Below are 57,671 nucleotides of genomic sequence, written 5' to 3' on the forward strand. Positions count from 1 at the left end.
GCTGGTGTTGGTGCAGGTCTTGGTAACTTTATGTCATATGGTGACTTTAACTTAGATGATTTACCATTCTATAAAGCTTCAAAACTATTCCCTTCTGGTGTAGTTATGAACAAAGACTTATCAAAAGTATATGAATTAGACCAAACAAAAATTACAGAAGATGTAACTCATGCTTGGTATGAAGGTACAACAAATAAACACCCATATGATGGTGTTACAGATCCTAAGTATACTGGATTTAGAGAGAAAAAAGATGGTATTGCTTATTTAGATACTGACAACAAATACTCTTGGATTAAATCACCATTATATGATGATGAGAGAATGGAAGTAGGACCATTAGCAAGAATGGTTGTAGGTGTTGCAAAAGGTGATGAAAGAATTACTAAGTATGTAACTAAGTTCCTAAAAAATGGAAACCTACCAACAAAAGTTCTTTTCTCAACTGTAGGTAGAACAGCAGCACGTGCTATTGAAACTGAGTTAATGTGTGAAGAAGTTATTAACTGGTGTGATGAGTTAGCTGCAAATGTTGCAAGTGGTGATTTATCTACTTGGACTGAGTTTGATTTTGACAAAGTTGCAAAAGATGCTCAAGGTTTTGGTATGGCAGAAGCTCCAAGAGGTGGTTTAGGTCACTGGGTTAAAATCAAAGATGGAAAAGTTGTAAACTATCAAGCCGTTGTACCATCAACTTGGAATGCAGCACCAAAAGATTATAAAGGAAGATTAGGAGCTTATGAAGCTTCTTTAGTAGGAACTAAAGTTGTTAATCCTGATGAGCCTTTAGAAATTATTAGAACAGTACATAGTTTTGACCCTTGTATCGCTTGTGCAGTTCATATTGTAGATACAAATGGAAAAGAATTGGCAGTTTATAAAGTAGATCCTGTAGGAGGATGCCGTGCCTAAAATGAAGCGGGTTGAAAGAATGACCCCAATCATGCGAATCATTCACTGGATGAATGCTATTTGTATGATTGTTGCGGTTGCAACCGGGCTATATATTGGATACCCATACTATCAAACATTAATTGCTGACCCAGCAGTTGATAAATATGTGATGGCATGGAATAGATGGGGGCACTTCATTGCTGCAATTATCTTTGATGTTACAGCAATCTTAATTGGGTATTTATATCTTTTCTCAAGGTTTGAAAAGCCATATAAGAAGATTTTACCTACTAAGAAAAACTTTATTGAGTTTTGTGAAGTGTTCTTTAACTTAGTTACATTTAATAGAAGAAAAAAGTTTGATTCAACACATAGTGATTCATATAACATTATGTTTTTTACTCTTTTTCATATTCTATTAGTGTTTATGCTTTTAACAGGACTTCAACTGTATGTTCATGGTTTAGCATCAGGACATAGTTCTATTGGTGCTTGGTGGCCTTGGATGTTGCATTTTGCGACAGATTGGACTTTAGATGTATTTGGTGGAAATATGGGAGTTAGAATTGCTCACCACACAGCTATGTATTTAATACTTATGTGGGTTATGTGTCATATTTATTATCAAGTATGGAGAACAATCTTCTGGAGAGAAGGGGACATCAATATTGTATTTGGTGGAACTAAATTTGTTAACAAAAATATTGTTAATGAAAAAAGTGAAGTAGAAAAAAAAGACTAAGATAGTTTTATTTTTACTTCAAGGGGCTATGGCTAAAATGCCATAGCCTTTTTTTATGAAGATTTATTAAAATCAATAGTTTTGATTTTTGTGAGTTTTTAAATTTAATAGGATTTTTTATGAAAAATATTGTAGTTGGGGTTGGAAATGTACTGTTTAAAGACGAGGGAGTAGGTATTTATGCTTCAAAGTTTTTACAGCAAAATTATAAGTTTGATGATAGTTTAGAGATAATTGATGGTGGTACTTTAGGATTTAAATTAATGACATATTTTCAAGAGTATGATAATGTTATTATTTTAGATACTGTTTCAGTAGAAGATGAGCCAGGTTCTATTTATAGACTTCCTTCTGAGGTTTTACTTGGAATGGGGCAGTATAGAAAAACAGCTCATGAAGTAGAGATTGTAGAAATGCTTGAGATTTGTTCTGTTTTAGATAAGCATGCTACAGTTACTATTCTAGGTATTATTCCTGAAGATATTGAAGCTGTTGAAATAGGATTAACGTCTACTTTAGAAGAGAAGTTTGATGGATTTATTTCTCAAGCTATACAAGAGATTGAGAATATTGGTGTAAAAGTAGAAAAAGTTGACAATAAAGATTTGAAAACTATTGCACAAGAGTTAATTGGAAGTTATAATGGTGAACATTTAACAAGAATTCCTAACGAGGAAGATACAACATGGAACTAGTTTATAAAATAGATTTTAATACAACAAACTTTTATTTTAAGCATATTATTGATGATTTAATAGAAGATTCAAAAGTAAAAGCTACATGTAAAATGTACAGAGGTTTTATTCTTTTGGTTTGTGAAGATGAACCTGAAAAAATAGAAGAGTTTTTTAAAGTACTTGAAGAAAACCTACCTTTATCAATATTTATTTCAAATGCACAAGTTGTAGAAAACTTTGATTTTGATGCCTTTACTGAATTAGAAGAACAAGATGTAAAGTTAAATCTTTCATTACTTACAAATGATGAGATTACTAAAACTATAAATGAAAATAATATTGACTTTACAAATGATATTGAAAAGATAAAGTCTGGTGGAGTATCAAGGTTTGAAACTCACAATGGACTAAAAGACCTGTTTTTACCATCTACAAAATTAAGGGAAGAGTTTGAATCAAAAGGTTATGAAGTAAAACTTCTAATCACAAATATAAACAATATCTCAAACCTTGTTGATATTTCACAAAAAGATTTACAACTATTATGTTCTATTGAAAGACCACTTGTAAAATTGAAGTTTAAACTTCTACAAAATGCAAAGGGTGAATTTTCAAATACAAGATTTATCTATGCAAAAATTGCAGATGACAAAGAGACTTTACTATTTTCACAAGCTTTAAAAGAAAAAGGAATAGATTATTTACTTTATGTAAATGATGATGTTTATCAAGATGGTTTAAAAGTTACATATAGTGAAGATCAAAATATTATAATCCATGGTGAAAAGGGATTTTTCCCTAAGTATGATTATGATTTAAAAAGAAGAGTGAATTCAAATGAAGACTACTTTGATGAGTATGGGTCTGTTTTTAAAGCTAGCCTTGCACAGTTTAATAAAAGATTAGTTCCTACAATTGGAGCATATTTTTCATATACAAGTGATGAATCGGCTATTAAAATAAATAGTGCAGAACATGGTGAAAAAGATATTGTATTAGTTCCAAATGTTGTTAATGATATTGAAAAATGTCTTGATGATATTAGAAGTATTGATGAGAATACAAGTAGGCTAATAGATAATTATAAAAAAAGTTTCCCAAAATATTTTGAAAAAGAGTTTGTAGATACAGATGCAGATGGTTTTGAAGCTATTTTAAATATGTTAGCTTACTGTTTAGGAATGAAAGACTATAAGCAGTTTGAAGATACAGCTTTAATGTTTGGTGGGAAAAGTGGACTTCAAATAGATATGAAAGTTATGCAAATTGATGGCAAAAACTACTTAGATTATAGAAGAATTATTCAAAGTACAATGAGTTACAAAGTAGCAGGAGTAGAAGATACTTTACTTGCATACTCTTTTTATGAGTCTTTATGTGATTTTATAGCAGATAATGTGACTGAAATCCAAAGTGATTTTAATGCAAAAGATATTATCCTTTGTGGTGATATGTTTGCAAACTCAATTCTACTTTCTAAACTAAAGAAAAAACTAAATACTATCACTGCTCTTCTTCCAAAAGAGTACCCTCTAGATTACTAAAAAATTTACAATAAATTGGCTCAAAGTTACAAAATGAGCCAATTTTTAATAAAAATGAATAATCATTCAATATTTTTGATTTCGGTCAAGAAACTTTAACCTTTTATAGTATAGAATTTTATTAAATCAATAAAATGAATATTCATTCATTAAGCGAAGGATGGATTTTGCAAGAGCAAAGACTATACGAAAAACTAACTAAAAGATTAAGTGATTTAGAGAAACTTCCTAGACTTAAGGATAATAAATCTATTGAGAGTCACTTAGATGAGAATGGTGTTTCAAGAAGAGACTTTATGAAGTGGGCTACAGCTATTACTGCGATGCTTGCACTTCCTGGTTCTTTTACACCATTAGTTGCAAAAGCTGCTAAATTAAGTGATAGACTTCCTATTATCTGGTTACACATGGCTGAGTGTACAGGATGTAGTGAATCACTTTTAAGAACAGATGCCCCTACAATTGACTCATTGATTTTTGATTATATTTCATTAGAGTATCACGAGACATTAATGGCAGCAGCAGGTTGGCAAGCTGAGCATAATTTAGAACATGCAATTGAGGCTTATAAGGGTCAATATATTTTGATGGTAGAAGGTGGAATTCCTTCTGGAAATAGTGCTCACTATTTAACTATTGGTGGTCATGGACACACTGGTGAATATTCTGCTCAAAAAGCATCTAAAAATGCTGCAGCAATTTTTGCTATTGGTACATGTTCTTCTTATGGTGGAGTTCAAGCTGCAATTCCAAATCCTACAGGAGCAGTTGCTCTTTCTAAAGTTACTGATAAACCAGTTATAAATGTTCCAGGTTGTCCACCAAGTGAGAAAAATATTGTAGGAACGTTATTACACTATATTCTTTACGGAACACTTCCTGCTCTTGATGCATACAATAGACCAAAATGGGCTTATGCAAAAAGAGTACATGACTTATGTGAAAGAAGAGGTCACTTTGATGCAGGTGAATTTGTTGAAGAGTTTGGAGATGAAGGTGCTAAAAAAGGTTACTGTTTATATAAAGTAGGTTGTAAAGGACCTTATACTTTTAATAACTGTTCAAAAAATAAATTTAATTCACATATGTCTTGGCCTATTCAAGCAGGTCATGGTTGTATTGGATGTTCTGAACCTGATTTTTGGGATACTATGGGACCATTTGAAGAACCAGTTGCAAATAGATTATATAACACAGTATTTAAAGGTCTTGGTGCAGATGCAACAGCAGATAAGATTGGTGTTGGATTATTAACAGTTACAGGTATCGGTATTGCAGCACATGCAGCTATTTCTAAATTTAAAAATCCAAAAGATGGTGAGGAGTAAAATATGGCAAATAAAAGAGTAGTAGTAGACCCAATTACAAGGATTGAAGGACACTTAAGAATTGAGGTTGAAGTTGATGAAAACAATGTTATTCAAAATGCTTACTCTACATCAACACTTTGGAGGGGTTTAGAAACTATTGTTAAAAATAGAGATCCAAGAGATGCAGGTTTTTTAATGCAAAGAATCTGTGGTGTTTGTACTTTTTCTCACTATAGAGCAGGTATTGAAGCAGTTGAAGATGCACTTGGTATTGTTCCTCCTTTAAATGCAAAATTAACTAGGTCTTTAATGAATATGGCTCTATTTATGCATGACCATGTTGTTCACTTCTATCATTTACATGGACTTGATTGGGTTGATGTTGTTTCAGCACTTGATGCAGACCCTGCAAAAGCTTCTAAAGAGGCATTTAAATATGCAGAACTACCAATTGCAACAGGTGAAAATGACCTTAAAAAAGTTAAAAAAAGAGTAAAAGAGTTTGTAGATAAAGGACAATTAGGACCTTTTGCAAATGCTTACTGGGGACATAAAACGTATAGATTAACTCCTGAGCAAAACTTAATTTTACTATCTCACTATTTAAAAGCTTTAGAAGTACAAAGGGACTTAGCAAAACTTATGGCTATGTTTGGTGGTAAACAACCACACCCACAAAGTTTAACTGTTGGTGGTGTAACTTGTGTAATGGATTTAATGGACCCAAGTAGAATGGGTGAGTATTTAACTTTATTTAAAGTTGGTGCAGAGTTTATTGAAAATGCATACCAAGCTGATGTTATCATGGCAGGACAAATGTATAAAGATGAGCCTTCAGTAACTGAACAAGCTGGTGTTATGAACTTTATGGCTCACCAAGAGATGCAATTAAATAGAACAGAGTTTTTATTTGATACAGGTATTATTGAAAATGGTGACTTATCAAAAGTATTTGATATCAATGAAGATTTAATTACAGAAGAAGCAACTCACTCTTGGTATGCTGATAACGAAGCTTTACATCCATATGATGGTAAAACAAATCCTAATTATACAGGGTTTAAAGATATGGATACCGTTGGACCTGATGGAAAAATGATTCATTCAAAAGTAATTGATGAAAATGGTAAATACTCTTGGATTAAATCACCAAGATATGATGGCAAACCAATGGAAGTTGGTCCTTTAGCTTGTATTTTAATCTCTTATGCAAAAGGAAATGAAAAAATTGTTCCACTTGTAGATGACTTTTTAGCAAAAACGGGTCTTCCAAAAGCAGCTTTATTTACAACTTTAGGAAGAACAGCAGCTAGAATGATTCAATCACGAGCAATTGCTAAACATGGATTAGAAGCATTTAATACTTTAATTGAAAACTTAAAAGTAGACCAAGATACTTATACTTCATATAAAATTGACAAAGATAAAGAGTATAGAGGAAGATTTATTGGAGATGTTCCAAGGGGTATGCTTTCTCACTGGATTAGAATTAAAAATGGAGTTGTAGAAAACTACCAAGCAGTTGTTCCTTCAACTTGGAATGCAGGACCAATTGACTCATTAGGACAAATTGGACCATATGAAGCAAATTTAGTTGGACTAAAAGTTCAAGACTTATCTCAACCTTTAGAAATCATTAGAGTTATTCACTCTTTTGACCCTTGTATTGCTTGTGCAGTTCATGTAATGGATAAAAAAGGTAATGATTTAGGAACATACAAAGTAGATCCAATTTATGGACTATCTTGTTAAGGAGTAGTCATGATTAAAAAACATTATGAGTTCTCATTTTGGGTTAGAGTTACTCACTGGGTAAGAGCTATAGCTATTGTAGTTCTTACTTTCACTGGGTTTTATATTGCTATTCCTTTTATAGCACCAGCTTTAAATCAAGGAGAACCAAATAACTATTTATATGCTTTAATGAGATCATGGCATATTATTTTTGGATTCCTTTTAATTGCAGTTACAATAGGAAAGTTTTATCTATTTTTATTTGATAAACAAAGTAAAATAGAAAGAGTCTCTTTTTGGGATTTTATAAATCCAAAGGTTTGGGTAAAACAAGTTAAATATTATATGTTAATTGGTAAACATGCAAGATTAAAAGGGGTATATAATCCTTTACAATTTGTTGCTTATTTAGGTGTTTATATTACATTAATTGTAATTTGTGTTACAGGTTTAATTCTACATATTCATGTTTACCATGAAGGTTTAGGTGGGTTTTTATATGACTATTTAAGACCTTTAGAGGTTATGATGGGAGGTCTAGCTTGGGTTAGAGAACTTCATCATATAGCAATGTGGTTTTTTATAATCTTTTTACCAGTACATATCTATCTTGCAATCTTTAACTCTGTATATGGGAAAAGTGGTGCGATGGATTCTATTATTTCTGGATATAAATGGGAAGATGATCACAAATGAATGTTTTAATATTAGGAATAGGAAATATCCTATTCCAAGATGAAGGAATAGGGGCTCATTTTATTCACTATTTAGATGAGAAATATGAGTTTGAGGCAAAAGACTCTACTGTTAGTATTGTTGATGGTGGAACTTTGGCTCAAAGGCTTATTCCTGAAATTGTAAAGTATGATGAGGTTATTGTAGTTGACTGTATTGATGCAGATAACTCAAAACCAGGAGATGTTTATTTCTTTGACTATCACAAGGCTCCATCACATATCAATTGGCAAGGAAGTGCCCATGAAGTAGAGATGCTTCAAACACTAAATATGATTGATATGAATAAAGATTTACCACAAACAAATGTATTAGGAGTTATTCCTAAAAGAGTAGCTGATGATACTACGTTTGAGTTAAGTAAAGAGATTATTAGTGCCGTCAAGCTAATGGAGGATGTGGTAGTCAAACACCTTGATACTTTAGATATTAAAACAAAAATAAAAAATGAAACAACAATAGAGCATATTGCTCAAGTTTCTTTTAAAAGAGATATTATAAATGGTCCTAAAATTTAAGTTCAAATATAAAGCTACAAATAAAACATATGTAAATATTTTACATTTGTTTATTGAAAACTATGAGTGTGAATATAAAATCTTGCAGGATTTGGAGCATGTTTATTTATTAGTTGAAGCAAAAGAGGAAGTTTTAGAAGAGTTATCAAATAATCTATCTAAATATCTACCAATGTCAATCTACTATGAAGGACTTGAAGTTGACGTTGTAAAAACTATGCCAAAGCTCGAAAGTGTAAAAGCTGAAGAGCAAGCATTAAACTCTTTTTGTCCTACTTGTTTAGAACAAGTTGAGGATAAAACAAATGCTAACTATTATAATGCTTTTAAGTTCTGCAAGACCTGTAAGACATTTGAAAATGCAACATTTTTATTAGATGAAAAAGAAGAAAAATCTTCAAAAGAGCTTTTTGAAAAATTAGCCTCTTTAATAAATGATAATAAAAAAATCAAAATAAAAACAATTAGTGGGACATTTGTTTTTCAAAAACTTAATTCTTTAGATGAGAGTAAAACAGTTTTATGTACAAATTTAAAAAATATCTCATCTTTAGTTGTTGAAGAAAAACAATCAATAGTAGCGTTAGCAAGTATTGAAAAACCTCTTATAACTTTTAGGATAAATGAGATTTATAAGATGAAAGAAAAAGCTTCTAAAGAGTATATAGATATAAGAGTTGCAAATGATTTAACTCTTTATTTACTTTCAAAAGAGCTTAAAAAATATGAAATAGATTTTTTAAAAATAGAAGATGAAAACTCTTCTTATGATTCTTTTTTAGATGTAAAAACTGAAGATAATGTAAATATAGATATTCCTAAAATAATGTATTGTGAAAATAGAAAATTTATTCTTTCTTCAAATACTTACTCAAAAAATCTTGATGTTGTTTATAATAGATTTGAAGAGAAGAATAAAGCTCAGTTTATGACTGTATTATCTGAAAATATGCTTTTTGATAAAGCTATTTTAAACTTTTATATCTCAAGAAAAAATGATGATAGATTTACTTTTTATTCTGAAGAGTTAAATGGTTTTGTTGATATTTCAACAAACTTTTCTTTACCTAAAGATATGTGTGAACTATATAAACAAATAGGTGAATCAAAAAGTGGAGATAGACTTTTAGAAAACTATAAAGAGAAGTTCTTGCTTGAGTATGAAAACTCTTTATCTTTTGATTTAGAGTCAATTGAAACAAAATCATTTTTATCATATTTTAAAGTAGCAAAAGAGATTTTAGGTTTTGAAAATGATATTTTAACAAACGCACAAAATTGTCATTTAGAAAAAGGACCGAGAGTTGATTTTAAAATGATAGAGAATGAGAAGCTTTCATTAAGAGAGTTTGATTATGTTTCTATGTTTAAATCAGCAATGAGTTTTAAACTTGCTGGAGTTGATGAAGTTACTTTATCTTTAGGTTTTATAGATAGTTTAGCAAGTTTTATAGCAAGTGAAGTTGATACGGTAAATGACCTTTATGAAGTTGAAGGTGTAAGTTTATGTGGTGATATGTTTACATATGATATATTTACTAAATTAGTTTTTAAAAATATTACAAAGAACTACAAAATCCATTTTAATAGGGAGTTTGTAATAGATAAATAAAGAGGTTAGATGCAAACATATAAGATAAGAGTAAAAGGTATTGTTCAAGGAGTTGGATTTAGACCTTTTGTTTTTAATTTAGCCTCAAAATACTCTATCAATGGTTGGGTAAACAATGATGAAAAAGGAGTAAATATACTTCTTTACTCATCAAAAGAGAGTATTGAAAACTTTATAAAAGAGTTAAAAGGAAACCCTCCACCTCTTTCAAAAATAGACTCTATTGAAATAGAAGAGTTAAACTCAAAAAACATTTATACAAAATTTGAAATCAAAAAAAGTGAAACAAGTAATAACAAATCAACAATCATAAGTCCAGATATTGCAGTTTGCCAAGACTGTATTGATGATATCAATGATGAATCAAATTTTAGAGCAAACTATGCTTTGACAAACTGTACAAATTGTGGACCAAGATACTCTATAATTAAAACAGTTCCTTATGATAGATGTAATACTTCAATGGCAGAGTTTATCCTTTGTGAAGCTTGTAAAAAAGAGTATGAAGACCCAACAAATAGGAGATACCATGCCCAACCAGTTGCTTGTGAAAAATGTGGACCACAAGTTAAACTATATGATAAAAGCAATAAAGAAGTCTCTTTTTCTTTGGAAGCTATAAAAGAAGTAGCAAGTTTAATAAACAACGGAAAAATAGTAGCTATAAAAGGTCTAGGAGGTTTTCATTTAGTTTGTGATGGAGCAAGTGAGGAATCTGTAGACTCTTTAAGGCAAAGAAAAAATAGACCTTCTAAACCTTTTGCAGTGATGTTTAAAAGTATAGAGCAAATAAAAGAGTATACCTCTTTAACAAAAAAAGAGGAAGAGCTTTTAACTTCAAAAGAGAAACCAATAGTTTTAGTTAAAAAACAAACTAAAAGTAGTTTATCAAATAATGTTGCACCAAATATAAATAGGTTAGGGTGTTTTATTGCATATACTCCTTTGCATCATCTACTTTTTAGGTTTTTACATAAGCCAATAGTTGCAACAAGTGCAAATTTGAAAGATGAACCAATCATAAGATTTAAAGATGAAGTTTTACAAAAGCTTGGAAATGTTGTAGATTTTGTACTGGATTTTAATAGAGATATTGTAAATGCCTGTGATGACTCTGTTATTCAAGTTATAAATGATGAGATTTCTAAACTTAGAAATGCAAGGGGCTATGCTCCTACTTCTTTAAAATTAGAGAAAAAAGTTTCTAAAAAAATATTAGCCCTTGGAGCAAATCAAAAATCAACTATAGCTTTAGCCTTTGAAGATAATCTTATTGTATCTCCTCATATTGGAGATTTAAACTCAATTGAGTCAATGGAGTATTTTACAAGAACTATTGAAACTTTTAAAAACTTTTATGATTTTGAACCTGATGTAATAGTTTGTGATAAACATCCAAATTATGAAAGTACTAAGTTTGCAAAGAGTTTAAACAAGGAGCTTATTTTTGTACAACACCATTATGCTCATATCTTATCTACAATGGCAGAGTATAGATTAAAAGAAAAAGTTCTTGGTTTCTCTTTTGATGGAACTGGCTATGGAGATGATGGGAATATATGGGGTGGAGAAGTTTTTATTTGTAATAACAAAAGCTATGAAAGAGCTTATCATCTAAAGTATTTTAAGCTTTTAGGTGGTGAAAAAGCAGTAAAAGAGCCTAAAAGAGTTGCTTTATCTCTACTATTTGAGAAGTTTAGTCTAGAAGAGATTTTATCTTTAGAAACTAGTGTTATAAAACAGTTTAGTGAACAAGAAATAAAAATGCTTCATATGGTTTGGACAAAAGGTTTAAATGCTCCTCTTACAAGCTCTATGGGAAGAGTTTTTGATGCAGTTGCATCTTTAGCTAATCTTGTACATATTCAGAGTTTCGAAGGTGAAACTGGACTTACAATTGAACAAAATTATGATGAAACTATAATTGATAGTTTTGATTTTGAAGTTATTGAAAAAGAGATAGGTTTATCACTTATGATAAAACAGATATTAGATGAAAAAGATATAAAAACTATTTGTTCTAAGTTTATAAATACTCTTGTTGAAATCATTTTATTCATAAGCAAAAAACATAAAGAACTACCAGTAGTTCTTAGTGGTGGGGTTTTTCAAAATAAAACATTACTAGAGTTAGTTTGTAAAAAACTAGCAAAAGAGAAGATTAAATACTTTTATTCTAAAGAAGTACCTTTAAATGATGGTGGTATTTCAATTGGTCAAATTTACAATTTATTGTAAAATTCCAAAAAGTTTCAAAAAATTACATAAAAGTCACAAGTTTATTTAACTTAAGTTTTGATAGAATCTTTGCTTTGATTAAGGAGAGGCTATTGATTAGTTCAAGATTTAGTAAACTAGGATTTATTTTAGCTGCAGTTGGTTCAGCAGTTGGTTTAGGGAATATTTGGAAATTCCCATACGTAACAGGTGAGTACGGTGGTGGTGCATTTGTACTTGTATATTTAATTACAGCACTTTTTATTGGTGTATTTGTTCTTATTTCTGAGTTAGTTATTGGTAAGCTTGGAAGAAGTGATGCTGTAACTATGTTTGAAACTTTAGCAACAAAGCATAAGAAGTTGTGGAAATATGCTGGTTTTATTATTATTGTACCATTAATTATTCTTGCTTATTATTCAGTTGTAATTGGTTGGATTTTCCACTATATCGCAATTTCTGTACAAGGCTTACCTTCAACAGTTGAGCAGTCTACAGAAATTTTCATGTCTTTATTAACAACAGATATTCAAACTCAACTTATGTATCATACTGTTGTATTTGTATTAGTTACTGCTATTATTTTAAGAGGTATTAAAGATGGTATCGAAAAAATCAATAAGATTTTAATGCCATTATTAGGGATTATTTTAGCAATTTTACTTGTGTATTCAATCAATGTAGATAGCTTCTCAAAAGCATTTACTTTTATGTTTAACCCTGATTTTTCTAAGTTATCATCTGAAGCAGTTGTTGTTGCAATTGGACAAGCATTTTATACTCTATCTTTAGGTATGGGTATTATTCTTACTTATGCAGCTTCATTACCAAAAGATAGTAACGTTGTTAAATCATCTATTTTAATCTCTATTATTGATACTATGGTTGCAATTGTTGCAGGTCTTATTATCTTTACTCTGTTATTTGATAAAGGTGCAGAGTCAACAAAAGGTGCTGGATTAGTATTTATTTCATTACCATCTGTATTCTATGAGTTTGGTTCAATTGGTTCATTCTTAGCATTACTGTTCTTTGTTGCAATTGCATTTGCTGGTATTACTTCAGCTATTTCAATGCTTGAGCCAATGGTTGAGTACTTTGAAAATAGATTTAATTATTCAAGAATTAAAGCAGCAGTTATTTGTAGTATCTTCTTCTATGTATTAGGTATTGCAGCGCTGTTATCAAATATTGAAGCTTATTCAGAAGTTCTAAAAATTGGAGAAAAAGGTCTATTTGATTGGTTAGACTTTGTTTGTTCAACTATCTTAGTTCCAATTGGTGGGATTTTAGTTGTTATTTTCATTGGACACTACATGGATAGAAAAGAGATTGAAAATGAACTTGTTCCTTTAATGGGAGAGTTTTTAACTAAGTTCTGGTTCTTCATGGTAAGATTCGTTATTCCATTCGCTTTAATTATTGTTATCTTAAATGAGACAGGAATTTTTAAATTCTAATCTAAAAGAATGTACAATAACAAAAATAAAAAGCAGAGGCTTAGGTCTCTGCTTTTTTTATAAGTAAAACTAGGAAATAAAATGATAAAAACAACAAATGAAATCTCAAAAGAAGATGGATACTCAAGATATAACTTTTTTGAAATTCATCCTGACTTAGAAGCTATTATTCACAAAGATTATCAAAAGTATGGAACTGAAGAGTTTGATAGAGCAGAGTATTGTGAAAACATGTATAAACAAAACTTCTATGATAAATATGATGAGACTGCATATAAAGAAGTATATGACAGATATATAAACAATGAAAAGTTTAAAGAAAAAGCAATGTTTATTTATGCAATCATTGATTTTGACAAGTATAAAGAGTTTGTTGAGTTAAACGAAGAGATTGCGAATCCTTCTGAGTTAATTATTTCATATAGTATTTTAGATAATGCAGGTGTAAAAGTAAATATCTATAATATCTCAATTACAGATATCTCTTTTGTATTTTAATATAAATAGTTAGATTTCTAACTATTTATATCTTTTTTTATTTCATCTTTACCTTCAAACTCTTTTTCATCTGCATTTTTCACTACAGTATTAGCAATAGTTGAAGTATTTAGTGCTATGTCTTTTGTTTTATTAGCAATAGAAGCATTCTTTTGTGTTTGTTCATCTAAAGAATTAATAGCTGAGTTAATTTGTAGTATTCCAATTTGTTGCTCTTTTGAGGCATTTGAAATATCTTCTATAAGTTCAACTGTTTGAGTAATATTCTCTTTTAAATTTACATAACCCTCTTGCATTTGATTTGAAATATCTTTACCTTCATTTGCTTTAAGTGTTGCACTTTCAACTAAATCTTTAATCTCTTTAGCAGCTTCAGCAGATCTATTCGCTAGGTTTCTAACTTCACCTGCAACAACTGCAAAACCTTTTCCAGCTTCACCAGCAGTTGCAGCTTCAACCGCTGCGTTTAGTGAAAGAATATTTGTTTGGAATGCAATTTGGTCAATCACTGAAATCGCTTCATTTATTGACTTTACTTGCTCATCAATCTCACTCATAGCTTGATTTGTTTTAAGTGCTAAACTTTCACCTTGATTTGCAGAAGCAGTAACACTTGTAGTTAAATCATTCATTTGAGAGATTTTATTTGTTGTAAGTGTTATATTACTTGTAATCTCTTCTAAAGATGAAGCAGTCTCTTCTAGTGATGCTGCTGCTTCATTTGAACTTATATTTAAGATTTCTACATTTTCTAAAAGAGTTTTTGAACTATCATCTAAGATAAGTCCATTCTTTTTATTTTCAATTAGCATTTTTGTAATAGATACACCAAGCTCATTTACCCCACCAGAAAGTTTTTCTAAGTGTTCTTTGATTCCATGAGTATCTATTTTTTTAAGATAGTTATAGTTTGAGAACTCTTCTAATACATTTAAAATATTATCAATATTATGTTCTAAAGTATCTCCCATGTTATTTAAAACATCTTTTAGTTTGTTTAATGATGGGTTAGAAACTTCTGTTGTAATTCTTTGGCATAAGTCACCTTGTTCAAACTCTCCTAAGACAGCAACTGTTTCTTGAATGATTCTATTGTCTTCATCAAGGCTTTTTTTAGTTTTGATGATATTTTCATTAACAAGTTGACTCATAGCACCAATCTCTGTTTTTGAGTTACTTTTGAATAGTTCAATATCAGAAATCTCTCTATTTACATATTTAAAGAAGTTTAATAGTCCTTCTTGGAATTGTGATAATTCACTACTAATATTTTTTGGAATAAAAATAGATATTGTAGAAATGAAAATTAAAACTAAAATAGAAACAATAATTAAAACAATTTGAACTAAGCTATTATTTGAAGAAACATCTTTTTCAACTAATGTTTGTTCATTTTTTACTAGTTCCTTTATCTTTTCTACATTATTTGCAATTGAAGGTTCTAAAATATCCATCTTTGCAATAAAACTATTTGTAGTTTTAATTGCTTCTATAATATTTTTTAAATCACTTACATAAAAATTGATAAACTTTATAGCTTCTTCTAGTTTCTCTTTTTGCTTAGTATTTGAAATTTGTGTTCTAAGTAATGCAATCTCTTTTTTTAAAGTTGCAAACTCTTTTCTTGCATTTAAGTTATCTTTTTCACTACTTGAAATTAAAAACTTAGTTGTATGAAGTCTTGCTAATAGTAAAATTCTAATATCTTGCGCTACTTCAAAGGCTACTTTCTCATTCGAAATATTTTTCATATCAGTCATTATTGAAGTTAATAAAGACTCAATATTTTTACCGTAAGCACCTAGGTTTGAAAATAGTTCATCCCTTAGACTCATATAAATAGTTACATCTGCAAAGTGATTTTTGTAGTTTGCTAAGTCTTCTTCTATTTTGTTTATTAAAGCTTTTCTCTCTTTGTTTAGTACAAAGGCTTTTGTTTGTTTTACAAACTTTTCATTTATAGTATAGTAATCCATAAACTCATCAATATTTTTTTGAGAGCCAGTATTTATAAACTCTTTTACATTCATTTTCAAAATAAGCATATTTGATTGAACTTGACTTACAATTTGAGTCTCTTTTGACATAGCTCTATAATCTCTAAAACCATTAATAGATTTGTCAATTCCAAAAATACTATATGAACTAACAAGTATTACAAGAAGTGCAATAATTGAAAAAGAGATAGTAAGTTTTCTTTTGATTGAAAAATTATTCATTTTTACTCCAGTATTTAATTGATAATGAATATCAAATTAGTTAATAAAAAAATGAAATAATAATTAAAAAAAGATAGAAGAAGCTTAAAAATAAGTAGTATTTATATTAAATATTAAAATATATTATAAAGATAACAAATAAATAATAAAACCACTTTTAAAATGGCTTTATTATGTAATAATTATGTAGGTTAATTATTGATTTGAAGGGGTTTTACTTTTCTTTCAATTAGAAGAGCACCAAATGGAATTAATGATAAAACAAACAGTTGAAATACAAATCCAGTATCCCATTCTTGTTTTATTTTAGCTTCAAAAAGTGAAATCATAAAAATGATAAATAATATTCCGTGAGTCATTCCTACAATCTTAACTGGAATTGGATCACCACCAATATATTTAATAGGCATTGCTATAAATACTAAAACTAAAAATGATATACCTTCAATAGCTGAAATTACTCTAAATCGCCCTAAAGCACTACTAAGCATTTATTTTCCTTTTTTATTTTGTGAAATTATATAGTTTTTTAATTATACTTTGTTTATAGTGGAAATTAAGTGTACTAATTAAAATATAGTTTTTTTAGTATCTTAATCTGCTCATTTTGCAAATAATTAAACTTGAACTCACACTCTTTTAAATAGTAAAAAAAGTTTTCTTCATTTACACCTTTGTATTTTCGCAAGTTTTTTTCTAAATATTTCCAAAAGATATTTAGAGGAGTACAGTATGAATCTATAGAGAATATTCTATGCCATCTTAGATAGTTTTCAAAGGTTTTATTATCATGTTCACTATTATAAATAGGAAGCTTAGGCATAAGAAGAGTATAGATTCTATCATTTGAATAAAAACCAATAATATTTATAGCATTGTATAAAGACTTTTGTTTATCTTTTTTTTGTTTATCTGTAAAGTAATAAAACTCTTCATAAGAGCTATTGTCTTTGATAGAAGATTGATAAACATCTTCAAGGTGGGTTGCAATAAGTTGTCTAAAAAGATTGTATCTATTTTTGATTGTTCGATAGTTTACATTTAAAAGTTTGGCACATCTATTTGCACTAACTTGATTACAGAAAAACTCGATTACAGTTATATCTGTTTGAAGTTTTTTTAGGGAAAACTTTCTTTTACACGAAGAGCATTTCTTGTAATTGTCTTGTAAATCATATAAATGTTTGTTATTGCAATATGGGCATCTTTTTATCATGGTAACAATTCTACTATTTTTGTCCTAAAAGTACATAAGTGAACATACTCGTTAGCTAAATTTCAGTTTGCTATAAATAAACTGCTAGAAGAATAATAAATGAACGTTCATTAAAAAGGAATAAAAATGTGTACAGATTGCGGATGTAGCATAACAGACCACCACCATCATGGCCATGATCACTCACACGATCATCAACATCATTCAGACTCAGCTTCTCACCAAGCTGCCCATGATACTTTACATCATAATCCACAGTTAAATGATAGTAAAACAGTAGCAGTTATTAAAAAGATTTTAGACAAAAATGACCATGAAGCAGCTCATAATAGAGCACACTTTGATAAGCAAAATGTTTTAGGTATCAATCTTATGTCAAGTCCAGGAAGTGGAAAAACAACTTTACTTGAGCACTTAGCACCTCTTGCAGATTTTAATTTTGCAGTTGTTGAAGGTGATTTAGAGACAAATAAAGATGCAGAAAGATTACAAGCTAAGGGAATTAAAGCAGTACAAATACAAACTGGAAGTGCCTGTCACTTAGATGCATTTATGGTTCATAAAGGTTTACATGATATGCCTTTAGATGATTTAGATGTATTAGATGTATGTTTTGTAGAAAATGTAGGAAACTTAGTTTGTCCAGCATCTTATGATGTGGGAACACACTTAAATATAGTATTAGTAAGTGTACCTGAGGGTGAAGATAAAATTGCTAAATATCCAGTGATGTTTAGAGCAGCTGATTTAATCCTTTTCACAAAAGTAGATTTACTTCCTTATTTTGAGTATGACTTAGAAAAAGAGAAAGAAGTAGCTAGGAAATTAAAACCAAATGTTGATATCTTAGAAGTTTCTACAAAAGATGAAGATAGCTTAAAAGCTGTAGTTGAGTGGATTAACTTTAAAAGAAAAATGAGGTAGAAATATGTGTTTATCAATACCATCAAAAATTACAAAGATAGATAAAGAGAATAATGTAGCAACTGTAGATACTATGGGTGTTGAAAGACAAGCTTCTTTGGAGTTAGTTGACCAGCCAGTTGAAGTTGGAGATTATGTATTAATTCATATTGGTTTTGCAATGAATAAAATCGATGAAGAAGATGCTTTAGCTTCCTTGGAAGTTTATAAAGAGATAATTGAAAAGATGGAAGAAGAAGAGCGTAGGCAAGCAATTTTAGAAGATGATGCCTGTCCAAATAGAGGCTAAAATGAGTGAATTAAAGCTAAAAGATTTATATGATGGGTTTAGAGACCCTGATACAATAAAAGCTTATAAAAAAATCATTGAAGAAGATGCTAAAAAGTTAGAAAAGCCAATAAATATTATGGAAGTATGTGGTGGACATACTCATACAATAATGAAATATGGAATACCTCAATTGCTTCCAGAAAATATTAACTTTATTCATGGTCCAGGTTGTCCTGTTTGTATTATGCCAAAGGAAAGAATAGACCATGCATATATTTTAAGTATGCAAGACGATGTTATCTTAGTAACTTTAGGTGATATGATAAAAGTTCCAGGAAGTAATGGAAGCTTACAAGATGCAAGAAGTAAAGGTGCAGATGTAAGGTTTGTATATTCACCAATGGAGTGCATAAAAATTGCACAAGAAAATCCTAATAAAAAAGTAATATTTTTTGCAATAGGTTTTGAAACAACTACGCCTATGACTGCTGCTTTAATTGATACCGTTGTAAAACAAAATATTGAGAATATATTCTTTCATATAAATCATGTAACAGTTCCTGAAGTAATGAGAGAGTTAATTGATAGTAGAGATGAGCATGTAGATTCATATAATCATCAAATCGATGCTTTCTTAGGACCATCTCATGTATCTGTTATTAGTGGAAGTAAGATTTATGAAGAGTTCCCAAGAAATTACAACAAGCCAGTAGTAGTTGCAGGTTTTGAACCAGTCGATGTTATGCAGTCTATTTCTATGATTGTTAAACAGTTTATTGAAAAAAGATGTGAGCTTGAAATTGAGTATAAAAGATTGGTTTCTTATGATGGAAACATCAAAGCTCAAGAGCTAATCAATAAATACTTTGAAAAGATAAGTCTTTTTAAATGGAGAGGTTTAGGAAATATAAAAGATTCTGGACTTAAATTAAGAGATGAATACTCTAAATACGATGCAGAAGTTATTTATAAAGATATTTTACCTATAGGGGAAATAGAAGACCATAAACTTTGTATTTGTGGAGATATTTTAAGGGGTATGGCTAGTCCTCCTGAGTGTACTATTTTTGGTACTGCCTGTAAACCAAGCAGTCCAATTGGCTCTTGTATGGTGAGCTCAGAAGGTGCATGTGCGGCATACTACAAATATGGTAATCTCTTGAAATAAGGAAAAAAATGAAAACAATAACTTTAGCCCATGGAAATGGTGGACAGGAAAACAACGAACTTATTTCAAAAGTTTTTTATAAAGCCTTTAAAAATGATATTTTAGACAAAAGTGAAGATGCAGCAGTTATTGAAAATGGTAACTTAGCTTTTTCAACTGACTCTTTTACAGTTAGTCCACTTTTCTTCAATGGAGCAGACATCGGAAAACTTGCTATTTGTGGAACATGCAATGACCTAGCTATGATGGGTGCAAAACCTAAATACTTAACTTGCTCTGTTATTATTGAAGAGGGACTTGATAAAAGAACTCTAGATAAGATAGTAAAAAGTATGAAAGAAGAGCTTGAAGTAAATGGTGCTGTTGTTGTAAGTGGTGATACAAAGGTAGTTCCAAAAGGAAGTGTAGATAAAATCTTTATAAACACAACAGGTATTGGCCAGATACAATATAAAGGTATTAGTTCAAACAATATCACAAGTGAAGATACTATTTTGGTTAGTCGTGATATAGGAGCCCATGGAGCAACTATTTTTGCAAGCAGAGAAGGTATTGATATGAATACAAACCTAAAATCTGATTGTGCTTCACTTTATCCACAAGTAAAAGCTTTAATTGATTCAGGTATTAAAATTACTGCCTTAAGAGATGCGACAAGAGGTGGAGTTAGTGCTGTTTTAAATGAGTGGGCAAAACAATCAAATATCTGTATTGAAGTAGAAGAAGCTTCTATTCCAGTTTCTGATGAGGTAAATGGTATTTGTGAATTACTTGGTTTTGAAGCAATGGCTTTAGCAAATGAAGGAACATTTGTACTTGCTATCAAAAATGAAGATGCACAAAAAGCTTTAGAGGTTTTAAAACAAACAAATGAAACTGCTTCAATCATAGGTTCTGTATCAGCTGAGCATATTGGAAAAGTTGTATTAAACTCTGCTTGGGGAACAAAAAGATTTTTAGAGTTACCAACTGGTGAGTTACTACCAAGAATTTGCTAAGAGAATAAATGAAAATACTACTTCTTATTAGCTCTTTTAATTCTTTGTCTCAAAGAGTATATACTGAATTAAAAGAGTTAAACCATGAGGTAGCTATTTGTCTATCATCACAAAAAAACTTACTAGAAGAGATAAAAGAGTTTAATCCTACACTTATCTTTTCTCCTTTTTTAAAAGAGTACCTTTCAGCTGAAATAACTTCAAACTATCCTACATTTATTTTGCACCCTGGTGTTATTGGAGATAGAGGTCATCAATCTTTAGACCATGCAATAAATGATGAAAAAGAGCAATGGGGAGTAGTGATACTAAAAGCAAATGAAGAGTTAGATGCAGGAGATATTTATGCATCTGCTAACTTTTCTATGAGAAAGGCAAGTAAAGGGTCACTTTATAGAAATGAAGTTTGTGATGCTACTTCAAAAGCTTTAAAAGAGCTTCTTGAAAACTTCTCTAATCAAAACTTTAAAGCAACTCCTCAAATAAAAAATGAAATACATGAAAGACTAACTCAAAGCAATAGAAAAATAGATTGGCAAAAAGATAGTGTAGATGTAATAATCAAAAAAATCAACATGAGTGACTCTTATCCTGGAGTTGAGGAAGAGTTTTTGGGTATTCCTTGCTATATGTATGGAGTTTGTAAAGAAGATACTCTAAGAGGAAAACCTAAAGAGATAATTGCAAAAAGAGATGGAGCTATTTGTATAGGTGTTATTGATGGAGCTGTTTGGGTAAATCATTTAAAGCAAAAGGATAGTTTTAAACTTCCTGCTACTTATGTTTTAAAAGATAAAATCAAAGGTGTAAAAGAGCAAAGAATTCCACTTATTTTAGAAGAAAAAAGAGAGACTTTTCATGAAATCTTTGTAGAAAGAAAAGATGAAGTGGCATATTTACACTTTGATTTTCACAATGGAGCAATGAGTTCTGAACAAGCAATAAAACTTAAATATTCTGTTGACTACTTAAAAGAAGAGTGTAAAGTTTTAGTTTTAATGGGTGGGGAAGAGTTCTTTTCAAATGGAATACATCTAAATATCCTTGAAGATAGTAAAAAACAAGGGGAAGATGGATGGAGTAATATCAATGCTATGAATGATGTAGTTAAGTCAGTTTTATTCGCTGAAGATATTATAACTATTGCTTCATTTTCTAAAAATGCAGGAGCAGGGGGAGTGTTTTTAGGTCTTGCTTGTGATTATGTTCTTGCAAGAGAAGGTGTAGTTTTTAATCCACACTATAAAACAATGGGCTTAAGTGGAAGTGAATACCATACTTATAGTTTTTATAAAAGAGTTGATAAAGAAATAGCTTCTAATATTTTAGAAAAATGTATTCCTGTAGGTAGTAAAAAAGCAAAAAGTATTGGAATGATTGATGAGGTCTTTGAAAGTGAAAACTATGATAAAAGTCTTGAAGAGTTTTGTGAAAACTTGTTAAGTGATGAAGATAGTTTTGAAGAGTTTATTGATAAGAAAAAAGACTTTTTATATGAAAATGAAACATCAATAGAAAAAATAAAAGAAGAAGAACTAAAAAGAATGTATCCAGAGTTTTGGGATGAGAAAAGCTCTTTTCATAACTTACGAAAAGAGTTTATATATAAAAAAGAACATAAAGATAGTTTAAAAAGGTTAAAGGAATTATAAAATGCATGAGTATTCAATTGTTCAATCACTATTAGAGTCTTGTGAAGAGCATGCAAGACAAAATGAGTCTGAAAACGTAACAAAAGTTATAGTAAAGATTGGTGTTTTATCAGGGGTTGAGCCTGATTTATTACAAACTGCTTTTGACACTTTTAAAGAAAAGACTGTTTGTGAAAATGCCGAATTTATTATAAATCATCAAAAAGTCGTGATTGCTTGTTTATCCTGTGATGAAGAATCAACTCTAGAAAAGAACGAATTTGCCTGTCCTAAATGTAACTCAACACAGGTAAAAGTGATAGATGGAGAGGATATGTATTTAATGAGTTTGGAGATGAGTTAAGTAATTTAACAATTTTTATATAATTTATACACTTTTTATACACTTTATCAAAAACTTTTTGGTTTTTTATGCTAAGGTATTAAGTAATTTTTTTAAGGAGAGTGTATGAAAAAAGTAATTAGTTTAGCTCTTGCTTCAGCGTTAACTGCTGGAATTGCAATGGCAAAGGAGATTAAAGTTGGTGCAGTAATGCCTATGTCTGGTCCATTAGCTGCTTATGGACAAGTAACAAATTTAGGTGTTGAATTAGCACACAAATTACAGCCTAAATTAAAAAATGGGGATACTGTTAAATTAGTATTAATTGATAACAAAGGTGATAAAGTAGAGACAGCAAATGCTACTACTAGACTTATCGCTTCTGATAAAGTTGTTGCAATCTTAGGTGCATTAACTTCTACAAATACTGCTCAAACTATTGCAATTGCTGATAAGAAAAAAGTACCAGTTATTGCTTCTGTTGCTACAAATGACAAATTAACTGCAAGAAGAACTTTTGCAAATAGAGTTTGTTTTACTGACTCTTTCCAAGGTGAAGTTGTTGCAAACTATGCAAAAGAGCAAGGTTACAAAACAGCTGTAGTTATTGTTGACCAAGCGCAAGTTTACTCTTTAGGTTTAGCAAAAGCATTCCAAAAAGCATTTAAAGACAATGGTGGAAAACTACTTAAAAAAATCAGAGTTACATCAGGTGACAAAGATTTTAAAGCTGTAGTATCACAAATCAAGAACTTAAATCCTGACTTTATGTTCTTACCTTTATACCACCCAGAAGCTTCTATGATTGCAAGACAATCTAAGCAATTAGGTTTAAATAAACCTATGTTCTCTGGTGATGGTGTTGCAAATCAAACATTTATTGATTTAGGTGGTGAGTCTGTTGAAGGTTATATGTTTACTGACTTCTTTGACTATACAAACCCTCCATCTCAAACTTCAGCTGATTTTATTAAGTTCCATGAAAAAGAGACTAATAAAAAAGAGGTTAACTCATTTACAGCACTTGGAGCAGATACGTATAATATTTTAATTGATGCAATGAATAGATGTGAAGATCCATCTGATTCAATTTGTGTTAACAATGAAATTAAAAAGACTACTAACTTTGATGGTGTATCGGGGAAAATCACTATCAATGGTGAAGGTAACGCTACAAGATCAGCAGTTATCAAAGAGATTAGAAATGGTCAAGCAGGGTTTAAAGCTACTGTAAATCCATAGTCAAAATAATTAAAAAGTCTAGCAATTGCTAGGCTTTTTTTTTAGAATAAAAAAAGTAATTAAAAAGTAATAGTAGGATTGCTTTTTTTATTGTATTTATGAAAATTAATCGGGGAAAAGAATGGACATAACAACGTTTATACAGCAGATGGTTAACGGTTTCAGTTTGGGTAGTATGTATGCCCTTATTGCAATCGGTTATACAATGGTTTATGGTGTGCTAAGGCTTATCAACTTTGCACACGGAGATATTATGATGGTAGGTGCCTTTTTAGGTTATACTTGTATTGCAGTTTTAGGATTACCATTTCCTATTGCAGTACTTATTGCTGTTTCTTTATCTGCGCTTGCAGGTATTTTAACAGATAAAATTGCCTACAAACCTTTAAGAGATGCACCAAGAATCTCATTACTTATTACAGCAATTGGTATTTCATTTTTCTTAGAAAACGCCTTTACTGTTTTTGCAGGTGGAGTTCCACGAGCCTTTCCTGTTCCTGAATACATGGAGCATGTATTTGTAGTATCAGAGATTACTTTTACTGTTTCTTCTATTATGGTTCCAGTTGTAACTTTAGGTTTATTAACAGGGATTTTATTTGTACTATACAAAACTAAATATGGTATGGCAATTAGAGCTTTATCTTTTGACTTTAAAACTGTAAATCTTATGGGAATTGATGCAAATATGATTATCTCTATTGTGTTTGCTTTAGGTTCTGCTCTTGCAGCAGTTGGAGGAATTTTCTGGGTTGTAAATTATCCTTCTGTTGAACCTATGATGGGAGTTTTAGTAGGACTTAAAGCCTTTGCTGCAGCTGTTGTAGGAGGAATTGGTTCAGTAACAGGTGCTGTTTTAGGGGGCTTCATTATTGGATTTACTGAGGTTGTAGTTATTGCATTCTGGCCTGAACTTGGTGGATATAAAGATGCCTTTGCATTTATCTTCTTAATTTTTGTACTTCTATTTAAACCAACTGGTATTATGGGTGAAGACTTAGAAAAGAGTAGGTTTTAATCATGATGAGTGATGCAATTTTTACAAAACAGAGATTAATAAATCTAGCAATTATTATAACTGCAATATGGTTTACATGGTTTGCTCAAGTAGCTTTTGATGAATATACAGTAAGAATCATCAACAATGTTGCAATTTTTGTTATCTTAGCAGTTTCATATAACTTAATTAATGGTGTAACTGGGCAGTTATCATTAGAGCCAAATGGATTTGTTGCAGTTGGTGCTTATGTTACAGCTATTTTAACTCTTGATGCAGATGCGATGTTATATCAGTTTGATTTAGAAGACCCAGCTGAATGGGTTTTAGCACTACAAGCTGATTTTGCTTGGGCTTTACTTTTTGCTGGTATTGTTTCAGCATTACTTGCTTTAGCACTGTCTTTCCCTGTATTTAGAGTAAGAGGTGATTATCTTGCAATTGTTACACTTGGTTTTGGTTTTATTATTAAAATCTTAGCAATCAATAATCCTCATATTACAAATGGTTCTCTAGGGTTAAATGATATTCCAGAGTTTTCAAACCTTTATTGGACAGGGGGAATTGCTATTTTTGCCGTTTTAGCCATACTAAATATTATCTATTCTAAATTTGGTAGAGCTATGAAAGCTGTACGTGATGATGAAGATGCAGCTACTGCAATGGGTGTAAATACTTTTAAAACAAAAACTTTAGCATTTTGTACGTCAGCATTCTTTGAAGGTGTTGGTGGTGGTTTATTAGCAGCACTTTTAACATCTATTTCACCAGACTTATTTACATTCTTACTAACATTCCAATTGTTAATTATCATTATCCTTGGTGGACTTGGTTCTACAACAGGAGCAATTTTAGGAACAATATTTGTAATGGCAGGACTAGAGTGGATGAGATTCTTAGACGAACCAATGAACTTATTTGGTTTCCAAACAGAAGGAACACCAGGTATGAGAATGGTTGTATTCTCACTAATCTTAATTATTGTAATGCTATTTGCAAGAGAAGGTTTAATGGGTAAAAAAGAGTTATTTGAATTGAAATGGTTTAAAAAGAAAAAAGGTGGTAACAAATGATTTTAGAAGTACAAAATGTAACTAAAAAATTTGGTGGAGTTACTGCCATAAAAGATACAACTTTTCATGTAAATGCAAAAGAAATATATGGTCTTATCGGTCCAAATGGTGCTGGTAAAACTACTATGTTTAATGTTATTACTGGAAATTATGAACCAACTGAAGGTGCGGTTAAATTCCATGGGCAGAGAATTGATGGAATAAAACCTTATAAAATTGTACATAGAGGAATTGCTAGAACATTCCAAAATATTAGATTATTTAATTCAATGAATGTTTTAGACAATATTTTAATTGGTTTTGATTATCAAGCAGAGTACTCATATCTTGAAGCAATCTTTAGATTACCTAGATTTTTTAAAGAAGAAAGAAGAGTAAGAAAAAGAGCTTTTGAGATTATGGAAGTTTTAGGAATAGCTGAGTTTGCAGATGAGATGGCAACTGCATTATCATATGGGCAACAAAGAAAAGTTGAGATTGCAAGAGCATTAGCTGCTTCTCCTCAACTTTTACTTCTTGATGAACCAGCAGCTGGTATGAATCCACAAGAAACACATGAACTTGCAGAACTTTTCTTTAAAATTAGAGATGAGTTTGATGTAACTATTCTTTTAATTGAACATGATATGAAGTTTGTAAATAAGCTTTGTGATAGAGTTATGGTTTTAGACTATGGAAAAACAATCTTTGAGGGGCATATTAAAGATGCGATTAAAGATGAAGAAGTAATTAAAGCTTACCTTGGAGATTTTAAACATGCTTAAAGTAAAAGATTTAAAAGTTTATTATGGATTAATCAATGCTGTAAAAGGTGTTGAGTTTGAAGTAGGTGAGGGACAAATTGTTTCATTAATTGGAAGTAATGGAGCTGGAAAAACTTCAACTTTGCAGTCAATTGTAAATGATGTTAAAAAAACGGGTGAGATTATTTTTAAAGATGATGATATTTCAAAAATGAAAACTCATAAGATTATTAAGAGTAATATTGCTTTAGTTCCTGAAGGAAGAAGATGTTTTCAGAACTTAACAATTGAAGAAAACCTTAGAATGGGTGCTTTTAACAATGACGAAAACTATGAAAGACTTCAAGAACATATGTTTGAACTATTTCCAAGACTTGTTGCAAAAAAAGGTCAACTAGCAGGAACTATGTCTGGAGGAGAGCAACAAATGCTTGCTATTGCAAGAGCTTTAATGAGTTCTCCAAAACTTCTTATGCTTGATGAACCTTCTTTAGGTCTTGCTCCTAAGATAGTTGGTGAACTATTCAAAACAATTGAAAGACTAAGAGATGAAGGAATTACTATTTTACTAGTAGAGCAAAATGCTTTTGCAGCTTTAGAAATTTCTGATTATGCTTATGTTTTAGAAAATGGAGAAATTGCTTTAGAAGGAACTGGGGCTGAACTTATCGACTCTGATGAGATTAGAGAGAAGTACTTAGGTGGGTAAAACCCACTTAGTACACACTTTATTTAACTATTATTAACTTTTATTTACTACAATTCAATTTTTAAATTATAAATACAAATATTTTTATTAGGATTAATATGCTTTTAATGAAATTAGAAACAAAAGAAAAATTCTCATTCTTACAATTAGCACACTATTTAGCGAGAATTGATAATGATTATGGTGAAAAAGAACAAGAGGTTATTTTAGAATATTGTGCAGAAATGGGAATTGAAAATGATGATGATTTTGAGTTAGAAAGTTTTGATTTACATGCTACTTTAAAAGATTTTAAAAGTTTAAGAAGCAAGAAAATAGTTATTTTGGAGTTAATGATTTTAATTCATGCTGATGATAAATTTGATTTTGAAGAGCGAAATCTTATTTTTCAAATAAATGAAATTTTTAATTTATCTCAAAAAGATATAGAGTTTTATTCTCAATGGGGAAAAGCTGCAGCTGCACTATATACCCAAGGGAAGCTGTTTATAGACTAGTTAAAATGAAACTTTCTTCATTTTAAATAATTTAATTGGTTTATTTGGATAAAATAATCGCTATGGATATCATCAAAAACTTAAATGGAAAAATAGAAAAACTTATACATGAATATGAACTTCTTAAAAAAGAGAATGAAATATTAAAACGTGACCTTGATGATTTAAAAAATGAGAATGATGAATTAGAAAGAAACAACCAAGATATGCTTTTAAAAATCGATAGTACATTAACTTTCGTTGAGGCAAAGAGTAGTGGAAAATAAAGTGACATTTCATATAAATAACATGGCTTATACCATCACAGTAGATGATAAACTCAAAGATGAGATTACAAGATATCTATCTACAGATAAGAATTTAGATACAAAAGAGTTGCTAGCGGCTTATATAAGAGTTTCCCAGCAATATGTACGACTAAAAGATGATGTTGAGGCTGTAACAGAAAAATTACCAAATCTATAAATCTTATGAAAAAGGCATTTTCACTTATAGAAATTATTATTGTAATTGTAGTTATCTCTATAATTGCGAGTTTTCTAATAAGTAAATATGCCACTTCAATAAATAGTACAGTAAAAACTACTGTAAAAGCTGATATAGCGTTGATTAATAGCGCTATATCAAAGAAAAACTCAAAAAATATATTGCTACAGAAATCAAAAATTACTTATTTAGATAATGCAATAACAAATCAAAAAGGATTAGAGATTTTTGATAATATTTTACAAGTACCATTGCTTTCAACAAATATGTTAGAAAAAGAGCTTGGCAAGTGGATTAAAGTTGCAAGTGATAAATATAGAGTTTATATCTCTAAAAAAGAGTATTTAGAGTATAGATTCAAAGATGATAGTTTCTCTTGTATTAGTGATTTAAAACTTTGTAAAGAGTTTGAATAATGAACTATTATGAAGTTTCACTTTTAAAATCACCCTTAGAACCTTTAACTTTTCAAAGTGAAGAAGAACTAGAACTTGGAAGTAAGGTTGAAGTTCCTTTACGAAATAGAAAAAACTATAGTGATGCAGTTGTAGTAAAAAAAGTAGAAGAACCAAGCTTTAAATGTAGTGATATAAAAGTTATTACAGAGTTTTTTTATGACAATAAAATGCTTGAAATTGCAAAGTTTATCTCTCAATATTATGTGTGCTCTTTTGGAGAGGCTCTTTCTATTTTTATTCCTTTTAATAAAGAGTATGAAAACAAAAATATAAAACAAGAGTTTGACTCACAAATAGAGCTATCACCTAAACAGCAAGAGGCATTTGATTTTTGTAAAGATAAAAAACAAGCTTTACTTTTTGCAAACACAGGAAGTGGTAAAACAGAAGTTTATATTAAAACTATTGAAGAAGTTTTAAATAAAGGTGGGCAAGCAGTTTTATTGATGCCTGAAATATCTTTAACACCTCAAATGCAAAAAAGACTAGAAAAGGTTTTTTCTACTTCTGTAGCTATTTGGCACTCTAAAATCACTAAAAAGAAAAAAGAGACAATTCTTCAAGGCTTACAAGAAGGAAGTATTAAACTTGTTGCAGGGGCTAGGTCAGCACTTTTTTTACCCTTTGAAAACTTGCAGTTAATAGTTGTAGATGAAGAGCATGATGAGTCTTATAAAAGTGATTCAAAACCAAGGTATCATGCAAAAGATTTAAGTATTTATATTGCAAAGAAGTACGATATTAGACTTATTTTAGGAAGTGCAACAGCTTCAATCTCTTCTTTTTCAAAGTTGCCTTTTTATAGATTAAAGCAGACTTTTTATGATACAAGAAAGAAAATAGAATTTGATGATTCTTCTTTAGATATCTCTTTAAAAGTATTAAACAAAATAAAACAAACTTTAGATAATCAAAATCAAGTAATTGTATTTTTACCTACAAGGGCAAACTACAAATACCAAATTTGTACCTCATGTGGAAAATCAGTAGAGTGTCCTTATTGTTCTGTTTCAATGAGTTTACATAAAAATGATTTAGCTTTAAAGTGTCATTATTGTGGATATGCTCAAAAGATACCAGAAACCTGTCCTTCATGTAATAATGGAGTGATTCATAACCTAAGAGTTGGAACAGCACAAATTGAAGAACAACTAAATGAGATGTTCCCTGACAAAGTAGTGAAAAGATTTGATAGGGATGAAATCAAAACTGATAGTAAGTTAAAAACTATTTTAAATGATTTTAACAATAATAAAATTGATATTTTAGTTGGAACACAAATGCTTTCAAAAGGGCATGACTACCATAATGTAAAACTTGCAGTTGTTCTTGGAATTGATTCAATCCTAAATATGAACTCTTATAAAGCAAGGGAAAAAGCTCTATCTTTGCTTATTCAAATAGCAGGAAGAAGTGGAAGAAAAGGTGATGGAGAAGTTATTGTTCAAACCCAAAATGAAGATTTTTTTGCAGAATATTTGCAAGAGTATGATTATGGGGAGTTTTTACAAGAGGAGTTAGAGTTTAGAGAAGGGCTTTATCCTCCATTTTTAAAAATGGCAAAAGTAATGTTTGCCCATGCAAATGGACTTAAAGTAAAAGATGAACTTGATAGATACGTAAAACTTTTAAAACAAAAAGAGAATATTCAAGTAGTAGGTTTCGGACAGTGTGCAATATTTAAAGTTGCAAATAAATATAGATATGAAATAATTTTACGTTCTTCAAATGTAAAAGCCTTGCTTCAAGCCCTTCATAGTATTGATTCTCCTATAGCTTCTATTGATATGGATACGGTTTATTAATTAATCTTTAGACTTCTTATTGTATAATCGCCCCTAAAAATAATAAGGAAAAATAATGGCTTTTACAAAAGATGATTTTAAAGAACTAGTATCAAATATCCAATCTCAAGACTGGTACAAAAACCCAATTGGTTTTGGTATCGCAAAAGTAGATAGAGGACAATTAAACCCTGAAAAAATTTTACAAGCATCATATCCTGTAGTAAACTGGGAAGAAAACTTCGGTAGTGCTGCAATTTTCTTAAATGCATTAAAAGAAGCAGGTGAAAATATTGATACTTCTAAATCAGAATTAGTATTTAATATCAGTGACAAATTTTTAACAACTTGTATTGAGTCTTTTAGACCATATATCCCAGAAGCAAAAGGACAAGAGCACAAAAATGTTCAAGTTATTTCTACTTTAGCTTCATTACCAATTGATTCAGGTCTTACTGCTGATGATTATAGAGTTGTATTTATTTTTGAAGATACAAACCCAGCAAGTGCAGAGTCTGTATATTTAAAACTTTATGCTTTATCAACTGGAAAAGCAGCTTTAAGAAGCTTAAACCTTGATGGTGCATTTGGTCAATTACACAACAGTGCTTGGGTTGGAAATCAACCAATTGAATTAGACTGGTTAAGAGAAAATGAAATTTCATTAAAACTATCTGGTAAATTCCCAAGTATCACAAAAGTTGATAAATTCCCACAATTCTTAGACCATGTAATTCCTGCTGATAACACAAGAATTTTAGATACAAACAAAGTAAGATTTGGAGCACAATTAGCTGCTGGAACTACTGTAATGCCTGGTGCTGCATATATTAACTTCAATGCTGGAACTGAAGGTGCTGTAATGGTTGAAGGTAGAATTTCTTCTTCAGCTAAAGTTGGTGCTGGTTCTGATGTTGGTGGAGGAGCTTCAATTCTTGGTGTTCTTTCTGGTACTGATGGTGTTCCTGTAACTATTGGTGATAACACATTATTAGGTGCTAACTCTTGTACTGGTACTGCTATTGGTGACTCTTGTATCTTAGATGCAGGTGTAACAATCTTACCAGGTACTAAAATCACTCTTTCTGAAAAAGCTGTTGAGCAATTAAAAGAGATTAACCCAGGTAAAGAGATTTCTACTGTTATGAAAGGTATGGATTTCTTAGGTGTTAATGGAGTACACTTTAGAGTTAACTCTCAAACTGGTCAAACAATTGCAATGAGATCAACTAGAGAAGTTAAATTAAACGCTGACTTACACTAAGTCAAAATAGAATAAAAGAGAAGTTTCTTCTCTTTTATTTAAACTACTATCTAAAGCTTTTTTAGTTTTAATCTAAGAGAGTTTAGAACAACTGTCACAGAACTAAAACTCATAGCTATTCCTGCATAAATTGGTGATAACATAAGTCCAAAGAATGGATATAAAACACCTGCTGCTAGTGGAATTCCTATTGCATTATAAATAAATGCCCAGAAAAGATTTTGTTTTATAATTTTCATTGTTTCAATTGATAGCTTAATACTTTTAGAAATAGAGTTAAGTTCATTGTTTACTAAAATTATATCTCCTGCATCTTTACTAATATCAGCTCCAGAGTTTAAAGTTACTCCAATGTTTGCTTGTTTGATTGATGGAGCATCATTTATTCCATCTCCTACAAACATAACTTTACCTTTTTCTTGAACTTTTTTAATTACATCGTATTTCTCAGTTGGAATAACTTCACTATAAACTTCATCGATACCAATCTTAGAGGCTATTTTAGAAGCAGTGATTTTATTGTCTCCTGTTAATAAAATAGGCTTTATATTTTGTTTTTTTAAATTTTCAATTAGTTCTTGTGCATTCTCTTTTAGTTCATCTTCAAGGGCAAAAGAACCAATACTTTCATTTTCAATAGAAGCTAAAATAACACCATTTGCTAACTCTAATCTTTCATTATAAAACTTTAAGTGAGAAGTTTTGATTTCTATATTATTCTCTTCTAAAAGTTGTTTATTTCCAAGTAAAATTAGTTGCTTATCTATTTTAGCTTTTATTCCTCTTCCTGCAATGATTTCTAAATCTTCTATCTCATAGTTTTGTTTTTCTACATCTTTTAAATAGCTTACAATAGCTTTAGAAATAGGGTGCTCACTTAAACTCTCAACAGCTAATATTTTAGAGAAATATTTTTCATCTATATCTGTTTTAGTTACAGCTATTTCACCTTTTGTTAAAGTTCCTGTTTTATCAAAAACTGCGTATTGTATGTCTTTGATAACTTCTAGGACTTCAGGGTTTTTGATTAAAATACCTTCTTTAGCTCCTTTACTTACAGAACTTACAATAGCAATTGGAGTAGCAAGTCCTAAAGCACAAGGACAAGAGATAATAAGTACAGAAATACTTGCTAAAATAGCATTTTGCATATCTCCAACTAAAGCCCATATAATAAAAGTAGCAATAGCTATAACGATTACAGAAGGTACAAAGATATTTGCAATTTTATCTGCAAATCTACTAATAGGTATTTGTTTACTTTGAGCTGATTTTAGAAGGTTGATTATCTTTGATAAAGTTGTATCACTTGCTAGTTTTGTAACCCTTACTGTGATTACACCATTTGTGTTTAAAGTTCCTGATAATACTTCATCTCCTATTTCTTTAAAGACAGGCATTGACTCACCTGTAATCATTGAAGTATCTATATCTGCACGACCTTTTATTATTTCTCCATCAGTAGGTATCTTTTCACCAGTTTTAACTAAAATCTTATCATCTATTTTAAGTTCGCTTGCAAGTATTTCTTTTATATTCTCTTTTTCATCAATTAAATTTGCAAGGCTAGGAGCTAATGTCATTAGTTTCTTTAAAAAGTCACTAGCTTTTTGTTTTGAACGTTCTTCTAAAAATCTTCCTAATAAAACAAAAGAGATAATAACAGCTGCCCCATCAAAATATAAGAATTTTAAATGCTCTGGAAATAGGGTAGGGAAGAATACAACAAAAGTAGAATAAAAGTATGCAGCACTAGTTCCTAAGGCAACTAAAACATTCATGTCATAGTTTTTGTTACTTAAAGCTTTGTATGCTAACTTATAAAATCTTGCTCCACAAAAGAACTGTACAACTGTTGCAAGGGCGAAAATAGCATATTGTTTAACTGATACATCAACTATACTTGAAAACATGATTACAAACATAAATGCAGTTATAGTCATTGAAATAGAGAAAAGGTTTTTAAGGTTTTTGAACTCTTTTTCTTGAGCTTTTTCTAAGTGAGAAAAGTCTTCTTCAACTTTATACCCAAGAAGTTCAATTTTTTTTATAAGAGTATCTTTTGACATATTTTCAGTATCAATAGTAAACTCTCCTTCACTAGAAGCGAAGCTTACTTTAGTGCTTTGTACACCTTTTTGTTTGTTTAAAAACTTTTCAATTCCATTTGAGCAGTTAACACAAGTCATTCCTGAGATATTTAGATTTATTTTCTCTTTAGACATAAGACTACTCCTTTTCTTTTAGGATTGCTTTGAGTAAATCTTTTATATACTCATCTTTTATATAATAAAAAGACATTTTTTTATCTTTTTTAAAATCAACTATTCCGTATTTTTTTAGTGTTCTTAATTGGTGTGACACATGAGATTGGGGTATTTCAAGTAGGTTTGTCATCTCTCCTACACATATTTCATAATCTATTAGTGCATATAACATTTTTGCTCTAGTTGGGTCAGCAAGAGCTTTAAATACATTTGAGATATCAACTAAAGTTTCCTGTGAAGGAAGAATTTTATTTATATCAGAGATATAACTAATATCTTCACAACAAGACCTGATTAATTTTTTTTCTTCACAAGCACACATATTACTCTTCTATGATTTCAAATCCAAGTTCTTTCATTTCATCTTTGAACTTTACTTCTTGTGTTTCATCTTTGATTTCAACTGTTACTTCTTTTGGTTCTGTATTTAAATTTATAATAATCTCTCCAAACTCTTCTTCTAATGAACCTTTAATAAGATTTGAACAACTTCCACAAGCTATATTGTTTGCTTTAAATGTTTTTTTCATAAGATAATCCTTTATATATGATAAATATTTCATATGATATTATCATCATATGAAATAAATGTCAAGACTAAAGAATATTAAATTTTGTTAAGCATCATAAAAAGTTCGTATAAAACTTCACTTTCTATTACAAGAGATATAAAGAAGATAATTTCAAATTTAAATAAAATAGTTCTATTTATTCTTTCATTTAAAAAATTAAAGTCTTTTTTTATCATATCATGAGCATGCATAGAGAAGCTATGTTTTACATTGTTTTTGTACCAGTGTATATAAGCTTCTCTTTTCACAATATCTTTTTTAGAAATAATTTCATGTAAAAAATAAACATGAAGTATTGAAATAAAAAAAGTAGTTATTGGAAATATATTCTCTACTAAAAAGTAAATTAATATGATTAAAAAAGGGTAGATTATAATAAAACAACTGACTCGTTTATGGTGATGATAAATATAGTTTATCAAAAAATATTTAGAGCCTAAATTGTTTGATATGTTTTTATTAAAGATTAGTGCGTTGATGAAAATTATAAAAAAAGCGATAATATGTAAGTGAAGTAAAGAAAACATGCTAACTCCTTCATATGACTGAATAGCAATCTTACTTCTTAAATTTACCTAAGTGTTAGTTAATTAAAATAAAAATTATTTGATAACGTTTTAATTTTAATCTATTTATAAAGTTAGGCAAAACTTTATAAAGATGACAATATCTTTTTTAATTCTTCTTTTTCTTTCCACTCATTAATAATTTGTTTTGAGAACTTAACTTTTTTTAAATCTAACTCAATTATGTCAATATCATCTAAAAAAGCCTCTGCGTAACCTGTTTGTGTTTCATGAACTCTTACAGAAGATACTTTTACATCTCCTTCTGCATTTTCTAAAACTGTATTTTTTAAAATATGACTTATAAATTTTAAAAACAATAGACTGTATGCTTCTGCACTTGGAGATACAGGCATCTCTATCCATCTTTCACTATTTTTCTTGAAAAAGTCTTTGAACTCTTCAGACTCTTCTGACCAAAGTGAATAGGCATGATCAAATGAATCTATTATATTTTTAATATGTTTTTTTGTTAAGCCAAAATCTAAAACCATATATCCATTATCTAGTTTATTTGAAGAGAAAAATACTTCAACTTCATAGGAGTGTCCATGAATGGACTTTTTGCATCTATTAGTACTACAGTTTCTTACAATATGTGCACCTTCAAATTTAAACTTTTTCCTAATAATCATCTTTAACCTTAACGTTTTTAATGCTCCATGAAAGAGTTTGTCCTGCAAATAAAGGTACTACTTCTTCATTTTTGTATTGGTATGATTGGGGTACTTTAAATTCTTCTTTTTTTAATTCAATTTGCTTTTTTATTGGTATTAAGTTATAGATTTTTTGAGCATTTAAACTAACAAAAGCATTTAAATTTTCAAGTTTTCCATTCTCTTCAAAAAGTTGAGTTAATACTTGAAGTGCAATAGGTGAAGTAAAAACACCAGCTGCTCCATCGTGGCACTCTTTAGCCTCTTTTTGGTGGGGAGCAGAATCTGAGCCAAACATTACTTTAGGATGAGCAGATAAGGCTAGTTTTCTAAGAGCTTCTTTATCTGTAGGCTTTTTAACTACGGGTTTACAAAAAGTATGAGGATTTAACATTCCTCCTAATACATCATCTAACGTAAGCATAAGGTGATGAACAGTAATTGTTGCATATAAGTTATCATATTTTTCTAATAATGCAATAGATTCTTCATTTGATATGTGCTCCATAATTATCTTCAATTTTGGAAAGTTTATAGCTAAGGATTCATAAATAGGCAAAAACTCTTTTTCTCTATCCATTATAAAGCCTTTTGTCTCTCCATGAACACATAAAGGGATATCTAACTTTTCCATTGATTCTAGTACTGGTCTTAATATATCTACATCCATTGAAGCTACACCTGTTTCAGAGTTTGTAGTTACTCCAAAAGGATATAGTTTAACTGCGATAATCTCATCTTTAATATCTTTTAAAAACTCATATGAGTAATCTATTTGAAAAAATATAGTAACTTGAGGACTAAAACTATCATTTTTACAGGCATCTTTGATTCTTTGTTTATAAGAGAGTAGGGCTTCTTTTGTTGTAATTGGTGGAACAATATTAGGCATAACTAAGGCAGCAGAAAAATGTTTTGAAGTTAATGGAGCAACTAACTTTAGCATATCATCATCTCGTAAATGTAAATGCATATCAAGTGGGGAATCAATTATAAAACTATTTTTATCATTCAAATTATTTCCTTATTCTAAATAAATGCAACTAAGTCGCATTTAAAATTCATTTGGTATGATATCAAAATGCAACTTAGTTGCAAAAATGCTCAAAACTATTTTTTAAGAGTGTTATCTACTATTACAATGAGTTTAGGTATTGGACTTACTTTTTTTAATTAATTATGTCTAGTTTAAATTAAATCTTTTTTTGTTCTTCTGTCATAATTGTTTTAGAAAAAAACAAAAGTAAAATACCACAAAAAACGATAAATGAAGTAAGATAAAGAGCATAATTATATGATGAGAATTTTTCAATAAAATAGACAGAATAAAGGGGAGCTATTACTTGACCTATGCCATTAGCTATTGTAAATGCTCCCATTAAAACTACAGGGCTTTTTCCTGCTAATTTTCCTCCTAGATTCATAAACAATCCCACAAGAGCAATAAAAGTTCCTCCATAAAGTACACCTGACAAAAGATTTAAATATATATTTGATGTAACAGTTGGTATTAAAATACTTATACCAAGTAGACCCATAGTAATGATGATTATATTTACACTTCCGTACTTAGAAGCTAAACTCATCCATATAATACAAGAAGGAATACCAGCTAAACCAACTATTGTCCAAGTCATACTTCCATATCCTTCTAACTCTTTTATAGAATTGATAATATCTGGTAAAAACGTAGCTTGTACTACAAATCCTATACCCATAGTAAAGTAGCTAATGATTATGATAATAGTAAAAGGTGTAAATAAAGATTTATCAAAGTTTGTTGATGTTTTTTTTACTTTAATACTTTTATCAAAGGACAAAATATACATAGAGTATAATGCAAGAATAGTTGTAACTATAGTTAATACTATCCACGAATCTTTCCAGCTTCCACCACTGTTTTGAACTGCTCTTGCGATAATATCAGTTACAAAAATCGAAAAGCCAATTCCTGAAAAGTGTATTCCCATAGCTTTTGTTTTATTTTGAAAGTTTAATTTACTCATAACAATAGCTGAACCCACAACAAATGCTAAAGCTCCTGAAATTCCTGCAGTAAGTCTAGCTATAAACCAGATAGTTTGATTTTCTGTGATACCAAGAATAATAGTTGTTAGTAAACATAAAATAATTCCAATTCTAAAAAATATCACTTTTTTATTTATGTCCTTTATAAACATAGAAAAGATTGAACCACTTAAATAACCTATATAATTAAAAGATGCTAATACCCCTGCAAAACTAACTGTAAGAAAGCCTTCAATCATAGGAGGAAGAAGTGAAGTAAAAGCAAATCTAGTTATTCCAAGCCCAATTATTACAGCAATAATTCCTGCAATTAGTATTGATATATTGCTATTTTTATTTAATAAGTTCATTTTTACTTCTTTCTTTAACTAGATTATAGAGATAATATTTTTTAGAATTATATAACTGATAGTTATGTATGTCAAATAACTAATAATCATATGTAATATTGTTTTTGGTAATATTGTAGAATAATTTATTAGCCATAATAAGGAAAATAATGGATACAAATCTTCTAAAAATATTTATTGCAGTTGCAGATAAAGAAAGTATAACTTTAGCTGCAAATGAACTCGGCTTTACCCAGTCAAATGTGACACTTAGAATAAAGCAACTTGAAAAGAATTTGAAATGTTCATTATTTCATCGTATACCAAAAGGTGTGGTTTTAACAGATGAAGGTAAAAGGCTTTATAAACATTCAATACAGATTGTAAGAAAAGTAGAAGATGCTATTTTAGATGTTCAAAATGAACAAGAACAAAAGAAGCTTATTATTGGTTCAACAGATTGTAATGCAGTAGTAAGGATTTCTTCCTTTATTACAAAACTACATGAGGATTATCCTAATATTCAATTAGAGTTTTTAACAGGAACAACAAAAGAAATTACTAAAATGGTTTTAGAATATAAAGTAAATGTGGCATTTATAAGTGGTGAACCAACCCATGATGAACTTATAGTATTAAAAAGATATGATGAAGAGCTTGCTATATTAGAAGAAAAAAATGATAAATCACAAAATGTTTTACTAACCTTCAAAGAGGGAAGTATTTTCGATGACTTCTTAAGAAAATATTATGAAAAAAATGGAATAGAAGTAGAAAAATCAATAGCTTTTGGAAGCCTAGAAACTATACTTGCATGTGTAAAAGCTGGTATGGGAAAAACACTTTTGCCTTTAAAACTAGTTGATAAATTAGGATACAAAGAAGAATTAAAAGTTATAAAACTAGATAAAAAAATAGCATATTTTCCTACTTGTATGGTATGTAGAAAAGATTATCTACCAAAAATAAGTGAATATCTTAAAGAGATGGTTTTTTAGTTTAAAGTGTTTTTGATTTTAGTTTTGTGAAAGTACTTTAAGTACATAAAGATATAGAAGTTGGTTTTAGGTTCTATATCATGTACTTAGAGTCATTTTATTAAGTCAACGAAATTTTAATTGAAATTTATCAATTTAGAAAGGTATATTTTCTTTACGTTTTCTTGACATTTTGAATGCTATTTCTTTTTTAGTATCTTGAAGTACTCTTCTCTTGGAATCTCTTTTGCACCTAAACTTTCTAAATGCTCATTATGTACTTGACAATCAATTAGATTTATACCATTCTCTTTTGCTTGTTTACAAAGGTGATAAAATGCAACTTTAGAGGCATCACTAACTTTAGCAAACATACTTTCACCACAAAAGATATCATCAATCAGAACTCCATAAAGACCACCAACTAATTCATCATCTAAGTAGGTTTCTATAGAGTATGCATATCCTAGTTTATGTAGATTTACATAGGCTTGAATAAAGTGCTCATTTATCCAAGTGTCATCTTCATGTTTTCTTTTGATACTTGCACAGTTTTTCATAACTTCTTCAAAGTTTTCATTCGTTTTTACAACAAAACCTTTGTTTTTGATTGTTTTTCTAAGGCTTTTTGATACCTTCATTTCATCTGGGTATAAAACCATTCTTTGTTGAGGTGAGAACCAATGTATGTGATTGTATTCATCCATAAACCAGGGGAAAAGTCCATGTTCATAGGCATTTAATAATCTTTGGGGATGAAAGTCTCCTCCTACTGCAACTAGGTCATTATTCATCATTTCTAAAGTAGGGAAATCAAAATTATCTTCATCAAGGAGGTATATTTTTTCTATTGGTTCTAAAAGTCTCATGGATGAATATTATCCAAAAAAAACTAAAGAGTCTTAAGGTTTTAAAACTTTATTTATGCTATTCTACTGCAATTTTAAAAGGAGTTTGTATTGGCTATAAAAAAAGTACAAGAAGAGTTAGATAAACAATTAGAATTTTTTTGTGATAGTTTAAAATCTAATAACTCTTTTTTACAAATGCTATTCGATACAGTTCCTAACCCTATGTTCTACAAAGATAGAAGTGGAAGATATCTATATTGTAATGATGCTTTTTCTAAAACAATTCTAGGAATAAGTAAGGAAGAAATAGAAGGGAAAACTCTTTATGAACTTCCTGATCTTATTCCAAAAGAGTATGCAGATATTTATAAGCAAAAAGACGAAGAACTTTTTAATAACCCTGGGGTTCAAAACTATGAAACAAAAGTAAAGTGTGCAGATTCTGAAGTTAGACATTACAACTTCTATAAGGCTACTTTTGTAGAAGATGGAACTGTTCTTGGGCTTGTGGGAGTTATGTTAGATATAACTTCATATAAACAAACAGTTGAAGAGTTAGATAGAAAAAACAAACTTTTAAGTGGACTAAGTAATACTGATTTTCTAACAAACTTAGGAAATAGAAGATATTTTGAAAGCACCTTTAGTAAAAAATTAGCGTACTTAAATAGAACAGGGCAAGAGTTCTCTTTTGCTTTAATTGATATTGATTTTTTTAAAGATTTTAATGATAAGTTTGGACACCAAAAAGGTGATGAAGTTTTAACAGAAGTTGCAAGTATTATTAGAAGTACTCTAACTAGAGAAAATGATTTTTGTTTTAGATTAGGTGGAGAAGAGTTTGGTTTATTATTTAATACAAACTCACCGGAAGACTCATATGCCTTAATGGAAAAGCTAAGAACAAATATCATTGCAAAAGAAATAGATGCTGCAAATACTTCTATTTATCCATATCTAACTGTATCTATAGGTCTAGGAAATATTTTAAAAGCTCATAAAGATTTTACTTCAAGCAGTTTGTATAATAGTGTTGATAAACTTTTATATGAATCTAAAGAAAGAGGTAGAAATCAAACTAGAATGAAAAATTTCATCTAGTTTGATATTTTTTTATTTTTGAGTAAATTTATTTTTATTTGTTGCTTCTACAATATCATCTGCAATTGAGTTTGTCTCTTGTGCAATGAAGTTTGTTTTATCTGCAATTGAAGCATTCTCTTGAGTAAATCTATCTAATTGATTTACCGCATCACTAATTTGATTCATTCCTGAACTTTGTTCATTAGCTGCATTTGTAACATCATTGATTAGATTATTAGTTTGTTTGATATTTTCTTCAAGTTCTTGGAAACCATCAATCATCTCAGAACTAATATTTTTACCATCATTTGCTTTAATTGTCGCATCTTCAACTAAGTCTTTAATCTCTTTAGCCGCTTCAGCAGATCTAGATGCTAAGTTTCTAACTTCAGCTGCAACAACTGCGAAACCTTTACCAGCTTCACCAGCAGTAGCTGCCTCAACAGCTGCATTAAGAGATAGAATATTTGTTTGGAAGGCAATTTGATCAATTACTGTAATTGCTTCATTAATCATAGTTACTTTCTCATTTATCTCTTCCATTGAAACAGAAGTTCTAGTTGCTAAATCTTTACCTTTATGTGCAGAGTTTTGAGTCTCAGAAGAGATTTTTAACATCTGTTGTGCTTTATCATTTGTTTGTCTAATATTACCAGTGATTTCTTCAATTGAAGCAGCAGTCTCTTCTAAAGATGCAGCTTGACTTGTAGCATTTTCACTTAATGTTTTAACATTAGTTGTTAACTCTAAAGATTTCTCTTGTAGAGTTTCACCATCTTCTTTATTGTCTTGAAGCATAATTGTTATCATTCTATTTAAGTTAAGAATGTCATTTCCAATTTTACCGCTACTTGCTTTATCAAGTGATTTAGTAAAGTCTCTACTAGCATAGTGCTCTAGTACTTCACTTAGGTTATTGATATTTTTACCTACAAGCTTTTCTAAGTTATCAAGCATATTGTTAAGTAAGTTTTTTAACTCTTCAAGTGATTCATTATTTGTTGAAGTTGAAATTCTTTCATTTAATAATCCATCACTAACTCTGTTAACAATATCTTTTACTTCTGAAATAACTTTGTTGTCTTGTTCTATAATTGCTTTTGTTTTATCAATATTATCATTGATAAGAGAAGCCATTTTTCCAATCTCATCATTTGCAGTAACTTCAATTGGGTTAATATCTTCTTTCTCTTTATTTACATATTTAAAGAAGTCAAGTAAACCATGTTGGAAATACTCTAATGGATTAAATACAACTCTATTAAGAATAATAACAACGGCAATTGTTAAAATTATGATTAAAATTAAAACAGCAATAATTGAACTAACAATAGCAGATGCAATATTTTCTTCAGTTAAGTCATTTAGCTTTTTTAACTCCTCTTCTGTATCAATAATATATGCACCAGTTCCTATAATCATATCCCATGGTTCAAATCTTTGTACATAAGAGAATTTTTCAAAGTCACCAGTTTTTCCTGGAATTGACCAGAAGTATTTAACTAAACCACCATTTTCAGAAGCATTTGCAGTTTTTACAATCTCTTGATAAAGGTATTTTCCTTTTTTATCTTGTAAATCTGTCATATCTTTTCCAACTAATGAAGCTTTTGCTCCATGAGCTAAAACAACATGATTAGAATCATTTACCCAGAAGTATCCAGTTTTTCCATACTTCATAGTTCCAATAGCTTTTAATGCTTCTTGTTTCATCTTTTCACTAATGTCATCAATATATGCACCAGTACCAATAATCCAGTTGTATGGCTTAAACACCTTTACAATAGAAGCTTTAAATACAGTTTTCTTACTACTTGGATTATAGAATGAGTATTCAATAAATGCTTCATCTTTTTTATTTTTGTTTAGTGCTTCTACACCTAATTCAACAAAAGGAACTTTAGGCGTATTTTTAAAGTATTGTCCACTTAATTCCTTTTTGATTGGGTGCATAACCATTTTATAGTTAAAATCATTTACCCAAAAATATCCAGATGTACCATATCTAGTATTTTCAATAATAGACTTGATTCTTTCCTTGAGTGCTTGTTCACTTAAGATATTTTTATTTTTCTCATATTCTGCTTCAATAATAGAAAATAAAAATCCAGATTGTTCTGTAATATAGTCTTCAACTTCACTTTTTACTTTATCTTTTGCAGTTCTTTCATAATATGACTCAACTGTTTCAATAGCTAAAGAAACATAGTTTTTAAGCTCTTTCTCTTTATTTTCATAGGCAGTTTTTTCAGTTTGATTAACTACTAATGTTGATGCACTTTTTAAAGATGAAACAACTTCAAATAACATATAAAGAGCTACTACTAAAATAGCAATAATTACTGTTGATAAAAGCTTAACTTTTATAGAAGCATTTTTTATCATTATTTATCCTTTACTTTCTTCTTTTATCAAAATTATTATACTATTTTTTTATTATATTTAAAATAAAGTTATCTTTATCAAATGCCCGTTGGGTGGGTTATGATAGTCGTTATCGTTTATTACAAATATGACTTATGTGACACATTAATATATTACTTTTATTGGAAGATAGAAGTCTAGTTCAAAAAACTCATTATTATCAACAAAATGGTTTTTCTTATAAATTGAATAAGAAGGGGTTGTTTTTGCTTCATATCCTGAGTTAGGAAGCCATTCATTGTATATATAAGCCATGTATTTTAGTACGTCTCCATATTTACCCTTTAAAGTAAATACAGCACAAATACTACTTGGAAGTTCTAAAATAGGAAGGTTCGGAAATTTCTCTTCATCTACTTTTATACAAGCTATATATGAAGCTTCTTCTTTTAAAGTAATAGTTGGATTATCATGTTGAATTCCTATTTGAATAGGGTTTTTAATCCCTAATTCAAAGCTTAGTGATAAAAGTCTTTGCCAAGTATTTGTGATGTTTTTTCCATAACCTTTATGTCTGATATAAAGACACTTGATTGTTTCACAAAATTTGATTGTTGGTTCTATTTTCTCTTTTATTTCTAAGCTTTCATAACTTTTAATAATCTCTTGGGAAAACTTTTTATAACCATCTTTTTTCCACTCTTTAGGAGTGTAGTTAAACTTCTTTTTAAAAGCTTTTATAAAGGAAGAGTGAGAGTTAAAGCCACAAGCATTTGCTATTTCACTAATAGTAGAGTACTTATTTACAATTAAAAGGTTTGCAGCTTTTTGTAGTCTTATTGAAGTAATCATCTCAAAAAGATTCATTCCTGTCTCTTCTTTAAAGATTCTATGGAAGTGATATTTACTTACAGAGTTATTTTTTGCTAGTTCATCTAATGTAATGTTTAATTCAATATTTTTATTGATATAAAAAATTGTGTCATTTACAATTTTAGAGCGAATCATCTTTGTATCTTTTTTCATAGAATTATTATACCAAAAAATAGCAATATAGAACAAAAAAAATGAAATTTAGGATAAAGAATAAAATCAAAAAAAATAGTAAAGTTCTAATAATAAAAATATTAGGAAAAGAAATGAGCAATTTAAAAAGGTCATATATAAGAGAAATTCTTGATGCTACAAATGAAGATACAATCTCATTTGCAGGTGGATTACCAAATGAAAAACTATTTCCATTAAAACAGATTAAAAAAGCAACAAACAAAGTTTTAAAAAAAGTTGATGCTTTGCAATATAGTAAATCAATTGGAGATGAAGCTTTAAGAAAAAAGATTGCAAAAATATATACTCAAAAGTTTGATTTTCCAACACAAGCTGATGAAATTTTAATAACAACAGGTTCTCAACAATCATTTGACATCATCAGTAAAACTTTTATTCATAAAGAACTATTTGTTCAAAAACCAACTTATATTGGAGCATTAGGAGCTTTTAAAATTTTAAATAAAAGTTTAAATGACTTTACTGATACACAGAGTTTAAAGGCTAGAATGAGTGAAGATGATACTTTATATTTAATGAGTGATTTTTCAAATCCAACATCTAAATGTATGTCATTAAAAGAAAGGTTAATTTTTGCAAGTTTATTAAAACAAAGTGATGCATATTTAATTGAAGATGGTGCATATGGTTTATTAAGTTTTAATGGTAAAACAAGAAAACCAATCGCTTCATTATATGAAAAGAGTTTTCACTTAGGTTCATTTTCTAAAATAGTAGCACCAGGTCTTAGAGTTGGTTGGATTAGAACATCTAAAGAGAATATCGAAAAGCTTTTAATCGCAAAAGAGTCTTTAGATTTACATACTTCTACTTTAAGTCAAATGATTATAAATCAATATTTAGAAGATAATGATTTATTTGAGCATATAAAGTTGATTAGAAAAGAGTATAAATCAAAGATGAATTATATGGCAAAATGTATGGAAGAGTATCTACCTTCTTTTAAGTTTGAAAAACCAAAGGGCGGAATGTTTATTTATGGAAAATTTGAAAAAGATAGTTTAGAATTAGCAAAAAAAGCTTTAGAAAAAAATGTAGCTTTTGTTCCTTCTTGTGTATTTGATATAAATGAAGAAAAATCTACACATGCAAGATTCAATTTTACAAATAGTTCTAAATCACAGATGAAAGCAGGGATTAAAACAATAGCAAAAATACTAAATAAAGACTAAAATTATTTTATATATGTAAGTTGCATATTTTATACATTTTTTTAGTAGAAATAGAGCTTAATTTTTGTATAATTATCCCTTAATTTTAAATTTTAAGGACATATTTATGTTTAAGCTAAACGAACATAAAACAAATGTTTTTACTGAATTATCTGCTGGATTTACAACATTTTTAACAATGATGTATATTGTTCCTGTAAATGGTTTTATTTTAGCCGATGCGGGACTTCCAATGGAAGCAGTAATCACAGCAACTGCGTTAATTACTATTTTAGCAACACTATTTAGTGGTTTATGGTCAAATACTCCAATTGCAATGTCAGTTGGTATGGGATTAAATGCATACTTCTCTTATGGGTTAGTATTAGGTATGAACATACCATGGCAAACAGCTTTAGGAATCGTATTTCTATCAGGTATTTTATTTGTGATTTTATCTTTTACAAACTTTAGAGTTTGGATTATGACTTCAATTCCAATGAACCTAAGACGTGCAATTTCTGCTGGTATTGGTACTTTTATTGCATTTATTGGTTTAAAACAAATGGGAATGATTGTTGATAATGAAGCAACATTAGTTGCTTTAGGAGACTTCTCTAACTCAAATGTTTTACTTGGGGTTCTAGGATTAGTTTTATCTTTTGCTTTTTATTCATATAAAGTAAAAGGAGCTTTTGTTCTTTCTATTGGAATCACATCTGTTGTTGCTTGGTCAACAGGACTTGGTGAATTACCTACTGAACTTTTAAGTGCTCCTGCTTCAATTGCACCAATTGCTTTTGAGCTTGATATTGCAAGTGCACTAACACTTTCTTTATTACCTGTAATAATCACATTCTTAATTACTGATATGTTTGATACTTTAGGTACTTTAACTGGTGTTGGAACAAGAGCAAAATTATTCCAAGAGAATAATAAAGATGATAAATCTTTACAAAAAACATTAGAAGCGGATGCAATGGCAACTACTGCTGGATCACTTCTTGGAGTATCTACAACAACTGCATTTATTGAAAGTGCATCAGGGGTAGAAGAGGGTGGAAGAACAGGTTTAACAGCTGTATTTACAGCAGCATTTTTTGTTTGTACACTTTTTATGCTACCATTATTTAAATCAATTCCAGGAAATGCAATTTATCCTGTTTTAGTTGTTGTTGGTGTATTAATGTTTACAGAGTTAGGTAAAATCAACTTTGAAGACACAGATTTAGCAACAAGTGCAGGTGCATTTTTCATCGTAGTTTTAATGCCATTAACTTTTTCTATTACAAATGGTATTGCTGCAGGATTTCTAGTTTATACTATTATTAAATTAGCTAGAAATGAATACAAAGACTTAAACTTAGGGATTTTAGTAATTACATTCATAAGTTTATTAGCATTTATTTTATAAGGGTTTTTATTTGGAAAAATATTATTACGGATACGAAGAGTTTAAAGAAGATACTCAAGTTTTAGTTGACAAGTGTAGAGGTTTTGAGCCAGACATTCTTTTAGCAGTTGCAAGAGGTGGTTTAACACTTTCTCACTTAATGGCGCAAGCTTTAGATATGAGAAATCTATATGCATTAAACTCTATTCACTATGAAGGTGAATTAAAACTTGATACATTCAATATTTTTAATATTCCTGATGTATCTCATGCAAAAAGAGTATTAATTATTGATGATATTGTTGACTCTGGTGAAACTATGAGAGAAATTTTAAAAGTATTACACGAAAAATTTCCTGAAGTAGAGTTCAAATTAGCAACAATCTTTAGAAAAGAAACAGCTGTTTTACAACCTGATTATTCTGTAAAAGAAGCTGACAAATGGATTGACTTCTTTTGGGAAGTTGACGTAAAATAACAGTTTAGATTATTCTAAACTGTTGTTCTCTATAAATTATATACTTTCTATATAAATCTTTACTATTTCAGATAACTTTCAAGTCATTTTATTGTATAATGTTTTCACAAATTTAAATTATGGAATAGGACGAGATGACTTTTATTGAATTTAAAAAACTTTTACTAGATGCAGAACTTACAATACCTAAATTTACAGCTTTAATTAAAGTTAGTGAAAAGAACATTCAATCTTACAAGAAAAAAGAACAAGTACCAAATGCAATTGCAGCAGTAGCAGCTTGTTTTGCAAAAATGAATCAAGAAGGTATGGATTATAAGACTTTAATAAATGACCTTGATTTAACAAAAAAAGAGAAAAAAGGCGCTGGTTTTTCTTCAAAAAAGAAAGATAAAAAAAATAAAGAAAACGATTAATCTTTTTTAGCTATACTTCCCAAAAAATTTTGGGAAAAGTAAATGACACTAAATAAAAACGTTAGATTTTTTCTAACAGTTTCTTCTATTATGATGGCACTTGCCATTGCAATTGGAGCTTTTGGAGCACATGGTCTAAAAGCAATTGTTTCAGCACAGTTACTAGTAACTTATAATACTGGTGTTGAATATCATTTTTATAACACACTAGGGCTTTTTGCAGCAACATTTATGATGTATTTAAAGCCTGACTCAAAAGGCGTAAAAATAGCAGCTTGGCTAATTTTAATTGGAATGATAATTTTTTCATTTTCATTATACGCTTTAGTTTTATTAAATATGCCTATTTTAGGTGCAATCACTCCTATTGGAGGGACACTATTAATTATCGCATGGATAATGTTAGCAATTTCATTTTATAAGGAAAAATAGTAGATGAACGTAATTGAGAGAATTGAGCATATAAGAGATGCAAAATGGTTTTCTAACCTTACAACTTTTATTATTTTAGCATATGCTTCTGTTTTAGGATTTAAAACAATTGATGAAGTAGAGACTAATTATGCAATATTTTTACAGTTTGCAGATATTTTTGTAACTATATATTTTATCTTTGAAATAGCTATTAAAATGGTAGCAGAAAAGAAGTTTATTAACTTTTTTAAATCAGGATGGAATCTTTTTGATTTTATTATTGTTGTAATTACTCTTTTACCTTTAGAGCAATCAGGTTTTGCAGCTATTGCAAGGATGTTAAGGGTATTTAGAGTTTTACGATTGTTTACAGCTCGACCTGAGCTAAAAGCAATTATTGATATGCTAATCAAGGCTATCCCAGCAATCATTGATATTGTGATTTTAATGTTTATCATTTTCTATATCTATGCAATTATTGGAAACTTCTATTTCCAAGATTTACCATCTGGATTATGGAAAGACTTCTTAATTTCAATGCTTACACTGTTTAGAGTTCTTACTTTTGAAGACTGGACAGATGTTATGTATGAGGCTATGGAAGTATATCCTATGGCTTGGATTTATTTTGTATCTTTTGTAATTATTGCAGCATTTGTATTCTTTAACCTTTTTGTTGCAGTTATTATTGGTGAAATGCAAAAAATTCAAGAAGCAGACTTCCATGAAGAAGTACATGAAGATAGTAAAAAATTAGATATTTTATTAGAAGAGATTAAAACTTTAAGAGAAGAAGTTAAAGACTTAAAGAAAAAAGAGTAACTATGAAAAAAACAGTTTCAATCTTAGGAACAGGGTGGCTAGGTCACCCTTTAGCTCTAAGTTTAAAAGAAAACTACAAAGTAAAAGTCTCTATTAGAACAAAAGAAAAGAAAGAAGCTTTTAAAAAAGAAGGATTACTTCCTTTTGTTTTAAATGAAACTTCATTAGAAGGTTTAGATGAACTTTTAGATACAAACTATTTATTTATAAACTTTCCTCCCTCAAAATTTGAAGACTTCAAAGCCTTTTTAGAAAAAATATATTCCCATGAAAATATAAAAAACATAGAAAAAATCATATTTATTAGTTCAACTTCGATTTATCCAGATGAAGAAAAAACTTTCAATGAAGATGAAGAGTTTACAAACCCTAAATCACAAAAGATTTATGGTATAGAGAAGTTAATAAAAGAGAAAACTCATGTTATTTTTAGATGTTCTGGACTTATGGGAGCTAGTAGAATTTCTGGAAGATACTTTGCAGGAAAAGAGCTTGATAGTGAAGATGTGAAGATAAACTATGTTCATCTTGATGATGTAATTGCTGCAACAATATTTGCCCTAGAAAATGATTTAAAAGGTATTTACAATCTTTGTAGCTGTCAACATCCAACAAGAAAAGAGATATATTTTAAAAATGCTTCAAAGTTTGGTTTTGATAAACCTATTTTTAAAAATAAAAAAGAGTATAAAGAACGTCTAATAGATGGAAGTAAAATTGAAAGAGAAGGGTTTAAATATAAGTATTCAAACCCTTTAGAGTATGAGTATTATTAACCGTTAGTGTTAAATGCTCTATCTCCAGCATCTCCAAGACCTGGTCTAATATATTTATTTTCATCAAGTCTTTCATCAATTTGAGCAATATAAATATCAACATCAGGATGAGCATTTTGAACTGCTTCAACACCTTCAGGAGCTCCTAAAATATTTAAAGAGATAATTCTTTTTGCACCTTTTTCTTTTAAGTAATCAATTCCATCAATTAAAGAACCACCAGTAGCAATCATCGGGTCTAATAATAAAACAGTTCTTCCATCTAAGTTTGGAATATTTTCATAAAATAGTTTAGATAAAGCAGTTTCTTCATCTCTTTTCATTGCTAAAAATCCACTTTTTGCATATGGTAAAGTTCTTAAAATACCTGTTAACATTGGTTCACCAGCTCTTAAGATTGGAACTAAAACAAGTTTATTAACCTCAAGCATTTCAACATCTAATGGCCCTTGCCATGTTTCAATACTTGTAGTTTTAGTTTCAAAATCTTCTAAAGCTTCAGCTGCAATAATTCTTGAGATTTCTTCTATTGTAAGTCTAAATTCATTTGAAGCAGTTTTAACATCTCTTAGTCTATTAACTAGGTGTTTTACAACCACATTTGAGCTTTCTTTGTACATAATATAATTCCTGATTATTTTTGTTTTTCAAGTTTAATAATAGCTAAAAATTACTTATAAGTTGCACATAAGTTTACTAAAAATTAACCTATTCTTAGATATTATAATTAACTTAATTTTCTACTAAAGAGGACTTATGAAACCCACGGATTATAACTTTCGAGTAAAAGACTCAGTTTTAGGTATTCAGTTTCTGTTTGTTGCTTTTGGTGCTTTAGTTTTAGTTCCTATTTTAACTGGACTTGACCCAAATGTTGCACTATTTACAGCAGGTATTGGTACATTAGTTTTTCAATTTGTAAATAGAGGTGCTATTCCTCCAATTTTCTTAGCATCATCTTTTGCATTTATTGCTCCAATTGCACATGGTGTAAAAACTTGGGGTATTGCAGCTACTATGTCAGGACTTGTAGCAGCAGGTTTATTATATATTTTTCTAAGCTTTTTAATTAGACTAAAAGGTGATGGGTTTTTACATAAACTTTTGCCACCAGTTGTAGTAGGTCCTGTAATTATGTCTATTGGTCTTATTCTTTCACCAGTTGCAGTAAATATGGCAATGGGAAAAACAGGTGATGGTGCAATAGAGTTAATTGCATTTGATAAAGCAATTGTTATTTCAATGATAGCACTATTTACAATGGTATTTATTTCACTTTTAGGAAAAGGGATTTTTAAATTAGTTCCTATTTTAGGTGGTATTATTGCAGGGTATATTGCAGCACTTTTTTATGGGGTAGTTGATTTCTCTTCTGTTGAAAAAGCAGCTTGGTTTGCAATTCCTAGTTTTACAGCACCAGAGTTTAACTGGCAAGCTATTTTATTTATTTTACCAATTGCAATTGCTCCTGCTATTGAACATATTGGTGATATGCTAGCAATTTCAAATGTTACAAAACAAGACTATTTAAAAAAGCCAGGACTTAAAAATACACTATTAGGTGATGGTTTAGCTACTTCAGTTGCTTCACTTTTTGGTGGTCCACCAAATACAACTTACTCAGAAGTTACAGGAGCAGTTACAGTTACAAAAGCATATAACCCAGCAATCATGACTTGGGCAGCTATTGCAGCTATTTTATTAGCCTTTATTGGTAAGTTAGGTGGCTTATTAGCAACTATTCCAGTTCCTGTAATGGGTGGAATTATGCTTTTATTATTTGGTATTATTGCAAGTATTGGTATTTCTACACTTACAAGAGCAAATATAGATTTCAATTGTCCTAGAAACTTAATCATTGTATCAATGATTTTAGTATTCTCAATTGGTGGAATGACATTTAATTTTGGTGGAGTTCCTTTCTCAGGAATTGGTCTTGGTGCAATTACTGGTATTTTATTAAATCTAGTTTTACCACAACCACGAAAAGAAGATCATATTATATAGTTAGAGAAATCTAGCTATATAATAATTTTTAATTATTTCTACATCAAAAATTTCTTATAATAAATCATAAATTTTAAAATAATAGGAGTTCTTACATATGGCAAAAGAACATAGTTTTGATATCTCTGCAAAATTAGACATGCAAGAGATGAAAAATGCAGTAATCCAAGCACAAAAAGAGATAGATAATAGATACGATTTTAAAGGTATCGAAAAAGAGATAGACTTTAATCAAGGTGCAAAAACTTTAACACTAGTTAGTTCAAGTGATAATAAAATAGATGCAATGTATGATATTTTAATCTCTAAGATGAATAAAAGAGGATTATCAATTAACTCTTTAGAAGAGTTAAGAAAAGAGGATAGCTCTGGTGCTAATAGAAGATTTGTATATTCAATTGTTGATTCTATAAAAGCAGATGAAGCAAAACAGATTCAAGTTGAAATCAAAAAACTAAAGCTAAAAGTAAAAGCTGTAAATCAAGGTGACGAAATTAGAGTTACTGGAAAAAATATTGATGATTTACAAACAATAATGAAACACTTAAAATCTTTAGAACTAAAGTCACCTTTAGTTTATGATAACTTCAAATAGTACTCTCTTGAGTACTATAAATAAATAATCTCTCCAATTGCTATTTTAAAGCTATTTTCAAAGAAAAAAACTTTTAAAAATCCATCTTTTTGTTACTAAAATATATAATATATTTAAAAAATTTTGTTACAATTATCAATAAAACATTTTGGGAAAAGAGTGAAAGATTTAAATTTAGAGTGTTTGAAACAAATTACAATACTTTATGCAGAAGATGACCTTGTAATTCAAAAACAAACAGTAGGGATACTTCAGAACTTAGTAAAAAAAGTTCATGTAGCAAATTGTGGACAAGAAGCAGTAGAACTTTATGATAATAACAGAGTAGATATTATTATTACAGATATTACTATGCCAAACATGAGTGGAATAGAGTTTTCTAAACATGTAAGAAAAGATAATAGTGATATACCAATTATAGTAATTAGTGCTCACAATGATAGTAAGATTTTAATTGAAGCTATCGAAATAGGAATTAGTAGATTTATTTTAAAACCATTAAATATATCTGACTTAATACAAGTTATTACACAGTTTGCAGAAAATATTTGTAATAAGAGTGAAAAAGATAGTGTCTCAAATCTTTTAGAACAGTACAAAAATATTGTTGATGCTGATTCAATTGTTTCTAAAACAAACAAACATGGAATAATAACTTATGTAAATGATAGATTTGTTGATATCTCAGGATATACAAAAGATGAGTTAATTGGGCAACACCACAATATTATTAGACATCCAGATACTCCTGAAAAACTTTTTAAGAAAATGTGGACAACTATTTCTGAAAAGAAAAAGGTATGGCAAGGAGTTGTAAAAAACCTTTCTAAACAAGGAAAGTCTTATTATGTACGTTCAACGATAAAACCAATTTTAGATATGAATGGTGATATTATTGAGTATATCGCAATAAGACAAGATATTACTCCCCAAGAAAAAACAAGAAAATTCTTACAAAAACAAAATGTTCAAAAAATCTCTAACTTAAATGATGCACTAAAAAATCAAGAGCAGTATGAAAATGTAATTAATCAAATAAATATAGTTTCAAGATTTAATTTACAAGGTAAAATTACTTATGTAAATGATAGGTTTTGTCAGCTAATTGAGTACACAAAAGATGAGCTTATTGGGCAAACTTTTAAACTAATAAGACATGAAAAGACTAATATTGAAACTTCAAGGCAAATGTGGAAAACTATAAAAAGTGGTAAGACTTGGAGTGGGAAACTAATGAATAAGTCAAAAACAGGAAAGACTTTTCATTTAGATGCAGTTATCTCTCCTATTTTCAATCAAAACAATGAAATTATTGAGTTTATTTCTGTTTGCCATAATATTACTTCTATTATAGAGTTACATAAAGAGTTAGAAGATACACAACGTGAGATTATCTATAGAATGGGTGAGATTGGTGAAACTAGGTCAAAAGAGACTGGAAACCATGTAAAAAGAGTTGCAGAGTATTCTAAACTTTTAGGAAAACTTTGTGGTTTAAAACAAAATGACATTGATATTATTTTTATGGCTTCACCTATGCATGATATAGGAAAAGTTGGTATTCCTGATAGTGTTTTAAATAAACCAGGAAAACTAAATGAAGAAGAATGGGAAATTATGAAAGAGCATAGTGAGCTTGGATATAATATTCTTAAAAACTCAAAAAGAGAGATTTTAAAAGCTGCTGCAATTATCTCTTATCATCACCATGAAAAATGGAATGGAAGTGGATACCCTCAAGGATTAAAAGAAGAAGAGATTCATATTTTTGGAAGAATTACAGCTATTGCAGATGTTTTTGATGCTTTAGGAAGTGATAGATGTTATAAAAAAGCTTGGGGACTTGATAAAATACTTGAGCTATTTAAAGAGCAAAAAGGGAAACACTTTGACCCTAAACTAATTGAACTATTCTTTGATAACTTAGATGAGTTCTTAAAAATTAGAGATACCTACGTAGATTAGTCTTTACACTTAATAAACAAACTTTCAGTATAATTTTTTAACTTTATAAAAGGATTATATTTGAAAGTTCTACTTCTTGAAGACGACCCAGCACTAAATGATTTATTAAATGAACACCTTTGTGACCAAGGTTTTGATGTGACTTTGTGTACAAATGGACAAGAGGCATTAGAGTATTTAATTGATGAAGTTTTTGATTTTGCACTACTTGATATAAATACTCCAATCATGACTGGTATTGATGTTTTAAAAACAATTAGAACTGATTATAAAAATCAAACACCAGTGATAATCCTAACAGCTTTTCAAGATATGAAACATTTAAAAGAGTCTTTTGAAAGTGGAGTTGATGATTATATTAAAAAGCCTTTTGATTTAGAAGAGTTAGACCAAAGAATTAAAAAACTATGTAAACAGTTTAACTTAGGTAATGAGAGTGAAGTTAAAATTAGTGATGAAATTCTATTTTTACCAGAACTTTGTCAAATTAATTTAAATGGAGAAGTAAAACATCTTGCTCAAAAAGAGAGAGATATTCTAAGCTATTTTTGTAAACATAGAAATAGAGTAGTTTCAAGTGAAGAGTTACTTCAAAATATTTGGGCATATGAAGAGATGCCAACTGATGCAACAATTAGAGTTTATATCAAAAACCTAAGGGAAACTTTGGGAAAAGATAGAATTCAAACAATAAGAGGAATAGGGTACAAATTTGAATAAAAATGAGAGAAATGCACTACTTAGTTTTTTAGCAATTTATATTAGCTCAGCAATGCTTTTATTAGCTGTACTATTTTATTTTTACTATCAAGAGCAATATAAGTCTTTACAAAAAAGCTGTAGTATGGAGCTAATTAATGCGTCTATGAGTATTAAAACTGATATTTTAAATGCCTATATGCATGAGAAAAAATATGTTCCAAAAGCTTTTAAAGATGAAAGAATAAGATATGCTTTATATGACAAAGATAAAAAGTTTTTATTCTCTAATTTAGATAGAAAAGATGCAGTAGATTTTACAAAGAGATTCTATGAAAAAGCTGAACAACACTTTTACGTGCTAAAACTACAAGAGAATAATATTCCTATTCGATATATAGTTACAGAAACGTGTCGTGGTGTAGAAAACATGAATGACTTAAAGATTTACCTAGCTATTATTTTTATATTAAGTTCTGTATTTATAGGTTTTGTAGCCTTTTTCCTTGCAAAACTTTTATTAAAACCTGTTAGAGAAAAAGTTACTGATATGGATAACTTTATAAAAGATTCAGCCCATGAATTAAATACTCCTGTTTCAGTATTAATGACTTCTGTTTCAATGCTAAAAAATGGTAAAAATCCAGAAAAGATGATGAAGTATATATTAAGTAGTTCAAAACAGATTTCTCAGATATACAATGATATTCATTTTTCCGCTTTTAATGATATAAATGAAAGCATGGAAGAGAAATTTGCTTTAAATAGTTTAATTGAAGACAGCGTTGAGTTTTTCAATGATATCTCTGTTACAAAAAATATTAATATAGAAGCAAAAATTGAAGAGCTTGAAGTTTATATGGATAGAACAAAGGCTCAAAAACTTGTAAATAATCTTTTATCAAATGCTATTAAATATAGCAAAAATAATTCTACTATAAAAGTTAGTCTTATAAATGGGATATTTAAAGTAGAAGATTTTGGTATTGGTATAAGTGAAAAGGAACAAAAAGAGATATTTAAACGTTTTAAAAGAGGTAAAAATATTGAAGGTGGCTTTGGAATAGGTTTAGATATTGTAAATAGGATTTGTAAATCTTATAACCTAAAGATAAACCTAGATTCTAAAGAGAATCAAGGTTCAACCTTTAGTATTGATTTTACATCAGTTATTTGCCAATAGGATTTATTCTAAGTGTAATAACTATAGGTTCAGTCTCTGTTGTATCCAGAGTTGAACCTATTGATCTTTTCTCATGGTGAGATAGTTCTCCTTGAATTGTTTGTAGTACATGCCAAAACTTTTCATTAAAAGGAGCACTAATCTGTTTTAATCTGTGTTCGAAAATATCATCAACAATTAACTCTACAATTTGTTGATAGATTACTTTATTTGTTTCTCTTTGTAATCTATACTCTTTCATAATGATTAAATTGTTTTTATAAGCTAATAACTCTTCTTCTACAAGTTCAGTATGCTCTTTAACTTCTTCAATCTCTTTATCTAACTCTTTTTCAAGAAGTTTAACTTTTTCTTTGCAAATCTCTTCAAAATCTGGTTTTAATGAGCAAATTTTATTTAAAATATGAGTATCTTCTAAAAGCTCTTTTTCTATAGTATGAGTGTAGATTCTATCTTTTTCATATTCATGGTGAATTGCGTAGAATATTTGCATTGCAAAAGAGATGTATACATATTTGTCTTCTTTTCCATCTTTGAAATCAACTCCATGGGGAGAAATAATCTCTTTTGGACCAGTATACTTAAGTTTCATAATAAACCTTTAATAATTATAGTGTATATAATTAAACTAATTTACTAGTATTTTATTTAAATCTATATAAAATTAGACACAAAGGCTAAAAATGAATAATAAAATAGAGAACTTTAAAATAGAACCTTTAGATGAACCAGAGTATGTTCATCCTGTAAAAATAAAATATACACAAAATGGTAAAGATAAAACTTGGGAAGCTGTTAAGAATTTTGATTCAGTAGCAATCTTACTTTACCATGAAGAAAAAGACTCTTTTGTTTTAGTAAAACAGTTTAGACCAGCAGTTTATTTAAATGATGAAAGTAAGAAGTTTACCTATGAACTTTGTGCGGGACTTGTTGATAAAAACACTACTTTAGAGCAAATTGCAAAAGAAGAGATAGATGAAGAGTGTGGTTTTGATGTTCCTGTAGAGAGTATTGAAAAAATTACATCTTTTTATACAAATGTTG

Annotated in this window: 59 protein-coding genes (2 of these 59 cut by a window edge); 44 read left to right on the forward strand and 15 right to left on the reverse strand. The window is 29.3% G+C overall.

Annotated elements, in window-relative coordinates:
• From CRV03_RS00255 to CRV03_RS00310, 12 genes are all read left to right on the forward strand, one after another.
• Positions 1 to 912, forward strand: the 3' portion of a protein-coding gene (locus CRV03_RS00255) for a nickel-dependent hydrogenase large subunit (protein WP_129083134.1). The gene continues 825 nt to the left of window position 1, outside the view; the window shows 912 of its 1,737 coding nt (coding positions 826-1,737); its start codon lies beyond the left edge, outside the window; it ends in the stop codon at positions 910 to 912.
• Between the two features lies 1 nt (position 913).
• On the forward strand, positions 914 to 1,636 hold the full coding sequence (locus tag CRV03_RS00260) for a cytochrome b/b6 domain-containing protein (protein WP_129083135.1): 723 nt from the start codon (positions 914 to 916) through the stop codon (positions 1,634 to 1,636).
• Positions 1,637 to 1,755: 119 nt separating this feature from the next.
• Positions 1,756 to 2,331 (forward strand): HyaD/HybD family hydrogenase maturation endopeptidase, encoded by a 576-nt coding sequence (locus CRV03_RS00265; protein ID WP_129083136.1) that lies wholly within the window; start codon positions 1,756 to 1,758, stop codon positions 2,329 to 2,331.
• On the forward strand, positions 2,322 to 3,857 hold the full coding sequence (locus tag CRV03_RS00270) for a hypothetical protein (RefSeq protein WP_129083137.1): 1,536 nt from the start codon (positions 2,322 to 2,324) through the stop codon (positions 3,855 to 3,857). The genes CRV03_RS00265 and CRV03_RS00270 overlap by 10 nt, the downstream gene beginning before the upstream one ends.
• A 167-nt stretch (positions 3,858 to 4,024) precedes the next feature.
• On the forward strand, positions 4,025 to 5,185 hold the full coding sequence (locus CRV03_RS00275; protein ID WP_129083138.1) for a hydrogenase small subunit: 1,161 nt from the start codon (positions 4,025 to 4,027) through the stop codon (positions 5,183 to 5,185).
• Positions 5,186 to 5,188: 3 nt separating this feature from the next.
• On the forward strand, positions 5,189 to 6,919 hold the full coding sequence (locus CRV03_RS00280; protein WP_129083139.1) for a nickel-dependent hydrogenase large subunit: 1,731 nt from the start codon (positions 5,189 to 5,191) through the stop codon (positions 6,917 to 6,919).
• 9 nt (positions 6,920 to 6,928) lie between these two features.
• Positions 6,929 to 7,597, forward strand: coding sequence for a Ni/Fe-hydrogenase, b-type cytochrome subunit (gene cybH, locus CRV03_RS00285; RefSeq protein ID WP_129083140.1), 669 nt, complete (start codon positions 6,929 to 6,931; stop codon positions 7,595 to 7,597).
• Positions 7,594 to 8,154 (forward strand): HyaD/HybD family hydrogenase maturation endopeptidase, encoded by a 561-nt coding sequence (locus CRV03_RS00290; RefSeq protein WP_129083141.1) that lies wholly within the window; start codon positions 7,594 to 7,596, stop codon positions 8,152 to 8,154. Before cybH ends, CRV03_RS00290 begins: the two co-directional genes overlap by 4 nt.
• Positions 8,138 to 9,766, forward strand: a complete 1,629-nt coding sequence (locus CRV03_RS00295; protein ID WP_129083142.1) for a hypothetical protein — start codon at positions 8,138 to 8,140, stop codon at positions 9,764 to 9,766. Before CRV03_RS00290 ends, CRV03_RS00295 begins: the two co-directional genes overlap by 17 nt.
• Positions 9,767 to 9,775: 9 nt before the next feature.
• The gene (hypF, locus tag CRV03_RS00300; RefSeq protein ID WP_129083143.1) at positions 9,776 to 12,004 is read left to right on the forward strand and encodes a carbamoyltransferase HypF; all 2,229 of its coding nucleotides are present in this window, start codon (positions 9,776 to 9,778) and stop codon (positions 12,002 to 12,004) included.
• A gap of 92 nt (positions 12,005 to 12,096) precedes the next feature.
• Entirely contained in the window at positions 12,097 to 13,443 is a 1,347-nt protein-coding gene (locus CRV03_RS00305) for a sodium-dependent transporter (RefSeq protein ID WP_129083144.1), read from the forward strand.
• An 81-nt stretch (positions 13,444 to 13,524) separates the two neighbouring features.
• Positions 13,525 to 13,941, forward strand: coding sequence for a hypothetical protein (locus CRV03_RS00310; protein WP_129083145.1), 417 nt, complete (start codon positions 13,525 to 13,527; stop codon positions 13,939 to 13,941).
• 17 nt (positions 13,942 to 13,958) lie between these two features.
• Here CRV03_RS00310 and CRV03_RS00315 read toward each other — a convergent pair whose 3' ends face one another.
• From CRV03_RS00315 to CRV03_RS00325, 3 genes are all read right to left on the reverse strand, one after another.
• A complete protein-coding gene (locus tag CRV03_RS00315; protein WP_129083146.1) occupies positions 13,959 to 16,160 on the reverse strand; it encodes a methyl-accepting chemotaxis protein in 2,202 nt (733 codons plus the stop codon).
• Positions 16,161 to 16,351: 191 nt separating this feature from the next.
• Positions 16,352 to 16,651 carry a DUF3817 domain-containing protein gene (locus CRV03_RS00320; protein ID WP_129083147.1) on the reverse strand — a complete coding sequence of 100 codons (300 nt, stop codon included), beginning with the start codon at positions 16,649 to 16,651 and terminating at the stop codon, positions 16,352 to 16,354.
• A 74-nt stretch (positions 16,652 to 16,725) separates the two neighbouring features.
• Entirely contained in the window at positions 16,726 to 17,376 is a 651-nt protein-coding gene (locus CRV03_RS00325; protein WP_129083148.1) for a hypothetical protein, read from the reverse strand.
• A gap of 126 nt (positions 17,377 to 17,502) precedes the next feature.
• Between CRV03_RS00325 and hypB the strand changes: the two genes are divergently transcribed.
• The 17 genes from hypB (at position 17,503) to CRV03_RS00410 (ending at position 31,964) form a co-directional block, all read left to right on the forward strand.
• Positions 17,503 to 18,300, forward strand: a complete 798-nt coding sequence (gene hypB, locus CRV03_RS00330; RefSeq protein WP_129083149.1) for a hydrogenase nickel incorporation protein HypB — start codon at positions 17,503 to 17,505, stop codon at positions 18,298 to 18,300.
• A gap of 4 nt (positions 18,301 to 18,304) precedes the next feature.
• Positions 18,305 to 18,589 carry a HypC/HybG/HupF family hydrogenase formation chaperone gene (locus CRV03_RS00335; protein WP_129008052.1) on the forward strand — a complete coding sequence of 95 codons (285 nt, stop codon included), beginning with the start codon at positions 18,305 to 18,307 and terminating at the stop codon, positions 18,587 to 18,589.
• A 1-nt stretch (position 18,590) separates the two neighbouring features.
• Entirely contained in the window at positions 18,591 to 19,739 is a 1,149-nt protein-coding gene (hypD, locus tag CRV03_RS00340; RefSeq protein ID WP_129083150.1) for a hydrogenase formation protein HypD, read from the forward strand.
• Between the two features lie 8 nt (positions 19,740 to 19,747).
• The gene (gene hypE, locus CRV03_RS00345) at positions 19,748 to 20,737 is read left to right on the forward strand and encodes a hydrogenase expression/formation protein HypE (RefSeq protein WP_129083151.1); all 990 of its coding nucleotides are present in this window, start codon (positions 19,748 to 19,750) and stop codon (positions 20,735 to 20,737) included.
• An 8-nt stretch (positions 20,738 to 20,745) separates the two neighbouring features.
• Positions 20,746 to 22,389, forward strand: coding sequence for an enoyl-CoA hydratase-related protein (locus tag CRV03_RS00350; RefSeq protein WP_129083152.1), 1,644 nt, complete (start codon positions 20,746 to 20,748; stop codon positions 22,387 to 22,389).
• 1 nt (position 22,390) lies between these two features.
• Positions 22,391 to 22,732: a hydrogenase maturation nickel metallochaperone HypA gene (hypA, locus tag CRV03_RS00355; protein WP_129083153.1), complete on the forward strand. Its 342-nt coding sequence runs from the start codon at positions 22,391 to 22,393 to the stop codon at positions 22,730 to 22,732.
• Positions 22,733 to 22,837: 105 nt separating this feature from the next.
• Positions 22,838 to 23,953: an ABC transporter substrate-binding protein gene (locus CRV03_RS00360; RefSeq protein WP_129083154.1), complete on the forward strand. Its 1,116-nt coding sequence runs from the start codon at positions 22,838 to 22,840 to the stop codon at positions 23,951 to 23,953.
• 121 nt (positions 23,954 to 24,074) lie between these two features.
• Positions 24,075 to 24,971, forward strand: coding sequence for a branched-chain amino acid ABC transporter permease (locus tag CRV03_RS00365; RefSeq protein WP_129083155.1), 897 nt, complete (start codon positions 24,075 to 24,077; stop codon positions 24,969 to 24,971).
• A 2-nt stretch (positions 24,972 to 24,973) separates the two neighbouring features.
• A complete protein-coding gene (locus tag CRV03_RS00370; RefSeq protein WP_129083156.1) occupies positions 24,974 to 26,023 on the forward strand; it encodes a branched-chain amino acid ABC transporter permease in 1,050 nt (349 codons plus the stop codon).
• Positions 26,020 to 26,787 (forward strand): ABC transporter ATP-binding protein, encoded by a 768-nt coding sequence (locus CRV03_RS00375; protein ID WP_129083157.1) that lies wholly within the window; start codon positions 26,020 to 26,022, stop codon positions 26,785 to 26,787. The genes CRV03_RS00370 and CRV03_RS00375 overlap by 4 nt, the downstream gene beginning before the upstream one ends.
• Complete coding sequence (locus CRV03_RS00380) at positions 26,780 to 27,475, forward strand: ABC transporter ATP-binding protein (RefSeq protein WP_129083158.1); 696 nt, start codon at positions 26,780 to 26,782, stop codon at positions 27,473 to 27,475. Before CRV03_RS00375 ends, CRV03_RS00380 begins: the two co-directional genes overlap by 8 nt.
• A 98-nt stretch (positions 27,476 to 27,573) precedes the next feature.
• Positions 27,574 to 27,972 carry a TerB family tellurite resistance protein gene (locus tag CRV03_RS00385; protein ID WP_129083159.1) on the forward strand — a complete coding sequence of 133 codons (399 nt, stop codon included), beginning with the start codon at positions 27,574 to 27,576 and terminating at the stop codon, positions 27,970 to 27,972.
• Positions 27,973 to 28,016: 44 nt separating this feature from the next.
• Positions 28,017 to 28,238, forward strand: coding sequence for a hypothetical protein (locus tag CRV03_RS00390; RefSeq protein ID WP_258238955.1), 222 nt, complete (start codon positions 28,017 to 28,019; stop codon positions 28,236 to 28,238).
• Positions 28,239 to 28,260: 22 nt separating this feature from the next.
• Complete coding sequence (locus CRV03_RS00395) at positions 28,261 to 28,437, forward strand: hypothetical protein (protein WP_258238956.1); 177 nt, start codon at positions 28,261 to 28,263, stop codon at positions 28,435 to 28,437.
• Between the two features lie 5 nt (positions 28,438 to 28,442).
• Entirely contained in the window at positions 28,443 to 28,874 is a 432-nt protein-coding gene (locus CRV03_RS00400; RefSeq protein ID WP_129083160.1) for a prepilin-type N-terminal cleavage/methylation domain-containing protein, read from the forward strand.
• On the forward strand, positions 28,874 to 30,721 hold the full coding sequence (locus CRV03_RS00405) for a primosomal protein N' (protein ID WP_129083161.1): 1,848 nt from the start codon (positions 28,874 to 28,876) through the stop codon (positions 30,719 to 30,721). The genes CRV03_RS00400 and CRV03_RS00405 overlap by 1 nt, the downstream gene beginning before the upstream one ends.
• Positions 30,722 to 30,776: 55 nt before the next feature.
• Entirely contained in the window at positions 30,777 to 31,964 is a 1,188-nt protein-coding gene (locus CRV03_RS00410; protein ID WP_129083162.1) for a tetrahydrodipicolinate N-succinyltransferase N-terminal domain-containing protein, read from the forward strand.
• A 50-nt stretch (positions 31,965 to 32,014) separates the two neighbouring features.
• On the opposite strand, the gene CRV03_RS00415 is transcribed toward CRV03_RS00410, so the two are convergent.
• From CRV03_RS00415 to CRV03_RS00445, 7 genes are all read right to left on the reverse strand, one after another.
• Entirely contained in the window at positions 32,015 to 34,189 is a 2,175-nt protein-coding gene (locus tag CRV03_RS00415; protein ID WP_129083163.1) for a cation-translocating P-type ATPase, read from the reverse strand.
• Between the two features lie 4 nt (positions 34,190 to 34,193).
• Positions 34,194 to 34,553 (reverse strand): helix-turn-helix transcriptional regulator, encoded by a 360-nt coding sequence (locus CRV03_RS00420; protein WP_129083164.1) that lies wholly within the window; start codon positions 34,551 to 34,553, stop codon positions 34,194 to 34,196.
• A 1-nt stretch (position 34,554) separates the two neighbouring features.
• Complete coding sequence (locus CRV03_RS00425) at positions 34,555 to 34,761, reverse strand: heavy-metal-associated domain-containing protein (protein WP_129083165.1); 207 nt, start codon at positions 34,759 to 34,761, stop codon at positions 34,555 to 34,557.
• Between the two features lie 77 nt (positions 34,762 to 34,838).
• Complete coding sequence (locus CRV03_RS00430; protein WP_129083166.1) at positions 34,839 to 35,051, reverse strand: hypothetical protein; 213 nt, start codon at positions 35,049 to 35,051, stop codon at positions 34,839 to 34,841.
• A 404-nt stretch (positions 35,052 to 35,455) separates the two neighbouring features.
• Positions 35,456 to 36,004, reverse strand: a complete 549-nt coding sequence (locus CRV03_RS00435; protein ID WP_129083167.1) for a 6-carboxytetrahydropterin synthase — start codon at positions 36,002 to 36,004, stop codon at positions 35,456 to 35,458.
• Positions 35,994 to 37,040, reverse strand: coding sequence for a dihydroorotase (gene pyrC, locus CRV03_RS00440; protein ID WP_129083168.1), 1,047 nt, complete (start codon positions 37,038 to 37,040; stop codon positions 35,994 to 35,996). The genes CRV03_RS00435 and pyrC overlap by 11 nt, the downstream gene beginning before the upstream one ends.
• 178 nt (positions 37,041 to 37,218) lie before the next feature.
• A complete protein-coding gene (locus tag CRV03_RS00445; RefSeq protein ID WP_129083169.1) occupies positions 37,219 to 38,403 on the reverse strand; it encodes a YbfB/YjiJ family MFS transporter in 1,185 nt (394 codons plus the stop codon).
• A gap of 149 nt (positions 38,404 to 38,552) precedes the next feature.
• Between CRV03_RS00445 and CRV03_RS00450 the strand changes: the two genes are divergently transcribed.
• A complete protein-coding gene (locus CRV03_RS00450) occupies positions 38,553 to 39,380 on the forward strand; it encodes a LysR family transcriptional regulator (protein WP_129083170.1) in 828 nt (275 codons plus the stop codon).
• Positions 39,381 to 39,559: 179 nt separating this feature from the next.
• Here CRV03_RS00450 and aat read toward each other — a convergent pair whose 3' ends face one another.
• Positions 39,560 to 40,228, reverse strand: coding sequence for a leucyl/phenylalanyl-tRNA--protein transferase (aat, locus tag CRV03_RS00455; RefSeq protein WP_129083171.1), 669 nt, complete (start codon positions 40,226 to 40,228; stop codon positions 39,560 to 39,562).
• Between the two features lie 90 nt (positions 40,229 to 40,318).
• Here aat and CRV03_RS00460 point away from each other — a divergent pair, with 90 nt between their 5' ends.
• Positions 40,319 to 41,311, forward strand: coding sequence for a GGDEF domain-containing protein (locus tag CRV03_RS00460; RefSeq protein ID WP_258238957.1), 993 nt, complete (start codon positions 40,319 to 40,321; stop codon positions 41,309 to 41,311).
• A gap of 12 nt (positions 41,312 to 41,323) precedes the next feature.
• Here the strand turns inward: CRV03_RS00460 and CRV03_RS00465 are convergent, their stop codons facing one another.
• A complete protein-coding gene (locus tag CRV03_RS00465; protein ID WP_129083172.1) occupies positions 41,324 to 43,678 on the reverse strand; it encodes a methyl-accepting chemotaxis protein in 2,355 nt (784 codons plus the stop codon).
• 144 nt (positions 43,679 to 43,822) lie between these two features.
• The gene (locus tag CRV03_RS00470; RefSeq protein WP_258238958.1) at positions 43,823 to 44,665 is read right to left on the reverse strand and encodes a GyrI-like domain-containing protein; all 843 of its coding nucleotides are present in this window, start codon (positions 44,663 to 44,665) and stop codon (positions 43,823 to 43,825) included.
• Between the two features lie 131 nt (positions 44,666 to 44,796).
• On the opposite strand from CRV03_RS00470, the gene CRV03_RS00475 reads away from it, so the two are divergent.
• From CRV03_RS00475 to CRV03_RS00505, 7 genes are all read left to right on the forward strand, one after another.
• Positions 44,797 to 45,897, forward strand: coding sequence for a PLP-dependent aminotransferase family protein (locus tag CRV03_RS00475; RefSeq protein ID WP_164968584.1), 1,101 nt, complete (start codon positions 44,797 to 44,799; stop codon positions 45,895 to 45,897).
• A gap of 100 nt (positions 45,898 to 45,997) precedes the next feature.
• A complete protein-coding gene (locus CRV03_RS00480; RefSeq protein ID WP_129083564.1) occupies positions 45,998 to 47,290 on the forward strand; it encodes an NCS2 family permease in 1,293 nt (430 codons plus the stop codon).
• A gap of 10 nt (positions 47,291 to 47,300) precedes the next feature.
• Positions 47,301 to 47,747 (forward strand): phosphoribosyltransferase, encoded by a 447-nt coding sequence (locus CRV03_RS00485; RefSeq protein WP_129083175.1) that lies wholly within the window; start codon positions 47,301 to 47,303, stop codon positions 47,745 to 47,747.
• Between the two features lie 134 nt (positions 47,748 to 47,881).
• A complete protein-coding gene (locus CRV03_RS00490) occupies positions 47,882 to 48,163 on the forward strand; it encodes a hypothetical protein (protein ID WP_129083176.1) in 282 nt (93 codons plus the stop codon).
• 42 nt (positions 48,164 to 48,205) lie between these two features.
• Positions 48,206 to 48,595 carry a DUF423 domain-containing protein gene (locus CRV03_RS00495; protein WP_129083177.1) on the forward strand — a complete coding sequence of 130 codons (390 nt, stop codon included), beginning with the start codon at positions 48,206 to 48,208 and terminating at the stop codon, positions 48,593 to 48,595.
• A gap of 3 nt (positions 48,596 to 48,598) precedes the next feature.
• The gene (locus CRV03_RS00500) at positions 48,599 to 49,399 is read left to right on the forward strand and encodes an ion transporter (RefSeq protein ID WP_129083178.1); all 801 of its coding nucleotides are present in this window, start codon (positions 48,599 to 48,601) and stop codon (positions 49,397 to 49,399) included.
• Positions 49,400 to 49,401: 2 nt separating this feature from the next.
• Complete coding sequence (locus CRV03_RS00505; protein ID WP_129083179.1) at positions 49,402 to 50,175, forward strand: NAD-dependent epimerase/dehydratase family protein; 774 nt, start codon at positions 49,402 to 49,404, stop codon at positions 50,173 to 50,175.
• On the opposite strand, the gene upp is transcribed toward CRV03_RS00505, so the two are convergent.
• Positions 50,172 to 50,795, reverse strand: a complete 624-nt coding sequence (upp, locus tag CRV03_RS00510) for a uracil phosphoribosyltransferase (protein WP_129083180.1) — start codon at positions 50,793 to 50,795, stop codon at positions 50,172 to 50,174. The genes CRV03_RS00505 and upp overlap by 4 nt on opposite strands.
• A gap of 136 nt (positions 50,796 to 50,931) precedes the next feature.
• Between upp and CRV03_RS00515 the strand changes: the two genes are divergently transcribed.
• The 5 genes from CRV03_RS00515 to CRV03_RS00535 all read left to right on the forward strand — a co-directional run bounded on the left by CRV03_RS00515 (position 50,932) and on the right by CRV03_RS00535 (position 56,624).
• Positions 50,932 to 52,182 carry a uracil-xanthine permease family protein gene (locus CRV03_RS00515; protein WP_129083181.1) on the forward strand — a complete coding sequence of 417 codons (1,251 nt, stop codon included), beginning with the start codon at positions 50,932 to 50,934 and terminating at the stop codon, positions 52,180 to 52,182.
• Between the two features lie 97 nt (positions 52,183 to 52,279).
• Positions 52,280 to 52,777: a YajQ family cyclic di-GMP-binding protein gene (locus CRV03_RS00520; protein WP_129083182.1), complete on the forward strand. Its 498-nt coding sequence runs from the start codon at positions 52,280 to 52,282 to the stop codon at positions 52,775 to 52,777.
• A 159-nt stretch (positions 52,778 to 52,936) separates the two neighbouring features.
• Positions 52,937 to 54,742, forward strand: a complete 1,806-nt coding sequence (locus CRV03_RS00525; RefSeq protein ID WP_129083183.1) for a PAS domain S-box protein — start codon at positions 52,937 to 52,939, stop codon at positions 54,740 to 54,742.
• Between the two features lie 60 nt (positions 54,743 to 54,802).
• Positions 54,803 to 55,462, forward strand: a complete 660-nt coding sequence (locus tag CRV03_RS00530) for a response regulator transcription factor (RefSeq protein ID WP_129083184.1) — start codon at positions 54,803 to 54,805, stop codon at positions 55,460 to 55,462.
• On the forward strand, positions 55,455 to 56,624 hold the full coding sequence (locus CRV03_RS00535; RefSeq protein WP_129083185.1) for a HAMP domain-containing sensor histidine kinase: 1,170 nt from the start codon (positions 55,455 to 55,457) through the stop codon (positions 56,622 to 56,624). Before CRV03_RS00530 ends, CRV03_RS00535 begins: the two co-directional genes overlap by 8 nt.
• Here the strand turns inward: CRV03_RS00535 and CRV03_RS00540 are convergent.
• Positions 56,611 to 57,216: a hypothetical protein gene (locus CRV03_RS00540; protein ID WP_129083186.1), complete on the reverse strand. Its 606-nt coding sequence runs from the start codon at positions 57,214 to 57,216 to the stop codon at positions 56,611 to 56,613. The two genes, CRV03_RS00535 and CRV03_RS00540, sit on opposite strands and share 14 nt — an antisense overlap.
• Positions 57,217 to 57,307: 91 nt before the next feature.
• Between CRV03_RS00540 and CRV03_RS00545 the strand changes: the two genes are divergently transcribed.
• A protein-coding gene (locus CRV03_RS00545; RefSeq protein ID WP_129083187.1) for an NUDIX hydrolase crosses the window boundary here: on the forward strand, positions 57,308 to 57,671 show its 5' portion. 206 nt of this gene lie beyond the right edge of the window; the window shows 364 of its 570 coding nt (coding positions 1-364); its start codon is at positions 57,308 to 57,310; the stop codon falls past the right edge of the window.

This window comes from Arcobacter sp. F155 (assembly GCF_004116455.1).
Taxonomy (GTDB): Bacteria; Campylobacterota; Campylobacteria; order Campylobacterales; family Arcobacteraceae; genus Halarcobacter.

Bases quoted from the DNA above. Each gene is read 5' to 3' on its own strand.
- CRV03_RS00470 (WP_258238958.1), bottom strand. From the start codon at position 44,665: ATGATTCGCTCTAAAATTGTAAATGACACAATTTTTTATATCAATAAA.
- CRV03_RS00445 (WP_129083169.1), bottom strand. From the start codon at position 38,403: ATGAACTTATTAAATAAAAATAGCAATATATCAATACTAATTGCAGGA.
- cybH (WP_129083140.1), top strand. From the start codon at position 6,929: ATGATTAAAAAACATTATGAGTTCTCATTTTGGGTTAGAGTTACTCAC.
- CRV03_RS00475 (WP_164968584.1), top strand. From the start codon at position 44,797: ATGAGCAATTTAAAAAGGTCATATATAAGAGAAATTCTTGATGCTACA.
- hypE (WP_129083151.1), top strand. From the start codon at position 19,748: ATGAAAACAATAACTTTAGCCCATGGAAATGGTGGACAGGAAAACAAC.
- hypD (WP_129083150.1), top strand. From the start codon at position 18,591: ATGAGTGAATTAAAGCTAAAAGATTTATATGATGGGTTTAGAGACCCT.
- CRV03_RS00260 (WP_129083135.1), top strand. From the start codon at position 914: ATGAAGCGGGTTGAAAGAATGACCCCAATCATGCGAATCATTCACTGG.
- CRV03_RS00315 (WP_129083146.1), bottom strand. From the start codon at position 16,160: ATGAATAATTTTTCAATCAAAAGAAAACTTACTATCTCTTTTTCAATT.
- CRV03_RS00465 (WP_129083172.1), bottom strand. From the start codon at position 43,678: ATGATAAAAAATGCTTCTATAAAAGTTAAGCTTTTATCAACAGTAATT.
- CRV03_RS00270 (WP_129083137.1), top strand. From the start codon at position 2,322: ATGGAACTAGTTTATAAAATAGATTTTAATACAACAAACTTTTATTTT.
- CRV03_RS00290 (WP_129083141.1), top strand. From the start codon at position 7,594: ATGAATGTTTTAATATTAGGAATAGGAAATATCCTATTCCAAGATGAA.
- CRV03_RS00365 (WP_129083155.1), top strand. From the start codon at position 24,075: ATGGACATAACAACGTTTATACAGCAGATGGTTAACGGTTTCAGTTTG.
- CRV03_RS00395 (WP_258238956.1), top strand. From the start codon at position 28,261: ATGGCTTATACCATCACAGTAGATGATAAACTCAAAGATGAGATTACA.
- CRV03_RS00500 (WP_129083178.1), top strand. From the start codon at position 48,599: ATGAACGTAATTGAGAGAATTGAGCATATAAGAGATGCAAAATGGTTT.
- CRV03_RS00515 (WP_129083181.1), top strand. From the start codon at position 50,932: ATGAAACCCACGGATTATAACTTTCGAGTAAAAGACTCAGTTTTAGGT.
- hypF (WP_129083143.1), top strand. From the start codon at position 9,776: ATGCAAACATATAAGATAAGAGTAAAAGGTATTGTTCAAGGAGTTGGA.
- CRV03_RS00265 (WP_129083136.1), top strand. From the start codon at position 1,756: ATGAAAAATATTGTAGTTGGGGTTGGAAATGTACTGTTTAAAGACGAG.
- aat (WP_129083171.1), bottom strand. From the start codon at position 40,228: ATGAGACTTTTAGAACCAATAGAAAAAATATACCTCCTTGATGAAGAT.
- CRV03_RS00295 (WP_129083142.1), top strand. From the start codon at position 8,138: ATGGTCCTAAAATTTAAGTTCAAATATAAAGCTACAAATAAAACATAT.
- CRV03_RS00405 (WP_129083161.1), top strand. From the start codon at position 28,874: ATGAACTATTATGAAGTTTCACTTTTAAAATCACCCTTAGAACCTTTA.
- CRV03_RS00540 (WP_129083186.1), bottom strand. From the start codon at position 57,216: ATGAAACTTAAGTATACTGGTCCAAAAGAGATTATTTCTCCCCATGGA.
- hypA (WP_129083153.1), top strand. From the start codon at position 22,391: ATGCATGAGTATTCAATTGTTCAATCACTATTAGAGTCTTGTGAAGAG.
- CRV03_RS00490 (WP_129083176.1), top strand. From the start codon at position 47,882: ATGACTTTTATTGAATTTAAAAAACTTTTACTAGATGCAGAACTTACA.
- CRV03_RS00370 (WP_129083156.1), top strand. From the start codon at position 24,974: ATGATGAGTGATGCAATTTTTACAAAACAGAGATTAATAAATCTAGCA.
- CRV03_RS00380 (WP_129083158.1), top strand. From the start codon at position 26,780: ATGCTTAAAGTAAAAGATTTAAAAGTTTATTATGGATTAATCAATGCT.
- CRV03_RS00435 (WP_129083167.1), bottom strand. From the start codon at position 36,004: ATGATTATTAGGAAAAAGTTTAAATTTGAAGGTGCACATATTGTAAGA.
- hypB (WP_129083149.1), top strand. From the start codon at position 17,503: ATGTGTACAGATTGCGGATGTAGCATAACAGACCACCACCATCATGGC.
- CRV03_RS00425 (WP_129083165.1), bottom strand. From the start codon at position 34,761: ATGAAAAAAACATTTAAAGCAAACAATATAGCTTGTGGAAGTTGTTCA.
- CRV03_RS00520 (WP_129083182.1), top strand. From the start codon at position 52,280: ATGGCAAAAGAACATAGTTTTGATATCTCTGCAAAATTAGACATGCAA.
- CRV03_RS00410 (WP_129083162.1), top strand. From the start codon at position 30,777: ATGGCTTTTACAAAAGATGATTTTAAAGAACTAGTATCAAATATCCAA.
- CRV03_RS00320 (WP_129083147.1), bottom strand. From the start codon at position 16,651: ATGCTTAGTAGTGCTTTAGGGCGATTTAGAGTAATTTCAGCTATTGAA.
- CRV03_RS00400 (WP_129083160.1), top strand. From the start codon at position 28,443: ATGAAAAAGGCATTTTCACTTATAGAAATTATTATTGTAATTGTAGTT.
- CRV03_RS00420 (WP_129083164.1), bottom strand. From the start codon at position 34,553: ATGTGTGCTTGTGAAGAAAAAAAATTAATCAGGTCTTGTTGTGAAGAT.
- CRV03_RS00360 (WP_129083154.1), top strand. From the start codon at position 22,838: ATGAAAAAAGTAATTAGTTTAGCTCTTGCTTCAGCGTTAACTGCTGGA.
- CRV03_RS00495 (WP_129083177.1), top strand. From the start codon at position 48,206: ATGACACTAAATAAAAACGTTAGATTTTTTCTAACAGTTTCTTCTATT.
- CRV03_RS00385 (WP_129083159.1), top strand. From the start codon at position 27,574: ATGCTTTTAATGAAATTAGAAACAAAAGAAAAATTCTCATTCTTACAA.
- CRV03_RS00335 (WP_129008052.1), top strand. From the start codon at position 18,305: ATGTGTTTATCAATACCATCAAAAATTACAAAGATAGATAAAGAGAAT.
- CRV03_RS00280 (WP_129083139.1), top strand. From the start codon at position 5,189: ATGGCAAATAAAAGAGTAGTAGTAGACCCAATTACAAGGATTGAAGGA.
- CRV03_RS00375 (WP_129083157.1), top strand. From the start codon at position 26,020: ATGATTTTAGAAGTACAAAATGTAACTAAAAAATTTGGTGGAGTTACT.
- CRV03_RS00350 (WP_129083152.1), top strand. From the start codon at position 20,746: ATGAAAATACTACTTCTTATTAGCTCTTTTAATTCTTTGTCTCAAAGA.
- CRV03_RS00325 (WP_129083148.1), bottom strand. From the start codon at position 17,376: ATGATAAAAAGATGCCCATATTGCAATAACAAACATTTATATGATTTA.
- CRV03_RS00415 (WP_129083163.1), bottom strand. From the start codon at position 34,189: ATGTCTAAAGAGAAAATAAATCTAAATATCTCAGGAATGACTTGTGTT.
- CRV03_RS00505 (WP_129083179.1), top strand. From the start codon at position 49,402: ATGAAAAAAACAGTTTCAATCTTAGGAACAGGGTGGCTAGGTCACCCT.
- upp (WP_129083180.1), bottom strand. From the start codon at position 50,795: ATGTACAAAGAAAGCTCAAATGTGGTTGTAAAACACCTAGTTAATAGA.
- CRV03_RS00450 (WP_129083170.1), top strand. From the start codon at position 38,553: ATGGATACAAATCTTCTAAAAATATTTATTGCAGTTGCAGATAAAGAA.
- CRV03_RS00310 (WP_129083145.1), top strand. From the start codon at position 13,525: ATGATAAAAACAACAAATGAAATCTCAAAAGAAGATGGATACTCAAGA.